Below are 57,671 nucleotides of genomic sequence, written 5' to 3'. Positions count from 1 at the left end.
AATATGAATTCCGTGAAGGCGCTCGAAAGCCCGGGAGCATGTGGCAGCTGCTCATGGCGATGAATGAATGCGGCTTAAAGAATGACGCCCTGATGGATACATTTTATGATGTTGTCATGGAAAATTATAAAACAAATTCAGCCTACGCCATCCTGGTCTTCCATGACCGTTATGATATCCCTGCTAAGACATCGGACAGGGAACGGCTATGGGAATCCGAGGAGGTGTTTGAATATATGATCTGTGCTGTTTGTCCAATGGCAGGAGAGTATGAACCAACAAAGCCGGAATGCGGTTTTTTATTTCCTGTATTTACAGACAGGAGCGGGGACCTGAATCATATTGCGGTGTTCCAGGCAGAGGCAGATCGTCCCCATGATGAATTACTGGAAATACTTGGGATTGGTTGAGGAATACATTGATAGATTGGATGTTGGTTTTAGTGGGAGAAGACAGGGATGATTGAAGTTTATTATGTGGAAGATGATGAGTTCATTGGGAACACGGTTAAGGAATATCTGGAGGAACAAAGCTTTCATGTCTTGATTTATACAACAGTGGAAGCGGCCAGGCAGGCGCTTATGAAACATGTGCCATCGCTGATTCTGTTAGACTGGAATATGCCGGATGGCCAGGGGGATGTTCTTTGCCGCTGGATCCGTTCCAGGTGGGAGAACCTGCCGGTGATGTTCCTCACTGTCCGCGGTGGTTCTCATAACATGATCTCCGGTTTCCAAAACGGCGCTGATGATTATGTTGTGAAGCCCTTTGATCTGGATGTTTTGTATTCCCGTATATGTGCCCTGCTGCGCAGAGCGGGAAATGTATCAGCGCAGTATCTGTCCTGTGATAATATTTCAATTGACAGGAATGGCATGAGGGTTTTTTGCAGGGGTGAGGAAATTGCCCTAAGCCAGCAGGAATACCAGGTATTATTGCTTTTAATGCAGAATAGAGGGAGGACTGTTCCCAGGGATAAATTGTTGGAGCAGGTGTGGGATATCAATGGAAGCTATGTAAATGATAATACGCTTACGGTTACCATTAAACGCCTGCGAGAAAAACTAAATCAGCCCTCCTGCCTGAAGACGGTGAGAAGCTTTGGATACCGCATGGAGGACACCATATGAGCCGCCGGAAGAGTGGAGGAATGTTCCTTGCAATTGTCCTTGCGGTCAGCCTTTTTGCATCATCGGTCACCGCCGTGCTGATGACAGGGATGTATAGCCGCATCCAATTTCATGGTTTAAGCAGTGTCTGCAGTGAAATCCTAAGGGCACATCCGGAGATGGAGAAGGCTGTACTGTCATCCCTGAAAAAATTTAAAATGCATTCCGGACCAGAGGAGGATGGAAATGTACTGTTGGATTATGGCTACAGGTCATGGGATTTTCTGAGCAGTGAATATCAATACGGCATATTGTTTTCCGTTACCGGCTTTGCGGTCTCCGGTGGTCTGTTCCTGTTTGCCGCCTGGCACTGGCGCCGTAAGGAGTCTTTGCGCATAAAAGCATTGACAGAGTATCTTGAGAGGGTGAATACGGGAAATTCATGCCTTGCCCTGGAAGCAAGGGAGGACGGATTTTCTCAATTGCAGGATGAACTATATAAGACAGTGACTATGCTGTATCAGACAAGGGAAGCCGCCATTCAGGAGAAGGCAGCTTTTGCAGATAATCTGTCCAATATTGCCCATCAGCTTAAAACACCGGTGACAGCCATTTCCCTGTCCGCCCAGATGATGAAAAAGCATCCGTCCATGGATCAGCCGGATCAGATACAAAAGCAGCTGAGCCGGCTGGTTTATCTGGAGGAGGCGCTGCTTCTCCTGGCACGCCTTGACGCAGGCACCCTTTCATTGGAAAAGGAATCAGTGGATGTCTTTACTTTGCTTAATCTTGCTGCCGATAATTTACAGGAGGTATTAAGAGAATCAGAAGTCTCTGTTCAAATTCCTGAAAACGGCAAAATGGAGATTACCGCTGATCTGGACTGGACCATGGAAGCGATTATGAACCTGATAAAGAACTGCGCTGAGTATACGCCTGTTGGGGGAAGTGTTTACTGTACCTATTCACAAAATCTGCTGTACACGGAAATTATGATATGGGATGAAGGCGATGGATTTGCCGCAGAGGACACGCCTCATCTTTTTGAACGGTTTTATCAGGGAAAAAATGCAGCAAAAGGCGGAATCGGCCTTGGCCTTGCCCTGTCCAAAGAGATCATCCAACGCCAGAATGGAACGATCCGGGCTGGCAATCATCCAGGGGCCGGAGGAATGTTTGAAATCCGGTTCTACAGTCACTGACCAGTCACTTTGGCCTGTTATAATGGAAGAAAAATAACAGGAAAAGGAGCGAGCCCTTTGGAAATCCTAAAATGTGAGAATTTAAGCAAGATATATGGTTATGGCAGTAACAAGGTAATTGCCCTGGACAGGATTGACCTCTCAGTAAACAAAGGGGAGTTTGTCGCTATTGTAGGCGCATCCGGTTCAGGTAAATCCACGCTGCTGCATCTGATTGGAAGTGTAGATAAACCTTCCGAGGGAAGAATAATGATCGAGGGGATTGATATTTCCACTCTGAATCCCACCCAATCCGCCATGTTCCGGCGCAGAAAGGTGGGGTTGGTTTATCAGTTTTATAATCTGATCCCAACCCTGACCGTCAGACAGAATATTTTGATGCCCCTTCTGTTGGACAAAAGGAAACCAAACCAGGAGCATTTTGAACAGGTAGTAAACGCATTGGGCATATCGGATCAATTGGAATCACTGCCTGTCCAATTATCCGGAGGGCAGCAGCAGAGGACCGCCATTGCCCGTTCTTTAATCTACCGCCCGGCTCTGTTGCTGGCTGATGAGCCAACGGGCAATCTGGATAGGAAGAACTCCAAAGAAATCATGGACATGCTTAAGCGATCCAACCGCAGCCTGAACCAGACTATTTTGTTGATTACCCATGATGAGGGGATTGCGCTGGAAGCCGGACGCGTCATAACCATTGAGGACGGGCGTGTTATCAGCGACCGGAGGAGGGGATAGGAATATGTGGAAGGATTACTCAAGGAGTTATATTAAGAACAATCGTGCTTCCAGCATATCCATTATTGCGGCTGCTTTTATTGCCGCGTTATTCCTTTCGTTTCTGTGCAGCCTGTTTTATGGCTTTTGAGTATACGAGGTTGAGGGGATCATCCTGGAAGAAGGGGATTGGCAGGGCCGCATTACTGCCGGGATCAATGAGGAGGATCTGATCACCATTCAGAATTTCAGCAATGTTAAAACAGCGGTTATTAATAATGGATTGTCCGGGGAACAGGAGACGGTTGTTGACATTTACTTTGAAAATGTAAGAAATATTTATAAGGATATGCCCCTGATCACAGAAAAGCTAGGTCTGGAGGAGGATGTGGCTTCCTTTCATGAACTGCTTTTGTCCAGATATCTGATCCATGATCCCCAGGAGAGGAACCCGCCGCTTTTAATGACATTTTACCTGGTTATCCTCCTGCTTGTGTCCGTTTCCCTGATACTGATCATCCGTAATTCTTTTGCAATTTCCATGAATGGAAGGATCCATCAGCTTGGTATCTTTTCCAGCATTGGGGCAACACCGGAACAGATACGGACCTGTCTGATACAGGAAGCAATGACGCTTAGCCTGATACCAATCCTGCTTGGCAGCCTGGCGGGAACCGGCCTAAGCTACGGGGTGAGTCAGGCGATTCAATGGATAGGGGCAGATCTTCCGGGCAGGCATGAATCTGCCTTTCAATATCATCCTCTTGTATTTGCATGGACGATCCTGTCATCTGTTATGACTGTGTTATGCTCAGCCTGGCTGCCGGCAAGAAAGTTGAGCAGGCTGACCCCATTGGAAGCCATCCGATATACGGGAGAATTGAAACCCAGAAAGGAGATACATTCCCCTGTCCTGCGTTTTTTGTTTGGAATAGAGGGAGAACTTGCAGGAAATTCCCTGAAAGCCAGGAGGAGATCCATGTATACCTCCACAATATCCCTTACCCTTTCTTTTTTGGGCTTTACATTGATCCTGTGTTTTTTTGCCCTTTCAAATATCAGCACGGAATATACTTATTTTGAGAGATACCAGGATGACTGGGATATTATGGTCACTTTAAAGGATACGGAGATTGAAACCTTTGGACTGTCCGGCCAACTGCGCAGTCTTAAAGGGGTGCGTGATCTGATCGTGTATCAGAAATCAGAGGCTTTCTGCTCTGTTTCTGAAGGGAATCAAAGTCCGGAACTGGCTGCAATAGGAGGTCTTAGTGCGGTTACCGGCCAGCAGGGTCCATGGACCGTAAAGGCCCCAATTGTTGTGCTGGATGACGCAGGATTTACAGATTACTGCAAACAGATTGGTGTTTTGCCCAGACTTGACGGAACCATTATTTTAAACAGGATATGGGACAGCCTAAACAGCAATTTCCGGTATCCCAGATATGTTCCCTATATTGCAGAAGACCGCAGCAGGATTCTCCTGGAAAGCGCAGGGGAGGAGAGTAAAGCAGAGGTCCCTGTGACAGCTTATACTCAAAAAGCGCCTGATCTGAGGGAAGAGTACGATGACTATGCATTAGTACAGTTTATCCCTTTGTCTTTATGGAAAGAGATATCCGGGGACATAGAGGGGACACAGCAGGATACATGGATCCGTATATTATCTGAAGAGGGAGCTTCGCTGGAGGAACTGGACGCCCTGGAAGAGGACGTACTCTGCCTGCTGGGCGGCATATATGATATTGAAATTGAGAACCGGATCCAGGAAAAGATTACAAATGATATCATGATATTCGGATATCAGCTTGTCATAGGCGGGCTGTGTTTCATCCTTGCATTGATCGGAATCGCCAATGTGTTTTCCAACACCTTAGGTTTTCTGCGCCAAAGAAAGCGGGAATTTGCCCAGTATTTATCCATAGGCATGACTCCGGCAGGAATCAGAAAGATATTCTGTATTGAGGCAGCGGTGATTGCAGGACGCCCAATTCTTATTACCATTCCCCTTACTGTTGCAGCAGTGGGGGTTATGATAAAAGCAAGCTATCTGGACCCGATGGAGTTTATAGCCAAAGCCCCCGTTGGTCCCATTCTGGCCTTCTGCCTGATAATGGCTGGTTTTGTGGCACTGGCCTATTATCTTGGGGGGAAGAAAGTCATGAAGTGCAGTCTGTCTGAGGCACTGAGGGATGATACATTGGAGTAATGGATATGTGCGGTTAAGGGCCTTAAAGGGGCTGCAGCAAAATGATTAATTTCTCGTCATAGAGCGGCAGCCCTGCTCGATACTGCGCATTCAGCCCCGATTGGTTAAACTTTGTCAAAAATTGTTGTTGCATTTTTGGGAAGAGACTGTATATGCTTTAAGAAACCGTAACTTGCGTTTGCTTCTTCTACATGATAGGTGTGTCCCCACTTTCTCTCTAACTCAAATGCAGTATCATGAAACAGGTCGCACATTATGAACACAGAACGCCAAATATCATCTATGTTGCCATTGATATATGTTTTTAAAAATCTATCCCATATTTCTTCCGGTAAATATGCTTTTAAGTTTTTTGACGCCTTTCCTGTTGAAACCTGGAAATTTGTTTCATAACCCACTTTCCAATTTAACAATTTTACTAACTGTGGATGGCTGCCATCATAAAACATTTTATGTACATAGGGTATTTCTTCACGCCACAAGCCTTTGGCGATATTATTCAGGCACCACCAAAACTCATTACAGCAGGCCCAAAATTCATCTTGGCTTGGTTTCCTGATCCGGTAATCCTCATCTGACGGTTCAGGGATTTTTGGTAAAATACCATCTTTATCCAACAGGATCATACATAATTTATCTTCCCCAATATTTACTTCTTCAATGGGAATAACATGCAGATCAAGTCTGTTTCCGTCTTTGAACTGTATCAGCCACCCGAAGCACTTATTAAGATCAACCTCCATCCCCATACATATGTCAACTTCTTCCGGACATTGCATAAACAGCCTTTCTCCGAATAGGTCAATCCAGTTTTTGTCTTCATAAAAAGGCTTTGTCTGATGAACCACATATACAATATCATAATCTTGAAAAATGTCTTTCTTAATATTCTTATTTGTTCTGGAGCCGTTCATATAAACGGCCCGTATTCGTTCATCATTTTTTGCGGTACCTATTATCAAATCAAGCATTTCCTGTTCAGTTCTCATTTGATTTCTTTCCTGCCTTTCCGGTTAATTTATATCATTACACATTTGGAAGTAAATGTCAATCCAGGCTGCCTGCCCGCAAATCAATCATTGAATCCAGAATGTATAACCAGCTTTCCATTGAAATCTGTGCCGTGTTTGCCCTGAATTGTTGTGACTTTAAAGGGGAAGGAGTCCATATTTGTGAAGGAGATTGATGCGGTCTACGGGGAGGATATGAAACAGGCGCAATACACTTGCCTGTAATGCGGAAACCGCCTTTGTCCGAAGAAGCGGACCATATGGTGAGTTTTTACAGCAGTATTATCTGAAAAAACCAAATGGATCCCTAAGGGTCGTGCTTCAGAAGAAGTAGCGGTTGACGCATAAATGGTCAGAGGAAATAAAAGGACAATAACCAGGGAAAAACTCAATGAAAGGATTTTACGCAGCTTTGCAGCAGACATGGGGTACACCTCAAACTATTCGCGAAAGTCTAGTTTAACGAATAGTTGGAAGGATACGAACATATGTTCTTATTATCTATCTTATCTATATCTATAATTAAATCCATTTGATTACAATTGAATCAATGTTTTGTAAACAATCCGGTCACTGCTTTCTGGTGGCTTGGTTGTAATATAAATAAGGAGGTTTTTGTATGGAACTTTTAAACTCTGTGAGGAAGTATGGCGCATTGCCGGTTGCTTCCGGTCTGGTGTCTGTGGGCCTTGCAGTTCCTGCCTTTGCGGCTGAGGTTACTCCGGCTTCTCCGACTGACTGGTCAGCGGTTATTTCCGCTCTTACGGCTCAGATTTCAATTAGTACCATCATGGGCGCACTTGCTACATTTGTGGCGGCTGGTATTGGTATTGTGTTTACCTGGTGGGGTGTCCGTAAAGGTATCCGTTCCCTTATGTCTGCATTTCGTAAGGGTCGTATGTCTATCTAATGTCCCCAGGGGCCTTTCCTTCTATGGTCAGGCCCCCTTTTTTTGAAAGGAACTATGTATGGAATTGAATCTTTTGGACGGTAGTCTTAATCCTGTAAATGTAGCCCGTGTGGTTAAGCATAATCATGACTTTTTCAAAACGCATCCGGGTTATTTTCGGCCTGAGGGGCTTCTAGTTTTTTGTGGGGAACAAGGGTCAGGTAAAACTCTTTCAGCCGTTCAGTATGTCAGGCGGTTATGTGAGGAATATCCCAGGGCTATCCTGTGCACGAATGTTCAGATTAGTGGCCTCTCTCCTGCTACTGAGGTGATTGAATATGATGGTCTGGAATGTCTTAAAAATCTGGAAAACGGTTACTATGGTGTTATATATTTGATTGATGAAATCCATCTGGAATTTAATAGTCTGGAATCAAAGAATATAGATATTGAGGTCATGATAGAGGTAAGCCAGCAACGGAAACAAAGGAAACATATCATAGGCACGTCACAGGTATATGGCAGACTTGCGAAACCGTTTCGGGAGCAGATTAGGAATGTGGTGCTCTGTTCCAACTTCTGCCGGCTGTTGCAGATTAATACTCTGATTGATGGGGCAAAGTCCACGGAAAAGGATGGGAAGCTTATCACGGAATCGGTCAAGCGGTTCTTTTGGTTCCACAGGCCCGAATTGTATGACAGCTATGATACATATGCAAAAATGAGACGTTACAAAAAGGAATGGCAGGGAAGGAGGTTATCCTGATGGTACAGGAAGCAATTAATCTGTTTGCGGATGTGGTTTCGGCGTCTATCCCTTATGCGGTGGTGTTCGCTTTAGGTCAGCGTTTGGTAACTATGTTCTTGGGAATGGCCTTTAAGGGTCATGTGGAAATATGATGAGGTGGAAACATGTTATATTATATACTGTGGTTCTTTCTGCTTTTGGGAGTATGGACGTTTTTGCGGATGACTATACGCTTACTGCGGAAAATCAGACGGTTAATACGGAACGCTCTGAGGGTTCGATTCCTAATGTAAATGGCTGGCTATCTTCTATTTCAGATGATGATATAGATTTTGACCAATATCAAGAAATCATGTCTATCATGTATCCTGAATTGAATGAGGAGGAAGATTTATCAGATGATGATTGGGATGTTGCTTCTCCATCAGTTGCAACAAAATCAAGTGCGGATAAGACTGTCAAGAATATCCTTACATTTAACAGTGTGGCCCCTGCATCTGTGTATCCGTCCCCTGATGATGGCACCATATCCACTACATATTTGCAGTATTTTAAGGATATGTTGGTGAAGCTTCCATACGATACACAATACGTATTTTTTAGGGTGGATGATTATGAATACCGTATGGTATATGGTGATGCAATTAATCTTTCTGGTAATGTATTTAGTGGGGATGATTTAAAATACATCCGCTACTATCGTACTAATAACTATAATGTTTGGAAGCTGGAATCTGGTAATGAGGGAAGCTTTAAACTGACAACAAATGGTTATCTGGTATATAGCAATGTCGGTGATTTATACCCGTCAATGAATGGGGGTGTTTATACATATGCGGTTTATGCGTGTCTGTTTGTGCTGGTGCTTACTCTTTTGTTTAACCTTGTCCATGCCTTTTTCTTCGTGGGCAGATACCGCATCTAGAAGTGATGCTGTCAGGGTTGCTTCATCAAGTAGTGCAATGATGAAAGATGAATATATGGAATCTGATGCATTTGACGACCTGAATGCCCCTATGCTCTTGTCGTCTGGTGATGGTCTTGTATATGGTACGGATTATGTGTACCGTGTCCGGTATCGTAATTCTGCTGGTACATTAAAGTGGGTGAATGCTGTATATACAGGTGGGTTTTATAGATTTAGTCCTCCTGCATCTGGTTATTATCCTGATTTATTGTATGCGCAAGTGTATAAGTCTGGTTTACCTAAAACAAGTGCTACTTATGGTGTTACGGCAACATTCTTACAGGGTAATATGGATTTTGGTGAATATGTAACTTCTGGCTTTTGTGAGGTGTATGAATCTGCACAAAATGTAACGGAATCAAATTTTGCGACAACTGGGTTGTCATATACCAATACAGGGGAATCTTATGTTGTTAAAGGTAATGTAAAATTAACTCGTACTTCTATCCGTGTTAATATTGGTTTAGCCTTAAAAAAAGGTGTTAACACAACGTTTGATATATCGGATTTATCTTTTGATTTCTATTTTAAAAACAATGCTGACATTCCTGTGTCTGGTAATACTGGCTATGATTCTTCGGACGTTGTTGCGGATAACACGGCACAGATGGTTGAAAAACAGGATACAATCATTGACCAGATAGTCAACGTGACACAGACTATATCAAGCCAGCTTACGGCCTTTTGGAATCAGCTTGCCGGGGAATTTACAAACCTATATAACAAAATGAATACTCAGCATACCGAACAATTGGAAGCTGACCGGACGAACACAGATGATATTATAACTGCTGATGACGCTAATACGGATAAGGTAACAGGCGCAATAGAAAAGCATGGTAATTTTATCATTGAGGGGTTGAAATCGTTATTCATCCCCTCAGATGATTATTTTAAAACCTGGTTTGATGGCATGTATCAATTTTTTAATGACAGGCTTGGGTTTCTTATGCTCCCGGTTGATTTATTGGTACGTATGGCTGATATGTATGCATCTGCCGGGACTGCATCCGCTGGTATTCCTTTCCCGGAATTTAAGTGGGTGGATGGTACTGTCATTATACCAGGTCAGATAGTCCAGTTTGATTTTTTAAATACGGATTGGGGTAAGGGCATACAGGATAAGCTGTACTTTGTAGGCAATTTAATCATGATAGGTGCTCTCCTCTCCTTAATGCATAGAAAATTTGAGGAGGTGCTAAGAAATTGATTTTACAGGCTGTTTTTGACCTTGTATCTACTCTCCTACAGTTGGTCTTTGGCTGGATTAATCTGCCAGATTTACCAGACGCGGTTATGTCTGTGATTGATGAATTATTTTCCTGTTTACAGGGGGCCGTTGGCATCATGGGGGTATTTATAGATATGTCCATGGTAAAGATACTTCTGCCTGTCCTGCTGATTGTCGTCAACTTTGAACATGTGTGGAAGTTTACTATGTTCATACTTCGTAAGATACCGTTTTTAGGGATTGAGTAATTGAGTGTGAGCATCCGGATCCCCAGGCTTTGCCGGGGTCCGGGGCTGTCTAGTCTTTTTTGTTTAGGCTTCTGTATATGGCCTTTATGATGATTATAAGTATACCAATTACACATACGTGTGCCGTATATTTCCACATTAGTGTTGCGTAAATAATCCGCAAAAAAATCGTCAAAATATACCCCCCCCCCTGCAACTGTATGGAATTGCTGGGGAAGGAATTTTATTTTCTTGTAGTCATGTCCTTTGTTATCAAGTCATTTACATAGGCGTTAAGTGATTTATATCCTAGTTTTTTCCAGTGGGCTTCTATCACGGCTTTCTGGCCTTTGGGAACATTAAATATACATCGGTCGTAATTTTCTTTTGCGTATTGATTATCATACTTTTGTTTGTTGAAATCTCCCATTTTGGTTTCCTCTTATACACTGTGTCACAAGTGCACAAAAAATTAATATACACTTTGTCACAAGTGCCAATATACACTATGTCACAAGTGTGCTATATTATAGTTACAAAGTTAATAAGTCCCATAGCAACAAGAACATACAATGTAGTAGTGAGAATGGGACTTTCATCAAAATAAGTATAACAAATGAATTAACGTTTTGAAAGGGGAAAATGATGACAAAGAAAGAGAAAGCAATTTTTGACAAAATGTATGATGAAGCAATGGATAATTATATGACTTATGTGATGCAGGGTATGAATGCGCCTGATGATGTATTGGGGATTGCATGTGCTTTTAACAGATTAAAAAAAGTGTTATTTTTAGACGAAACAGATATTGAGTAAGGGGCCTAGCCCCTTCCCCTTTAAAGCTACTGCCCTATTGGATAACGGTCACAAGTCCGTATAAAAGCTGAGTGAAGGTTACATAGAGTTTGGGTTTGGATAGACCCGCCAAAATATCTGTTTTACATGTTTAAGCGGTTTGTTTGTCAATGGCTATTGAGAAATTGACGGTTGTATTTAGGCAGAGATACTGCCCTTCCAGGTTGATGGAAACGCCCTGGACGGTACGTTGAAAATAGAATATTGAAAGGAAGGTTTATTATGAAAGTTAAAGTATTAGGTATTCAGTCTGTTGATTATGTAAGCCGTAAAACTGGTAATCCGGTAAAGGGGGTAACGCTTCATTCCTCTTTCAAGGATGCCCAGGTAGAAGGGGAATCTGTTTCTTCTATCTTTGTTAGTGATAACCTGAATATTAAGGCTGTTGCTGATATTCGTCCGGGTACAATGGTTGACGTTGAATATAATAACCGTGGCTATGTGTGTGATTTGGCTATCTGTAAGCAGTAATTGGTTTTTTGCATTTCTCCTTTAGCTGGTTGTTCTATCCTGGTTCAGCCAGCCCCTTTTTGCGGACAATATCCGCATTTCCTTGTTCACTCTAAGTGCCAGGCCAGCCAGCGGTTTTGATTCGTCATTACGTGGTTTATCTACGTTGTGTTATCCCTGGCTAGGGATGGCTTGTAAAACCCCCGTAGGGTAATACGGGGGTACTAAATACAGTGGGGGTTGAAATGGAAGGAAACTTAATAACCCTGGATAACGGGTTGATTGTATCTGTTGATTGGCTGTCGTTTACGGTCACGTCAACGGCTGATGTGGTGGATGTGCTGGATATGTTCGGTTACGTGATGGATGATTTCACACGGATGCCGAAAGGTGCACGCGGTTATAAAACAATGTTTAGGCTTAACGGCTACTCGCTTAGTGTACTCTGTGATGGCAATTCAGACATGGGGATACATGTAGATGTGGCTGGCTCTGCCATAGGCGAGTTTGTTCGCAGCTTTTCGGAAACGTTGAAAGTAAATACCCCGTTTGGTGAAGGGTATGATATAGATTTTGATAGTACGTTTATGGTGGCTCTCCTGGAACGTATACGGGACAATGGTCATGTTACTAGGATTGATGTAGCAATAGATGATATCGGCTGTAATTACTTTACCACAGATGATGTGTGTGGTCTGTATGGGAATGCCCAGATTGTTTCAAAATTCCGCAACATGCGCAACGTGGTTGAATCTGAGGTTTCAGGTAGGAAAACAGGCCATACAGTGTACTTCGGTAGTCGTACTAGTGACATATTTCTGAGGGTATACGATAAGCAGTTGGAACGTAATCGAAAGCTGTCCGTTTCTGGTACTCATATCGATAATTCCTGGGTACGCTGGGAGCTTGAGTTAAAGAATGACCGGGCGGTTAGCGTATCTAAAATGCTTACGTCTGGAATCCCTCTAGGCGCGGTTGCTGTTGGTGTCCTTGGACATTACATGCGGATGGTTGAACTTGATGATATTAATCGTTCACGCTGTACTACATATCCTGTTTGGGCAGATTTTATGGATGGAATATCTTCCCTTAAAATAACCGTCCCCAAATATGAAAAGACCATGGACGAAAAAAAGACTTGGATAAAAAGACAAGTTATGCCCACTCTCGCTGCTGTCATCCTGTCTGATGGTGGAAGTCTTGAGTTTGTGGAAGATAACTTGGAGAATGGTTTAAATCGTATGAATAAATCATTATATAAAATGGCAATGGGTGAATTGGGTAGTTGATATAGATTACAACTATCTCGTTAAACTACTGTTTCGCAAATAGTTGCAGACATGTGTGCTCCTACGGGAAAATGAATGTCGCACACATTGCAACTACCACTGCAATTCGTTTTCGCGAAACATTGAACCGTTTAACGAATAGTTGAAAGGAATAATGCCGCAATGTCGCATAAACGCAACGATATCCCGATAACATCTTAAATTACAGTCATTTCAGCCGAATCGCCATATGTACAATAATAAATAGTCTCTTCCCCTAACACTTGCTCATACAGCATCCGAAACACAATCCTGCCAGGTATCCATTGGAACTTGGCCAGGTATCGCTGAGTATTTCCTTTTATATATTATATCCATTATAATTATATCCAGGAGCATCTTCAATATCTCCTGGTTTCTGATCGATTCCTTATTGTACAAGCTTTATGCTTTTTATATAAGGTTTTTGTGTATAGAAATAATTATATTTTCAAATATGTTAAATAATTAACAAATCAATGTAGTTATATGGCCGGCTGCAATTTCTCTTTTACTCTCATAGGAACCAAATCGTAATTGAATCAAGGGCATAATTGATAAAATCCATAATATACCCTATCACAATTAATCAAACTCCTTCTCTTCCGCCCTTCATTCATGATTGTTGACAATTTCATACAACAGTTTACATAAAATATTTATGTAAACTAAACCGCGAAAAATCAATCCATTCTCCTCTCCTGCCCTCAACAAACCAACATTTAATATTATATTCTAAATAATAATTGACAATCAATGATTTATAAGGCTAGAATATAAAACAGACCAGTAATGTCAGATAATCGTTCCTGGTGAAAGGAGGTTCTTATAATATGAGTAATTTATCCTATCATGAACAGATAGACAGGGAAAATATATTAAAGCTTCGCCATTTGATTAAGGACTTACCGCCCTTTTGCGGGGATTTTTTCCGGGGGATCGAGCCAAGGACTTCATCCAGGACACGTATCGCATATGCCTATGACCTGCATGTTTTTTTTGATTTCCTCCACAAGGAAAATCCCGTTCTTGCCAAAAAAGAGATCATGGATATTACCCTTGAACATTTAGATCAGCTTTCCGTGACGGATTTTGAAGAGTATATGGAATACCTTAAGTATCGATTTAATGAAAAAAACCAGGAGGTTATGAATAAAGAAAGGGGAATCATGCGTAAAATCTCCTCTTTGAAAAGCTTCTATAATTATTATTACCGAAATGAGCGGATTAAAAATAATCCGGCCGCCCTGGTGCAGCTTCCCAAACTTCATGAAAAAGAGATCATCCGCCTTGATGTGGATGAGGTTGCTCTTCTTTTGGATGAGGTGGAACAGGGGGCTAAGCTCACAGACAAGCAGAAAAGTTACCACCTGAAGACAAAAGTAAGGGATCTGGCATTATTGACTCTTTTGCTGGGAACCGGTATCCGCGTGTCCGAATGTGTGGGGCTCAATATTTCTGATATTGATTTTAAAAACGGCGGTATCCGTATTTACAGGAAAGGCGGGAAAGAGGTTACTGTATATTTCGGCACAGAGGTGGAGGATGCACTGCTGGATTATCTGGAGGAACGGGACCGCATTATTCCGGAAGCGGGGCACGAGGATGCTCTCTTCCTCTCCCTCCAGCGTAAACGGATGGCTGTGAGGAGTGTGGAAAATTTGGTAAAGAAATACGCCAGGACCGTGTCACCTTTAAAACCCATAACCCCTCATAAGCTGCGCAGTACTTATGGAACAAATCTGTACCGTGAGACCGGTGATATCTATCTGGTGGCAGATGTGCTTGGACATTCGGATGTAAATACGACCAAGCGCCATTACGCTGCTCTGGAGGATGAACGCAGACGCAGCGCCCGCAATAAAGTAAGGCTTCGGGAAAAGTAGGAATTGTCCTAATAAAACAATTACTTTTTTGGAAAGGCCAACAGTGTAAATGTAATTGCAGTTTTATTTTACCGCAAAAAGGGGATTCTCAAATCACAAGTGTGAAATGAAAATCCCTTTTTTTAAATGAAAATCCCCTTTTTTAGCAGCAGGCAGCCACAAAACCTATTCCTGTACAATCTTAAAGTAAGTCCTTGCTGTCAACCGGTAAACAAACAGGTATACTGCCCCGAACACAAGCACGGAGCCGACCGTAAATGCAGCAAACAACCGTGTATTATACATGCTGAAGATGGACAGCAGGCTGCACATGGCGGGAAATGCTACGATAATATGGATAACCGCCATACCCAGGGGAAGAAAAAATACCATCATGACCTGCCTTGTGATGGTGTTCTTCACCTCAGCAGTGCTCATGCCCACTTTTTCCATGATCTGAAACCGCTCCCTGTCATCGTAGCCTTCTGTTATCTGTTTATAGTAGATGATCATTACCGTGGCGGTAAGGAACAGCGCAATAAAGAATATGCCCACAAACAGGATGCTTCCGTACAGCTGGTAGAACTCTGTCCGTATCTGGTCCCTTGCAATTCCTCTGGTGATGCCTGGAATCCTGTCCTTAAACTCCGCCTGGAATCCGGCCTGTCCCTGGGCCGGCCCCTTCAGGTCAAAAAAACAGTGATAGCTGACCTGGATGCGGTTTCCGTCCTCCTCTCCCAGAATCCCGCGGCTTGAACGGGCAAGATCCTGTAAGTCGGCAAACTCCGGCAGTATCAAAAGCACCAGATCTCTGGGAGTTGCAAAACCCGGCAGCTGAGTTATATCAAATTCCTCCAAACGCCCGGCAATCCGGTAACCCAGGCCGCAGAGATCCACCGAATCTCCAAGGGTCACGGCAGGCGCGTAGTACATTGCCTCACCGGGAGCCAGGATCGCATTTCCGTCATTGTTCCGGTTATAATCCGAAAGGGTCAGGACGTAAACCATAAGCGTGCCCGGATCATAGCCGCGGACTGCCCTGATCCGGTTCCCATTGTAGTCTGCATTAAAGGAAAGCTGATAGAAATCCATCATGTTTTCAAGTTCACAGTTATGTTCAAGGGCCAGGCTGCGGGCCGCTGACCGGATGGCTTCCGGTACCTGTTGGGGCTGATGGGCGTTTTCATGATCCAAAACGCCGGAAGGCAAAGATTCAGCGTTCTCTGCCCCTGCATACAGGGAGATTTCCCTGGGATACTGGTTCCTTAATATATCCTCCTCCCCAACATATAAGCTTGCGCAGGTGGAAAGGGTAATGAGTACTGCGGCGGACAGGATACAGATGCCGGAAAGGCCTGCCGCATTCTGCTTCATGCGGTAGATCATACCGGATACAGCCACAAAGTTTTCCGGTTTGTAGTAAAAATCCTTCTTTTTGCGCAGGGTTTTCAGGATTGCCACACTGCCCGCCTGGAACAGGCAATAGGTCCCGGCCATGACCAGTATGACGGAGGGAAAAAAGAAATGGAGCGCACCGGAAGCAGTCCGGGTGTGGATGGCGATCCCATACCCTGCCGCCAGGGCTGCTGTGCCGGAAGCTGCCATAAACCATCTGGTTTTTGGCTCCCGCTCTCCCGTTTCGCTGCTTTTTAAAAGTTGGATGGGATTTGCCCTGGACACGCTGATCAGATCATACACCAAGACAATGGAAAATGCAGTCCCATAGATCAGGCAGGTCCTGCCCACCGACTGGAATGGGATGGTAAACATCAGTTTTCCGGGCAGTTCCACCAGCTTTAGCAAAAGCAGGAACATGGCCTGGGAGAACAAGGCGCCTATTATGATACCTGACAAAAGACTGGCGGTCAATCCGATCAGCACTTCCCAGAACAGAACAAAGCCAAGGTGCTTTTTCTCCATGCCGAGGACGCAGAACAGGCCGAATTCTTTTTTTCTTCGTTTCATCACAAAGCTGTTGATATAAAACAGGATCAGGAAAACAAATAACATACAGATATTTCCACAGATTTCAACAATCACCTGCATAATATCCTTGCCGGCCATCTGACTTTTTTCCACCATGACCCCCACGGAATCCAGAACATATAAAAGCCCGGCCAGCAGGCCGCCAGCCAGCAGGTAGGGTCTGTAGATACTTGCGTTTTTTTTCATATTGGTGAGGGCCAGCCTTGGATAGAAAAGGAAGTTATGCACGCTGTTCATCACGTTCCTCCCCTCTTTTGCGGGTGGCCAGAACCGTTAATGTGTCGGATATCTTCTGGTACATTTCCTCATTGGTGCAGGTTTCGCGGTAGAGCTGATGGAAGATGATCCCATCTTTGATAAAGAGTACACGGCCAGCATGGCTGGCTGCCCTGGTGCTGTGGGTTACCATGAATACGGTTTGTCCGGAACGGTTCACTGCCTTAAAAATGCGCAGGAGTCCGTCTGCTGCCCGGGAGTCCAGGGCTCCGGTGGGCTCATCTGCCAGAAGCAGCCGCGGCTTTGTGATCAAAGCGCGGGCCACTGCCGCCCTCTGCTTCTGTCCGCCGGATACCTCGTAAGGGAATTTTTCCAAAAGGTCCTCAATTTCAAGCTGCTTTGCAAGAGGCGCAAGGCGTTCCTCCATTTCATGGTAATCCTTTCTTGCCAGAACCATGGGAAGGAAAATATTATCCTTGATTGAAAACGTGTCCAGCAGGTTAAAATCCTGGAACACAAATCCCAGGTTATCCCGGCGGTAAGCGGCCATACGGCTGTCCGGGATCTTTGACATATCCTTTCCATCCAGCATGATGCTGCCTGAAGTGGGTTTATCCAGGGCTGCCAGAATATTTAACAGGGTGGTCTTTCCGGAACCGGATTCTCCCATGATGGCCACGTATTCCCCGCGGTCCACGGAAAACTCAATATCTGCCAGGGCCACTGCCTTCACACCGCCGAAATGGGCGGTATATACTTTCTTTAAGTGTCTGACTTCCAAAAGAGACATAGTTACCTCCAATCTTTCCTGTATCTGTATTGTGTCTCCTATTATAGAAAGCATGGAAAAAAGCTGCCATAGAAGCAGCTTACATTTTTCCCTTTGAACCTTACATTTTTGAAAGGCTTCCGGATAAGCCGAGATATACCCGCGTCCCCTCTCCTTCCCGGGAATCGATGCGGATGGTCTGTCCAAGCATTTCCATGGCCTGGCGGCAGAGGAACAGGCCAATGCCTGTTGAACGTTTTTCCTGCCGTCCGTTATATCCGGTATACCCCCATTCAAACACTCTGGGGATGTCTTCCCTGCGTATACCTATGCCATTGTCCTCGATCACCAGTTCAGACCCGGCCCAATCGCCGGAGGCAGCCATATGCTCAGATCCGGTTACATAGATGCGTATGTCCCCCTGCCGGGTGTATTTTATGGCATTGCACAGAATCTGTTCCAGGACAAACAGGAACCATTTTTCGTCAGTGAGCACGGCTCCCTTTAACGGCTCCAGATGGACCGCGGTCTTGTTATAGATGAAAATGGGGGCGCATTGCCGGACTGCTTTTTTGACCAGGGAATCCAGGCTGTATTCCTTTAATACCAGGTCACGGCCGGCCTGGTCCAGACGCTGGTACTGCAGCGCCATATCCACATACTGTTCAGCCTTCAGCAGCTCCTGCTCCATTGCCTGGCGGTCCACCTGATCCTCCTGAAGCAGCAGATTCATGGCGGAGACCGGTGTTTTGATCTGGTGGGACCATAGAGTATAATATCGGCTGTTCTTTTGCTTTTCTTCCCTGCTCCTCTCCTTTTCCTCCTTGCAGCGCTGCTGCCAGAGACGGACCAGATGGATCCATTGTTCATCTTTTCCACCGGCAGGGACTCCTGTTTGTTCAAGGCCCCCTTTATTTTTGTCCCCTTCATTTTTCTTCTCTTCATTCCTGCCATCTTCATCTTTGGCAGGCAGCGGAGGCAGAAATAGTCCATTCTCCGCCTGAAGCGTCAGCTCCCGGATCCTGCGGCAGGTTCGCAGATCGGTTAAGAAATCCAGGATCGTGCAGGTGAGTACACAGGCTGAACTGAGCAGGAGGATATATGTCATGGATTGCCACGGAAGGTCCTGCAGCCACCAGATTACAGTGACTAGAAGGAGAAGGATCATTGGAAAACGAAAGGGTGTGCGTTCTTTACAATACGAAAAAAAGAGGGAGATCATGACCTTACCTCCTCTTGCCCCATAGCTGCCTCGTTGCAGATTCCTGCTTCAGACAGAAGATACCCAAGTCCCTTTTTTGTCTCAATCAGTCCCTTTAACCCGATGCTTTCCAGTTTTTTGCGAAGACGCGTCATATTAACGGTAAGGGTATTATCATCGATAAAATGTTCGCTCTCCCACAAATACCGGATGATGCTGTCCCGGGATACCACCCGGCCTTTCTGCTCCATCAGACATTTCATGATCCGCAGTTCATTCTTGGTCAGATCCAGTTTTCCACTGCCTGAGGCCAGGGATCCGTCTCCTATGTTAAGGACAGCAGCACCCGCTCTCAGTACGGTCTTTTGTTCATTAAATGTATAGGTCCTGCGCAGCAGCGCCTGTATTTTCGCCAAAACCACTTCCAGCTTAAAGGGCTTGGCCAGGAAATCATCCGCCCCCAGATTTACTGCCATCACCAGGTTCATATCATCCGAGGCAGAGGATATGAAAATGATAGGCACCTGGCTTAGTCTGCGGATCTGGCCGCACCAGTAGTAGCCGTCAAAAAAGGGAAGCGAAATATCGAGCAGGACCAGATCCGGCGCTGTCTGTTCAAACTGTTCCAGGACGCGGCTGAAGTCAGTGACTGCCGCCACCTGGTAATTCCACTTTTCCAGTGTGCGTTTCAGAACATTGGTTATGGTGTTGTCATCTTCTACGATCAATATATGATACATGCTTCCTCCAAACATGGGTGTGTACTCCGGCAAGATCAGATGCAAAGATGGGGGCCGGTAAGCTCCCGAGCGTACACGGATCAATCCGAGCGTACACGGATTAATAAGACCGGGAGGTCCGGTAAAACAAGCGGTCCTTTAGAATCCGTTTTAAGGGGCCCGGAATCCGCTTGCTTTCCTCAATGGCCTCCCCCATCATATCACCCAGATGAAATGTCTGTTTCCTGAGATCCTTTACCACCTGGGCGGCTTCTACCTGCACCTCGGAATACCGCACCAGGGATTCCATAAAACGTGAGAATGAATCCAGATACCCGTTCCTGATCCCGTAGTTCACGTCAATGGCCACATAATTTTGAAAATTCAGGATCTCTCTCCCATCCGGGTTGCTTTGAAGGATGATAGCCTCGATCTCCCCGCTGTACCTCCACTTCAGGCGCCGCTCCAGCTGCCTTTTAAAATCCACAAATACCCTGTCGCTGTAATACCACGCACTGCTGCCGATCTCATAGACCTTCCGGTAGCCGCCGCCTGTCTCCGGGTCATTGGTATATCCCACAGCATAGATGGAGCAGTACCTGCTGGAGTTATAATAAAGATAGCTGAACTCCTCCACGATTTCCCGGGCTCCCGGAAGGCTGGGACGGACAAACAGCAGGACAATAATATGTTTTTCGTTTAATTCCCGTTCTTTTTTAACGATTTCCTCATAGGTACTCACTGGAAACATGCAAAACTCCTTTTTTACATTATCTTATCATTTTGCAGCTTCTGTGAAAAGGGGTAATTCTCTTAAAACTTACGAAGCTTTTGCAGCAAACTGGCTGTTGTACAAGTCCGCGTAAAACCCTCTTTGCCTGATTAGGCCGTCATGGGTACCGTGTTCAATGATGGTGCCCTCCCGCATGACCAGGATCAGATCCGCATCCCGTATGGTGGAAAGTCTGTGGGCGATGACAAAACTGGTCCGCCCCTTCATCAGGTTCCCCATTGCCTTTTGTATCTCGATCTCTGTCCTGGTATCCACGCTGGAGGTGGCCTCATCCAGGATCAGGATGGACGGGTCCGCGAGTATGGCTCTTGCAATGGTAAGGAGCTGCTTTTGTCCCACGGACATGCCAAGGAGCTCATCATCCACCATGGTCTGGTAACCCTGGGGCAGGGTACGGATAAAGTGGTCGATCCTGGCTGCTTTTGCTGCCTGGCGGATCTCCGGACCGGTTGCCCCGCTTCGCCCGTATGCGATATTCTCCGCAATGGTTCCGTTAAAAAGCCATGTGTCCTGCAAAACCATACCCAGGATGGAACGCAGCTCCCTGCGGCTCATTTCATTGATATTGACATTGTCAATGGTTATTTTACCTCCCTGCAGTTCATAAAAGCGCATCAGCAGATTTACCAGGGTGGTCTTGCCTGCTCCGGTTGGCCCCACAATGGCCACCTTGCTTCCTGCCCGGACCGAGATATTGATATCCTCCATTAAAATCCTGTCCCTGTGATATCCGAACCGTACATGTTCAAAGGAAACATTTCCCTTTGGCTGCGGCAGCAGCTGTTCTTTGGCAGTGTCCGGTATCTCCTCCAGTTCATCCTGTATCTGGTAAACCCGCTCCGCTGATGCGATTGCACCCTGCAGTCGGTTTATTATATAGGACAGCTGGGTAACCGGCTCGGTAATCTGATTGATATACTGGAAGATGGCCTGGATTTCACCGATTGTAATAGTGCCGCTGATAACGGATACAGCGCCGCGCACAGCAATGATGACATAGCCGATCTGCCCCAGAAAACGCACCAGGGGCGTGATGGCGTAGGTGATGAACTGTGCCTTTGTGGATTCCTTCTGCAGCTTGTCATTGAGTTCGTCATTGGTTTTTACCATTTCATCCTGCAGGTTAAATGCTTTAATAATGGCATTTCCCGTAAATGCCTCCTCAATGCTGGCGTTCAACTCCCCCAGAGCAGCCTGGTTCGCTGCATAATACCGGTTGGTTTTAAGGGAGATCAGGGCTGCTGTGACCACGCTTACCACAATGCTGCCCAGGGCGATCATGGTCAGTGAGGGGCTGATCACCATCATCATGATAAATGCCCCCGCAATGGTCACCACGGATGTGATCAGCTGGCTTAAGCCTTCCTGCAATGTGTCCGCCACCTTTTCCAGGTCACTGGTGACACGGCTCAGGATATCTCCTTTCTTGTGGGTATCATAGTAACAAAGAGGCAGCCGGTTCAGTTTTTCACTGATGGACCTGCGCATGGACAGGGAGATGTCCTGGGAAATGCTGGCCATGATATACTGTTCAAGAAAACTGAACAGGGCGCTGAACAGGTAAAGCACTGCGATCACCCATATGATCTTACCCATGGTGGACACGTTGACCTGGAAGGCGGTGCCCTGGGATACGGCATTCTTTATGCCGTCATAAATCTGGTTGATGGCCTGGCCGATCAGGGCAGGCGTGATGATATTAAACACGGCGGCGGCTATGATGCAGAGAACCACTGCCAGTATCTTGGCTCTCTGTTTCATCAGATCCCTGAAAAAACGTTTTGCCGTGCCTTTGATATTTTGGGCCCGGTCAGCCGACATTTCATCCCCAAACAATTCAATGGAACTCTGGCTTTCCAGGATGTCTTTTTCCTCACTCATGCGGATTCCTCCTGACTTAATTGGGATTGGGCAATGTTTTGGTACACGGAACAGTCTGCCATCAATGTTTCATGGGTACCCTTTCCAACGATCCGGCCCTCATCCAGAACAATGATCTGGTCCGCATCGGTAATGGTACTGATCCTCTGTGCCACAATGATAACAGCACTCTCCTTTACTTCCTGCTTTAACGCTTTGCGAAGCTTTGCATCCGTCTTAAAATCAAGGGCGGAAAAGCTGTCGTCAAACAGGAAGATATCCGGTTCTTTTATAACAGCCCTTGCAATGGACAGACGCTGTTTTTGTCCGCCGGAAAAATTGCCGCCCCCCTGTGATACGGGAGCATCCAGGCCCTTTTTATGTTCACGGATAAAATCATCAATCTGGGCAATGGCGGCTGCATGGTGCATTTCCAGGTCCGTGGCATCTTTTTTTCCATGGCGCAGGTTATCGGCAATGGTCCCGCTGAACAGGAACGCTTTCTGGGGCACATAGCCGATCATATCCCTCAGTTCCCGCTGACCGTACTCCCGTATGTCTCTTCCTTTGATCAGTATATTGCCTTCCTGTATATCATAAAAACGCATCAGCAGGCTGGCAATGGTGGACTTGCCGGAGCCGGTCCCCCCGATGATTGCGGTGGTCTGGCCTTTGCGGACGGAAAAGCTGATACCATGGAGTACATCCTCCTCCGCGTGTTCATAGCGGAATGTGACATTTCTAAACTCCACCTCCCCATGGGAAACGGGATCCTCTAATTTCACGACCTTGCCTGAAACAACGTTGTCTGAGATTTCGGGCTCCATATCAAGAACCGCATTGATGCGCTGTGCACAGGCCTGGGCCCTGGGCACCATGGCAAATACGGCAACCCCCATGATCAGATACATGAGGATCAGCACTGCATACTCAATGATCGCCATGATATCACCGATCTGCATGTTTCCGGCAGCCACCTGTTTCCCGCCAAACCACAGGATCAGCAGGGTGCACAGGCTCATTACACCCATGACCATGGGAAGTACGCAGGCAAAAAACTTGTTGGCTCTTATGGCAATTTTGGCGTAATCTGCAAAAGACTGATCCACCCTTGCCTTTTCATGGCCGGTACGGTTAAAGGCCCGGATCACCCTTACGCCGATGATATTGTCCCTGACCGTACGGTTGATCTTATCCATTAGGGTCTGGAGATGTTCAAACATAGGGGTTACCCTGGTGATCACAATTGCGGAAAAAGCGATCAGGAACATCATAAGCCCCAATATGATGAAGGCCAGGAGCCTGTTCTTGGAAAAAGCCAGGATCAGCCCGGCAATGGTCATGAAAGGAGCGGGAAGCAGCATCTGGACCAGGGCTGAAAATGCCTGCTGGATCTGGACCACATCACTGGTACTGCGGGTGATCATGGAAGCTGCACCAAACCGGTTAAAATCATTTGCGGAAAATGACTGGACTTTGAAAAATAAGCGTTTGCGTATATCACTTCCCATCCCGGTTGCAATATAGGTGGAAATGTAGGTGCCTCCAATGGACACGCCTGCAGTGAATAAGGCGACAACCAGCATAAAAACCCCGGTTTCACGCACATAGTTCAGATCGCCTGCCACGATCCCGCTGTTAACAATACCTGCGGTAAGGGTTGGAATATACAGGGTTCCCAATACCTGAATGAACAGGAGCAGGAACATAAAAACAGTCCATTTTTTGTATGGTTTCAAAAAAACCATTAGTTTTAGCATTAAATAATTCTCCTTTATATATTTTTCTCAAAACCATGTTTCATGATCTGCAGCAATTGGAGCAGCCCCTGTCTCTGTTCAAAGGAAAGCTGACCCATGGCAGCCTCTTCCGCCTCCATCAGGCGCCCCATTACCTGGTCTGCGTACTCCTGGCCGGATGGGGTAAACTTGATAACCTTATTGCGCCGGTCAAAGTCCATTTCCTTCATCTCCACGTAACCGTTGTCCAACAGTCCGCGTATGAGCTGGTTGACGCTCTGCTTTGGAAAATGGAGCTGTTCGCAGATGAATTTCTGGGTGCAGTTTTCAGGCGTGTCATATATGATATCCAGCACAAGAAGGCCGGCATAGGTCAGCCCCACTGATTTGGCGTAGGTTTCATACAGGTCTTCAATGGAATCCATAATATCAAAAAACTGTCGTAACTGCTCTCTCACGCTTGGATGGTTCATAGGTTATCCTCCTCGATTAGTCCGTATATTTTACTATTCACTGTGTGGACTATACTATCATAGCACTGACTGCAATGTCAATGAAAGATTTCTGAATATTTTATAAACTATATACACCGTATAAGGCGGGATAGGATAAATATAAAAGGACCTCCGCTTTCCCATGTCTGCGTATGGGTGCAGATATGGGAAAGCGGAGGTCCTTTGACCAAGTGGATTTCTGTTCGATTATGTGTTATGGTTCAACGATCACCTTAATGGATTCTGAACTTTGCTGTGCCAGGATCGCCTGTTCCAGCTGGTCCAGCGGAAATAAATGGGTGATCAGAGGCTCCAGCTGAATGGCATTGCTGTTAATAAGGGCGACAGCGCGGCCGTGGGTATCCGGATTAATGATGGACCCCACAATGGTCAGTTCCTTTTGGAAGATCTCCTCCAGATGCATGGCGTAGGTGGAACCGGGACTGGGTACGCTGAAAAGCAGAATGACAGCCCCTTTATCCGCTGCTTTAAACGCCTGTTCCGCTGCGGCCGGTATTCCCACGCACTCGATGACAACGTCAGCTCCCGGCGTTCCCAGGATCTCTGTCAGCCGCTGTCCGATCTCCTCGTGCACCGGGTCAATGACCGCGTCCGCACCCACTTTCATTCCGATCTCACGCCTCATGGACACCGGCTCGCTTAAAACCACCTTGGAAGCGCCTGACAGTTTTGCCAGCTGAACCATTATAAGTCCGATGGCACCGCCCCCGATAACGCAGACAGTGTTGCCGGGCACCAGACCGATCCGGTCAATCCCGTGGATACAGCAGGCCAAAGGCTCTGTCATGGCGCCGTACTTTAAGGGGATTTCTTTGTCAAGCTGATAGCACTGCGTCTCCGGTACGGCACAGTACTGGGCAAAACCGCCGTCCCTGTTGACGCCCACTGCGTAGAGGCTTTCACAGACCTGTTTTTTCCCAATTTTGCAGTAATGGCATTTGCCGCAATAGCTGTTGGGATCCACAGTGACATGGTCTCCCGGCTTTACCGTGGTGACGGCGCTGCCTGTCTTTTCCACAACCCCGGCCAGTTCATGTCCAAGGATCACCGGAGGATGCACTTCGGCCGAACCTTTGCTCCCGTGATAAATATGTACGTCCGTGCCGCAGATACCGCAGGCGGCAACGCGGATCAGCACATCATGTTCCCCTGTTTCCGGTACAGGGATCTCATCCAGCCGGAACTTTTTGTCCCCTAAAAAGTAATTTCCCTTCATCCAAACATTCCTTTCCCTGTTTTCATCATAAAACAGTTTGAAAAATAACTTATACAAAAGTACTTTGCTTATCTGAATAAACAATAACACGGGAGGGATGTAATGTCAATCTCTTTTTGCGTGGGAACAGGGACGTGGGAACTGGGGCGTATTCTTGGTGTACGGGGCATCTTACTGCTTTACTTTGGGGACATTTACAGGTAAAATAAGAATGTTAACTTTTATAAAAGTGAATTGCAAAAGGAGTGTATTAAATGATGTCAGCTGAAACTTCATCGGTGACTTCCTCAGAGCTGCGTGTTACCAACCGCCGCAGAGTCCTGCGGATTGTTTATGAGCACAAAGAGATCTCCAAGCAGGATATCAGCCGTAAGCTCTCCATGAGCCTGCCCACAGTGACACAGAACCTGAAGGAATTTGAAAACCTGGGATTAATTGAACGCAGGGGGCTTTATGAATCCACCGGTGGGCGCAAGGCGCAGATATACTGCTTTGTATCGGATGCGCGTATTTCCGTTGGAGTCATCCTGCTAAAAGAATCATATGGGATTGTTATGGCGGATCTGTATGGCAAGATCTTAAAGGCGGAGGAATTTCCCATTCCCTTTGCCCGCACATCTGCGTACTTTGAGCAGCTGGGCACATCGGTCCGGGAGTTTGTCTCCCTCACGCCCTACCGGCAGGATCAGGTCCTTGGGGTGTCCATTGCCCTGCAGGGGCTTGTATCCGCTGACGGGACCGCGGTTATCTATGGAGAGATCCTGGACTGTACGGATCTGACCTTGGAGGAGATCAAAAGGCATATCCCATATCCCTGCACCATGATCCACGATACGGAAGCTTCAGCCACTGCAGAGGTCTGGGCCCAAAAGGATCTGAAGGATGCCGTGCTCCTGCTGCTGACCCGTAATTTTGGAGGAGCGCTGATCATCAACGGCCAGGTGCACCGCGGCCACGCGCTCAGCAGCAGCGTCATTGAACATATGAGACTGTACCCGGGAGGACGTTCCTGCTACTGTGGAAAGAAAGGCTGTATTGAAGCCTACTGTTCCGCCTATGCACTGCAGCTTCAGGCAGGGGAAGCCCTTAAAGGGTTCTTTTTTGCCCTTCGCGCAGGCAGCAGGGAACGCGCCGTAATCTGGGACCATTACCTCCATGACCTTGCACTTGCCATCAGCAATATCCGTATGCTGCTGGACTGCGAATATGTGATCGGAGGATATTTGCAGAGATTCATGGAGGATCAGGATTTTTCCCTTCTGACCCGGTATGTCAATGAGGAATGCCCCTTTAAATCCTCCCCCGTATTTCTGCGCCGCAGTGTTTTTACAGAGGATTCCGCAGCCCCTGGGGCAGCTATTTCACTGGTCAGGAAGTTTCTGGATTCATTTTGAGTTTCATTTAGCCTTAGTTTGAAGGAATATAGGCATCCAGCACCGCCTTATCCTTTCTCACCACAAGTCCGCTTCCGCCCGCGTTTTTTACATCCTCCACCATGCTTACCAGGAGCACCGGGGTTGTGAGTCCGGGATCCGTGGTATATACGGCAAACCAGCCCAGCTCTGTACCGGAGGTATCTGATTTGGACGCTTTGATCTCCGCTGTTCCCGTCTTTCCCGCCAGTTCCAGGTCAGAGCGAAAGGCGGCGCGCCCGGTGCCGTGTTCAGAGGAAACAACCTTTTTCATGCCCTCTGCAATGCGGTCTGTTATCTCCGGCGTAAATACACGGTCCAGCCATGGTTCGGCTTCCATTCCGGCTTCGTATACCAGCCGGGGCTTTATGACGGTGCCCTGATTGGGGAACATGGTATACAGGGAGGCCAGATGAATGGGATTTACCAATACCTGTCCCTGCCCGTATCCGCTGTCCGCCAGCTGGATCTCCGTCTCAATGGTTTCGGTATTGGAATACTGGGACTTGGCCACAGCAATCTCAAAGGGAAGCTCCTGACCAAAGCCCAGCCGGTCCATAGACTTTGCAAAGGTGTCATAGCCGATATTCAGGGCCGCCTTTGCGAAATAAATGTTATCGGAAAGCACCAGGGCGTTTTCCAGGTTGGCCGGATCGGTTTCATGGAGGGTGGTAACGTAATAGCTCCCCCAGCTCCGGTCCTTCTGCCAGCTCCGGCCCTCATTCCCATAATCCTCATTTGGATCCAGGGTCTCAGAAGCCAGTCCAATGGCTGCGGTGATGGGTTTAAAGGAGGAGCCGGGGGCGAACTTCTGCCTGAAACGGTTTAACAGAGGATTGCGGGAATCCTCATTTAAGGCGGTCCATTTATCCTGGGACATCCCCAGGATAAAGTCGTTGTTATCATAGGACGGAGTGCTTACCAGGGCAAGGACTTCACCGGTCCATGGATCCATGGCCACGGTACAGCTTTTATCTGTCTCAAATGCCTGATAAATTATGCGCTGAAGATCACTGTCAATGGTCAGCGTGATATCCGTCCCATCCTGTTTGGGAATGGATGCCAGATTCCGGTTCAGGGAACCATCGGACCGTATGATGGCCACCGTACAGCCATTGGTCCCCTTTAGCTCCTTTTCAAACAATGCCTCCATTCCGCTCCGTCCGATCACGCTGTCGGTCAGATACCCCTCTCCCGGATGTTTTTCCAGATCCTCTGCAGTGACATTCTGCACATACCCCACCAGATGGGCGGCCTGCTCGCCCAGGGGATATGTGCGCACCTGGGTGTCGGTGATCATCACCCCGGGAATGGCAAGAAGTGTATCCTGAAGCCCACGGTTTTGCACATTGGATTCAGTGGGATACTGGGACTGAAGATTCAGTTCATCCACCTTTTTCAGGGTTTTAATGGGGACCAGAGAGTCATCTTTGACCCATCCGGCGCTCAGCTTTTTTTCTATGCTTTCAGTGGAAATGCCTAAAAGTTCAGACAGCCGCTCCAAATCGGAGGATGGGTCCTCCTGCATTTTACCGGGAACAAGGCCCACCAGGGAGGCGGTTCCCTTTCCAGCCAGAAGTGTTCCGTTCCTGTCGTAGATCTGTCCCCTCTCCGCCTTTTCCGTAAACACCCGCACCTTGTCCGTACTCCCGAATTCAGGAAAGATCACACGGTCACTCCAGGCCATCCGGTAAAGATTGTCCTCCCGGCTTTTCACAAAGGTTACCTGGTTGGGAAAGGAAACCGGTCCTGCAATTGTGTCCAGGCTCATCTGGTAGCTGACAATTGCCACATGTTCCTTTGGCTCCTCCACTGCACTGATCTGTGACTGGATATTACCGGCCTCGATGCCTTCATATATGTTTTTGTTGCGGATGACAAAATCCTCCAGGCTGATCTCCTGCCTGCTCTGCTCATCCAGCATATCGTACATATCTTCGTATCTGCCATGGGCCAGGTAGGAGGTGTATTGGGCAAACAGCTCATCCGGGGCAGGAATTTCCGCCTTTTTCAGGCCCTGTATATAGTAATAGGAACCACCGGCCAAACCGGCGGCAACAGCCAGGACAGCTATGACAATGGCTGCTGCCCTGCCCTTGTTCTTTCTCTTTCTTCTGCTTCGCATACGATACCTCAATTCCTGTCCCTTTTTGATTTTATTTTATCATTTGTTAAAAAATACCGGACAACGATCACTCCCAATATTGCGGTGATCCCTATAAACACATACACCATGCCCATCTCTGCAGTCCCCTTGCTGCCGCTCCAGCTGTCATTGACAAGATCATCCGTGTACTGGCCGGTGACGTCCCCGCCATCCGTATCCAGAAGGCGGATGGTGTTCACTGAGATCCGGACAGGGTCCTTCCCTGCAAGCCCCAGCTGTTCCAGCAGTTCCTTCCTGTCCAGCAGCCAGAGGAAATCCCCCTGTTCCACCGGATAGGTCATACTGGCTGTAACGGTGTCCTGGATCCCGTCCTCCGCGATCCCTGCCCCATATTCCACTTGGAATGAATCAATGGTTTCACAGCCGTCCCCGGCCAGTATCACAGGACTCCAGTCCGTTCCTTTCACCCACAGGGTTTCACTGTACACACCGGAGGTAAAAGGAAAAGGCGATATGCTTGCGTTCACAGGCCTGTATTTGCCGTTTATCCCCTTTTGAAGGTGCAGGATCCCGTGTACATTGTCCCTGTTTTTTGCGGCATAGAAAATAAACAGCCGGTTGTTGGCAGTCTGCCAGGCGATCACCTGAAGGGGATCATCAGGGCCGACCTTCCCGGTTTGGGAATCAGTACCGGGGATGTAATCCTGTAGGGCCGACAGCCTGCCCTCCTCTGTATTCGTATAATGGAATTCCGTGTCATATAAGTTCCATATGACAAAAAGCGCAGCCAGGGCAATGAGGGCCGCGGCTATGAGACGCGAGCGTTTTATCTGTCTGAGGGATTGCAATTCCTGTTCCTCCTTTGGGGTGGTTTTTTCGGTCAAGAAGGCAAGCCGCCTTGAACTGTTACAATTATACTATATTTACAGAGGCCAAGCTTTAAGTTTTTATTGAGATTTCTGCATGGTAATTTTACAATTCAGGAACGAAAGGGACTACAGTTCCCGGTTGTCCACAATGAGCATATTCAGCTTTTGCCATTTCTGAAGTTCCTTTTTGGTGATCAGAAGCTGCTGCTTAAAGTTCTCCGTGTGTTCCTGGGGCGTCAGGGTCACAAGGCACTTAAAGGCGCAGGGCATCAGGTCCGCGCTGGATATACCGCACAGCAGCCCCACGGTGGAATCCCTGATCTCCAATGGGTTGAATATATAAAGCAGGTCCTCCTCCAGGGCATTGCACTGGTTTACAAAGGAGAACCGGATGAGCATATCACTGTAAACCACCTTTCCGGTGTAATAGATCTCACTGCTCCTTCCGGCAGGGGTTACAGCGCTGATGGACAAGGTGGCCTCATAGTTGCCCGGGGCATTTTCCCTTTCATATATATCAATGATCCCATCCTTCAGACGTTTGTACCTGCCGTCATAAAAATAAAAATACAGCCGCTTCGCCTGAAAAAAAGGACTTTTAGCAGGGATATGAAATGCTGTCTCCGCTGTTTTGGGAAGAGCGGGCTGGATATCCATCAGCTGCCCGGGGCTGACCATCAGCACCCGGGCTATCTCACACAGGGTCTCAACATCCAGTGTGATCTCCCCGTTTTCGTATTTGCTCACACTTGCACGGCTTTTGTGGATCATGTCCGCCAGCTGCTGCAGGGTCAGTCCCCGGGCCTTCCGGTACATGCGTATCCTGTCGCCTATATGCAAACTGATCTTGTTCATAGTACCTCCTGTGATCTCCTAAAAGTTTCTTTAAAATACACACTTTTGTATATTTCACACATCCAATACAATATCATACATCATCTTTCATTAAAATTCTACTAAGAATAAACTTTTTGCCTGAAAAGTTTATTTTAGCGAAACATTCTTCTGTTTGATTTATGGGACATTTCTGATAGACTATAGCATGTTTGAATTTTATAACATATGAAAAATGGGGGAGTTTTATGGACACCAAAAAGAAAAGCAGTTTCAGCGGTTCGATCGGATTTGTATTATCTGCGGCAGGAAGTGCGGTGGGCGTTGGAAATATATGGCGCTTTCCTTACCTGGCCGCAAAGGACGGGGGCGGGCTGTTCCTTATCATATATTTTGTGCTGGTACTGACCTTTGGATTTACCCTTCTTACCACAGATGTGGCCATTGGAAGAAAGACAAAGCAGAATGCCCTCAAGGCATTTGGCACCATCAACAAAAAATGGAACTTCCTGGGATATCTTACCTTTCTTGTGCCGGCACTGATTATGACCTACTATTCCGTGATTGGTGGGTGGGTCACAAAGTATATTGTGGCTTATCTCACTGCCAGCGGTTCAGAAGCGGCACAGGACGGTTATTTTACTTCCTTTATCACGTCCAAGGCATCACCGGTGGTTTTTATGCTGATCTTTTTGGCAGCCACTGCCTTTATCGTGTACCGGGGCGTGGAAAAAGGAATTGAACAGTTTTCCAGGATCATCATGCCTGGACTGATCTTCATGATCATGGGCATTGCGTTTTTCTCCCTTACCCTTAAATATACGGATGGAAACGGAGTCACACGTACGGGTCTTCAGGGACTGGGGGTGTATATCATCCCCAATCTGGAAGGGATCACTTTTAAGCGTTTCCTGGAGATCCTTCTGGATGCCATGAGCCAGCTGTTCTTTTCATTGAGTGTTTCCATGGGCATCATGATCACATATGGCTCCTATGTGAAAAAAGAGGTTAATCTGAACCGTTCCCTAAGCCAGATCGAATTCTTCGACACCGGAGTTGCGTTCCTGGCAGGACTTATGATCATTCCCGCCGTGTTCGTGTTCTCCGGCACCGAAGGCATGGCTTCCGGCCCCAGTCTGATGTTTGTTTCTCTTCCAAAGGTCTTTGACGCCATGGGAAAGGCCGGTTCCCTGATCGGTCTTGTGTTCTTTATCATGGTGGCATTTGCCGCCCTGACCTCCTGTATCTCCATAATGGAGACATTGGTTGCCAACTGCATGGAACTGTTTCACAGATCCCGCCGGCAGATGAGCCTGATCATCGGCATCCTGTTCGCGGGCGCTGCCGCGGTCATCTGTATGGGATACAATGTATTTTACTTTGAAATGCCTCTGCCAAACGGCCAGACCGCCCAGCTGCTGGATCTGATGGACTATATCAGCAACAGCTTCCTGATGCCCTTTATCTCACTTTTGACCTGCATCTTTGTGGGCTGGATCATTAAACCATCCTGGATCAATGAGGAAATGGAAGTAAATGGAAATGTTTTTAAGCGCAAGAAAATGTACGCATTTATGATACGCTATGTGACACCTGTCATGATGACGGTATTGTTTTTACAGTCAGCCGGTATCTTTACCGTGATCCGCGGCTGGTTTGGATGAGAACGGATTGTTTGCCGGGTCTATCTTTTACCGGATCCGGCGTTTACCGGATCCTTCCCATATGGGGGAAGTACCGGATTAAGACCTTTTCCTTGATCTCATCTTCCGTCACATAGGGATCCGCCCACCCCCGAGCGTCAATGGAATGATTCCTGTAAGCGCTGGAAACACGTTTGACTTCATCTTTGCCGCTTGTGTTATAATAACCGGCGGAGATGGAGACACTTACGTTATATGATAGGATCCACCAGCACAAAGAAAGCGGGGAATGGCCAATGAATGTACCAAAAGAAATATATTACGCAGGAGGATGCTTCTGGGGTGTGGAGGAATATTTTTCCAGGGTTCCAGGTGTCCTTAATACAATCTCCGGCTATGCCAATGGGAATACGAAGGATCCCACCTATGAAGATGTGTGTTCCGGCAGGACGGGATTTGCGGAAACAGTCCATGTGGTGTATGACCCTGCAGTGGTCACACTGCGTATACTGACACAGCTGTTTTTTAGGATCATTGACCCTGTAAGTGTGGACAGGCAGGGAAATGACAGGGGAACCCAGTACAGGACAGGCATCTATTATACGGACGAGGAGGACATGGCGGAAATCCTGACCGTCATAGCCGCGGTGCAGAAGGATTATGAAAAACCCCTGGCAGTGGAGTTTGAAACTCTTAAAAGCTTTTATCCCGCGGAGGATGATCACCAGGACTACCTCAAGGCCCATCCCAACGGCTACTGCCATATTGATTTCAGCAGCCTTGACCGCCTAAAGGTGCGCCGGGACGGTACAGTGGGCATTCGCACAGATGTAAATGACCTGAAACAAAAATTGACCCGGGAACAGTATGATGTGACCCAGAATTCAGCCACGGAGCGTCCCTTTTCCGGTCAATATTGGGAAACCAGGGAGCCGGGCATCTACGTGGACGTAGTGACCGGAGAGCCGCTCTTTGTTTCCGATGACAAGTTTGACTCAGGCTGCGGCTGGCCCAGCTTTACAAGGCCCATCCATCCCGGGGCGGTTACGGAACACCATGATGACAGCCATGGAATGACCCGTGTGGAGATCCGAAGCCGTGAAGGCGGTTCCCACCTGGGCCATGTGTTTTCCGATGGTCCCATTGAATCGGGAGGACTGCGATACTGCATCAACAGCGCCTCCCTTTGTTTTATTCCCTTAAGCCGGATGGAGGCAGAGGGGTATGGGGCTTACAGAGACCTGATCACTTCCTCCTGATGAACTTCATGCCTTCGTAAATGCGCACCGGATTTCCACGTTCCAGGCGGGTGTGTTCCAGCCACGCCAGTTCCTTTTCCTTCTGCCTGTTTTCCAGGTTCTTTTCTGAAAGGATATCACACAGGCGGTTTATGGCCAGCTTTTTATTCATGTGCTGGCTCCGGGCCTCTGTGGATACAACCGATATCCCGGTGGGGATATGGATAACGCGCACCCCTGTCTCCACCTTATTCACATGCTGTCCGCCCTTTCCTCCGCTGCGGAAGGTTTCAAAGCAAAGCTGCATATCCTCTGCCACATCCGGCAGCTGTTCCAGCATGCTCACGTCAATATACCAATTCTTCCGCTTGTGCTCGGGGCGGAATGGGCTTTTGCATACCCAAAGTACGCTGCCCTCCAACTCCCGCACATCTTTTTCTGTCTCGAACAGAATGGAAGAATACCCACCTGCATTGCGTCCCCGGACACTTTGGATCAGGCGGATATCCGTTCTCTCCCTTTGAAGCTGTTTGAACAATAATCCCACTGCAAGCTCACATTCCGCCGGGCCCTGCCCGGAACTGATCTGTACTCTCATACCCTCACCTACCCTTTAAATGTGATCAGGGGACGCAGTGTGGCTGCCACATGGATCAGTCCGTATTCCTGCAGTGATCCGATCACCTGTTCCACGTTCTTATACGCCTCGGGCGCCTCTGCAAACAATAGATTGGTGTCATGGCACACCACCTGGCTTTTATACTTTGTGCTTCGTATGGAATTGCGGTCATACATTCGGTCAATCCTGCTTTTGCAGATACTGCGTGCCCATTTGCGCCCTGCTCCATGGGAAAGGGAGTTCAGGGATAGGCCTGTGTCCTTTCCGGGCACACACACGTAGGTCAGGCTTCCCCTGGAACCTGGAATAACCACGGCCCGGTGTCCGGCTGATACGCTGCCCTTCCTGTGAAGCCATCCCTCTTTGGTCTGCTCCACATAATTGTGGCAGCTGTCCATTAACAGTTTTACCTGGCTGTCCACACCCAGATGATCCAAAAGCTTGGCCGCTGCCGCCAGCCGGTTGCGCTCTGCCCATAAAAGAGCGTTGTTATGTTCCGCCAGATAGGCTTCCGCCTCCGGGGTCCCATCCTCCAGCCCTTCTGGTGAATAAAAGCGTGAAAGGATATCCTGTCCATAGCCCCTGGAACCGGAATGGATGAGGAGAAGGACTTTTCCGTCCATAAGTCCCAGTTTACCTGCTGCAGTTTCGTCATACACCTGGTCCAGGCACTGGAATTCAGCAAAATGATTGCCTGTGCCAATGGTCCCGAAATCCCGGAAGGGGCATTTTTCCTCATAGGGAATATCACAGGGGATGTCTCCCAACTCCCGTATGGAGTTTAAACGTGTTACCCACTTATCCATCCTGAATTTCTTTTGTCTGACCTCCGACTGAAAAAGGCTCATTCCACAGCCAATATCATTCCCGATCAGATGGGGATAAAATCTTCCCTGGCTGAGTACAGCCATTCCAACCGGTATTTTGCCGGGATGCAGGTCAGGCAGCCCCACTGCCTTTATAACACCGGGCAGCCTGCCCACGCCGCAGAGCTGGTCCTTGGCCGCCTGCTCCACCCAGTTCTTCTCACTGCTGATCAATATACAATTTTCCTGATTCAAATCTTAATTCTCCTTCATAAGCTGACAGGTAAAAAAGGGTACAAAAAAACACGACAACAAGCCGTGCGTAAAAAAACATATGGTACGCCAGTCCCTGTCTGATCTACACTGTTATCTTGTTTTCACCTGATTCATCTGATTTGCCAACATAACAACCACTCCTTTGCTTATGAAGATCATAAATCTTCTTGATTCTAAAATTTACTATAATGGGAAATATGGAAAATGTCAACTATTTTGTTTCAAAATAGCGATAAGTTAAGGTATCAAAAACCGTAATACGGCGGTATCCAGTCAAAGACGGCATGGATCCGCCCCTTCTGCTGTCGTACATATACCGCCGTTAAGGCCGTTCGTTTACTTACGGTTGCTAAAATACTTGATCAGTTCAATGATGATCACTACGGTAAGTACGGTAATGACTGTATTGACCGGATTCTCAAATAGCTTTGAAAAAAATTCACCTGCGTTCATGATCCGTTTCTCCATTTGTTTGATGTATCTTATTATAATATAAAAATATCTGTAAGGCAAGGCCGCGGGCCTGTCAATGGTTTAGGTTCCCTGTAACCCGGATACTGGTTTCCCCTCCCGGATTACCAGCGGGATCTCCTCTACCCCCGTCAGCCCCTGGCGTCCCACGGTTATCTGTAAGATCATGGTTTCATCCGTTCCCGGCGGAATCTGTTTGTCAAACACGAAATTTCCCAGACTGTAATAAATATACCTGTCCTTATAGATTTCCGGCTCCTGCAACACATGGGGATGGGCGCCCACTACAAAGTCCGCCCCAAGGTCAATGGCCTTCTTGGCAATCCGTTCCTGCATATCGCTTTTATACCGCTGGTATTCAATCCCCCAGTGAAAATACACGATTAAAAAATCACATTGGACAGCGGCGATATCTTCTTCCAGCCCGGAAAAATCCATGGTACTGATATATTGGACCGTGGGTTTTTCCTCGTGAAAGAAAAAACCTTCCGGGGGAAGGGCGCTGTAGGCCAGAACACCTACCCGGATCCCGTTTTTTTCAAAAATATAAGGCTGTTTCAGGGAAGCATTTTCCGATGCTTCCACATAGGCCAGGCCGCTGTCATCCAGATACTTCATGGTGTCATGAAGCCCGGCGCTCATGTAGTCCATGGAATGGTTGTTAGCCAGATTTATACAGTCGAATCCGGCCTGTTTTAAAGAAGCGGCATTTTCCCGGTCCGCCCTGAACAGGAAACGCCTGGCCTTGTTGGCTGCATTTTCATTCTCTGTAATGGGACACTCCAGGTTTGCGATGGTCAGGTCATCCTTCAAAAACCACTGGCGTACATCTCCATAGGGATAGTCATAGCCGTATTCATCCAGGTATTTCTGTACGCCCCTGGAAAGCATGATATCCCCCACAATAGAAATGGTGACCTCATCCGGTTCCGCCTTAAACCGGATGAAGGCTCCCATTCCCATGATTAGGGCAAACAGTGTGAAATATAAACGTCTGCGCTTTAACATCCCGTGGAATACGGTTCATCCGGCACGGGAACTTCCCCGCCGGAAGTCTTATCCATAAATGAATCCGTAAAAGGCGGTCTCTGGGGCGGATTTTGTTTGAGCTGTTCCTGCCATTCTTCATCGGTCAGCCGTTCCCCGGACACGAACTCATAATAATCAAACACAGCTCCCCTGGTAAGATAAATTTTCCCATACTGCGACACAGCCACATAAATCTCAGCCGCAGTTCCCACACCTGCCTCAAGATAGGCGCTGTCACTGGTATGGACATCAGCGATTACGGCCATATGTTTGTCCGTGTCCGACTCCACCAGATACCAGTCGCTGGCCTCTGCTATGGAACTGCTGAGATACTCCAGCGTGCCGCCGTAGGTCAGCAGGGAATAGTGTTCTTCCAGGCTCAGGTCCTCACCGTTCAGTTCCTTCCAGGCACAAGTTTTAAGGAAATCCAGCATATCCTCAAAGTCCAGCATTTTATACTTCATGCTGTCGCTTAGAAGTCCCCTGTCGGACAGATTTTCCCTTGTAGTTGTTGTAAGCCAAAGGAGGCGGTTGAAAAATTCAGGATTCGGTTCCACATATCCCAGTATCTCCGGCGGTTCGTCACCACCGCACTCTGTTCCCGACTGTTTTCCGTAAAGTATGGTATCGTGACGTATTTCCGCCCAGCTTCCAAGGGCGGTGGACAGGGATTTGTCCTCCCAGGCTGTATTTCTCATAAACAAGGGGTAGCCGCTGTCCACTCTGGATGTCAGGCTTTTCAGACAGTACAGCCAGCCGTTGTAAAGATTGCCGGTCTGTTCCTCCACGGTCTGGGAACGGAATTGGTCCGCCAACTTACGGAAATTTTCCTCGTATTTGTCCCACTGCTGTTTCGGCTGGTAGATTTCATCCAGTATCTCCTCAGCACGCTCCGAGCCGAATACGGCAAATACATCCATTCCACATGGGAAGGGACGTTTGTATGGTTCTGTCAGCTCTTGCAGGATTTCCGAATCAGGAATATACCTCTGCCCCATAAAACGCATCTGGGGCTGGGTGACGATCCCCTCCATCTTCCATAAGATATCCGCATTTCTCATCTGCTCCACTTCGCGGTAAAAATCCTCCAGCTTATGGGGAATTTGATTCATATCAGGTTCATTTGTATAGACTGTTTGGACTGCCTGGGCAACTTCATAAGGGGTTATGTCATCGGATTCTCCTGCAAAAAAGCTGGTGGTGCTGTAGATATTTTCCCACAGCTTCACACCGCTGTCGGCAGGTGCTTTGCACAGAGCCATCACGGTCACAATGGCCCTTATGGCGGATTCCTCATCCCTCTGCCCCTTTTCATCATAGAACGGCATGGGTACAATGCCGTACCAGCTCATGGCCCGGAAGTATTTCCCCAATTCATCGCTTCTGGTATAGTGCCCCCTTATCTTAAAAAGGGAATATTCAATATCAAAGCCGAACATGGGGGAGGCAGCTTTCCCGGACGCGGCCTGGACCAGATCATATTCCTGTCTTGCAAGATCTGCGGCCTCTGCCGGAAAATCCTCCGGCAGCTTTTGACCAAGAGCCAGGCCGGCTACTCCGAAATATCCCAGCATTTTGCGGATACTATCTTTTACCTCTATATTATCCGCATCCTGGTATTCGTTTGTCAGCTCCCTTATCATGCTTTCGTTAAGCCGGTTCAGGTCGTCACACAAAAATTCGGTTTCCAGATTACGCAGCGAGTAGTCATAGAAGATGTGATAGAGCTGTAAAACGGAATCCGCGGTCACAAAACCGGGGATTTTTTTGTAGGTATTATCCTCATAGATGTAGAACAGCTGCTGGGAATCCGTGGGTGTTACCACAAAACCATTCTTTGAAATCATTGCCCTCTGCTCCTGGGTCAGATTGGAAAACTGGTCCATGTTCTCAATATTGGACAGATCGGCATTAAGTGAGTAGGCGGGAACCTTGGCCTCAATGGTTAAAGGTTTATATTCCTCACTGGAAATATGAAAGCCGGGTTTGAAATCCAGATTCATTTTCACTTGCCGGGAGCCCTTGGGCTGGGGATCGGGGGCAGAGGGTATGTCCGCATTTCCATCCTTTTCAGGAAGGCTCTCTTCCACCACAGAAGGTTCCGGTTCTTTGTTCAGCCGCTCACTGGTTTCATGAGCTGAACAGGCGCCTACAGATATCAGTATCATTCCAATGCTCAGCACCAATAAAGCTTTTTTATTCATCCTCTCATCTCCTCTCACTCCTGGGTTAATATAAGTGTTTCATTTTCCAGCCGGAGCATATAGCTCTCCCCCGCTATTGTTACGGATATGTTTTTCTCTTTATGGTTTATATGATTTGAAAAAAACGCTTCTTCCTTTACTTCATCCGAAACCGCTGTTACCTCAAAACCAAACCCCTTCCAGTCGTACGCTGCAAATAAGATATCCCCTTGCTCCGTCCTCTCTATGGAGATGATCTCATCCGCTCCGTCCCCATCCATGTCATGGAGTATGTATTGGTCAAAGGGCCTTGAAAGCCGGGAACCCAGCCAGACCGGCTCCAAACCGCCGTCCGCAAGATCATAGAAAAAAGGCCGTTTTGCCGGGACCGGATGGAATTTTGTGGTTTTATAGACGCAGACGGCAATCTCCACCACGCCGTCACCATTGATATCCCCAGCCTGTATCTTCATGGGCTTAATATCGGAGAGGTCAAATGACAGATCCGGTTCTCCCTTTACGACTGGTTTATGATCTGTGATCTCAAAATCGGAATATATTTTTATTTGATCACCGTATGCTTCGCCTGTATCCAGGACCATATTTGGATCATTGCCGACCACAACCAGAAGCTCTTCAAGTGAATCATTGTCCATATCCGCAACAAACCATGAAATAATATTGGTTTCCGCCGTGTGATCAACGGCAGCCGTAATGGCTGCGGCCCCTATGGTGACTGCGGCCGCTGGTAATAACGCGGCCAGACACAGGGCCGCTGTCAATTTGGGCTTCATATAGCAGTTCCTCTCCATCGCGTTTTACTGCGGGGTCAGTGTGTTCCATACGGTCTGCCTGATCCATCCGCTCCAAACATATCCTCAAATGCCCGCAGACACTCTCCCTTTTTAGAGCGGTCCATAACTGCAAACACCACACTGTCAAAGGTATCTGCAAAATATTCTATAAGCAGTTCTTTCCACCAGCAGGCTATTTTGTGCGGATCATTGCGGAATACGCCGCACCCGTAAGCCCCAAGAATGAGATGACGGTGGTCCATCTGCACGAACAGGGCCAGGGCCAGTTTCATCCGTTCATACATGGCGGTTTCCCCTTTATGTATATCTTCTCCCTTTTGCATTACCTGTCCCATGTTGACAGCCGGCAGTGTGAGCACGGAAGCTGTCACAGGCTCCTCCAGCAGTTCAAACCGGCCATCGCGGAAAAACACCACTTCAGGTGAATAGATGGCGTGATTGGTGTATATCATGGATGGGCAGTTCCGGTTGTTCTGATAGTATTCCGGGTGCCTGGTCAGGGTCTGGTAAAGTCCGCTGGAAGCAGCGATGCTTTCTTCCTGTGCCATTGCCCCGTTTAGGAACCCTCCTCCGGGATTCTTGGCACTGGCAAAGTTCAGTACCCCCGGGTTCACAGTCCCTTCCCGTGACAGCCGGAGAACGGCATCCACAGTGGAGCAGTTCATGGCCCTCATCACCGGTAATCTGCCGGGCGGCTCCCGCTTCACATAGGTTGCTGCAAGGGTCTCTGCCTGCTCCGGGGTGAATAGGAGGCTGTTGTCAACAGATGCCCTGTGCTGTTTTATAATATCAATTGTCGTTCCGTGGGCTTCGTAGGTTCCCCGTTTCATGATCTCCAGTGTTTCTCTGGCAATTGCTTTTCTGTCCATTTAAAACTCCTTCCATTTTTTCCTGTACAGCCTGGATGGACGGTGGCCTTCGTTCCCCGTGTAGGAATCCGTCTCCTCCACCAGGGAGGCTGCTTTTCTGCGGAACGCTGCCTTTAATAGGCGTTTCCCCAGAATCACTTCATATACCTGCTGCAGCTGTGTCAATGTAAATTCAGAGGGCATCAGGTGGAGGGCCAGTCCGCTGTACTCCACCTTTCCCCGGAGCCGTTCCAGGGCATAGGTGATGATCCTGGCATGGTCAAAGGCCAGGCCGTTGTTTTCTGTTATCCTGTAGTCAATGATGGTATCGTTCTCTGTTTTGGTAATGCATTTCTCAATGATAGAAGAAAGACAGGTACTGCCTCCGGTTAATTCCAGCTTATAATGCTGGACACGGATCACTCTGGGCGCCTCCGTATCCGCGGGAACGGGATAATCCGTATGTTCATCCATCAGATGGAAGGATATGTGGAACCAGCGGGCATTGTCCGCATCATCCCCTGCTGTTATAAAGACTTTGGAGCTGTCGATCAGCGCCATATAGGAACAGCTCATAACCCAGGTGCGGGGATCGCGCCCGGGATCACTGAAGGTATACAGCTGTTCCATATATACATGGTCCAGCCCGGTTTCTTCCCTAAGTTCCCTTCTGGCAGCCTGTTCCGTGGTCTCATCCGGCCTTACAAAGCCGCCGGGCAGGGCCCAGGAGCCCAGATAGGGATGGACCCCTCTCTGAACCAGCAGTATGCCCAGTTCCTTCTCAGGAAGCTTCCTGTAATTATCTTCTGTTTCTTCCAAAACCGTGAAAATAGCCATGTCCGCTGCCACGGAAGGCCGTTCATAGCGGCCGGGATCATAGGATTTTAAAAATTCGGCTTCCGTCAGACCGTTCCGGTCAAGTATTCCAATGTCTTTGCCCATTCCTGTCACCCCTCCTTTTCCTGTTCCATCAGGATGTCCCTGGCCTCGGTCAGGGCAAAACCCAGAAGGTTGCTGCCTTTCCACTTTACAGGGCATTTGGCATCCGGATTACTCTTTCCCATGCCAATACCCCAGATGCGGTCCCTTGGGCTGGCCTCCACCAGTATCCTGTTTTTAGTGGAACGGAGAAATTCCCACAGTTCCCGGTTCTGGGAAAATTTTGCCATGCTTGCTTTTTTCACAATATCGTAACACGAATTCTCCCATATTTCCTGATTAAAATTGCGGACGCTGCGGCCATAGGCTTTCATGGCCTTGGGATGTTTGGCGCCCAGGATCAGGGAAAGCATCTCCTTGTCATGGAACATCCTGGCCTTTTCCGCCATCATGAACTGCTCCGCGCAGGAATACGTGATTCCTTCTATCTCAAAACGTGCCATCCACCACTGGCTCAGGCAGGTCTCGGTGATCCTTCCCCTGGGATCCGGTGTATGCCCCCAGAAAAACAGGAATTTATAATGTTGGCCTTTGTTATATGCTTTTTTCAAATCTTCCAATGAGTAAACCATGTCGCTCTCCTCCTTTGGATTATGCGGGATAGATGTAATAGTAATATGGTGTTAGTAATGCGATGGTAATGATGGAATGATAGTAATAATATGTTAATAACAATTCGTTACTAACATCATATATGCTTTCCATTTGATTGTCAAGAAGATTTGGTAAAATGTAACAGAAAATGAATGAGTAGAAGGTGAAAGGTGAGAAGACAGATAAAAGCATTAAGATGGGATTGATAGATAAAGGAACACCGAAAAGTTAACATAAATATTTTATGTTAACTTTTCGGCATAACACTGTTTTTTGCCGGTTATTTTATTTCGCCTATAATGGTGATCCTGCCGCTCTCAAAAAAACCGGTGCAATTATAAGCCCATCTGCCGGCTGAAAGATCGATGGTTTTAGTCTCGTCTGAGCCGCCAAGGGTAATGCGCTGTTCCTTGTTGTCAGGTGAAAAGAGGAATAAATCAACGGTTCCTCCCTTGATATCAGACTGGATGACAAGAGTTAAGGCCTGATTGTGGTTTACCTCGAAACTGCCTGATTTGGTGATGGCGTTTTGTCCATTACTGGATAAATTTATGACTACATCCCCGGCTTCCTTTTGGGCGGCCTCCTCTGCAGAGGCTTCCTGTCCGGAGACATTTCCCTGTAACTGATCAGGAACTGCGGCGTAAGCGCCGGTAAATACTCCGCCGAAACAAATGGTAAGTGTCAGGAGGAATGATAATATCTTTTTCATTTTAGATGGTCTTTTAAAATTCATGATAGCGTCCAACCTTTCCTTTAATAATTCCCTGCTTTCATTTAATGTAACAGAAGCCAGTGGGTTTTGATAGTTTCCTTTGGTCTTTACGGCACCCAGCAAAGTGTTCCCATAGTCCCTCATTGCGCTTTTGTCCAAATGCCGGATGATCATTTCATCACATGATAATTCACATAGGCGGTTGACATCCTGCGCCATTAGATATACAAGCGGGTTAAACCAATGCAGGCATATTGTTGTTTGCATAAGCCATTTGTAAAACATATCTTTCCGCTTGTGGTGAGTCAGTTCATGTTTGATCGTATATTGGAGGTCCAAATCCGGATAATCTGTTCCCGGCAGCACGATGCAGGGGTGAAAAAAGCCAATAAGCAGCGGGGAGGATATAAGGGGGTTAATATATAGTTCCACCGCCCCATGGATCTTTGCTTCTTCTGCCGCCTGTCCCAGTTGTTCTAAAAGGCGGAGGTCGTCAACCGGAGAACGACCGGCTTTTATGTATTTTATAAAACTCTGGTAAATGGTGATCTTTCGGATCAGAAGCATAAGGGCGGCCGCCAGCCAGATTATGCCTCTGTTTTGTGCCAATGTTAAAAGACAGCCTTGTATGATCCGCAACGGGAAATAGCTCTCCTCTTCTGCTGGGGGGTCAGTGGGGAGATCATTTGGAGCAGCTTCATCTCCTGCTTGCGGCACAAAATGTAATCCGGGCAGCCTTGATCCTTCTGATCGTAAAACAGCGCGGTCATGGTTTCTAAAAAAATTTCCCACAAGGCTGTGTTCCGGCGCAAAGGGGAGCAGCAGCCTGGCGATCACAATGAGCCAAATATAATACTGCCATACCTTGCTCATATTTGATTTGAATAAAGGCCTGCAGAGAAAAAGGACAAGAATAAGGATCGATCCGGAAAGGGATAGGGACAAGCATAGTTTTAGCATGTCGTTCATTTGCTGCCTCCGCTCCTTTCCCAATGACGCTTTAAGTCCTCGTATTCCTCACAGGAAAGCAAGTCCTTTTGCAACAGAGTGGCTACAAGTCCTTTTGCATCGCCTTCATAGATCTTTTCGAGAAAATCCTGGGTCTGTGTGGCTTGATACTCTGCCTCGGAAATAACAGACGTGTATTCATTCCTGCGCCCTATCTTATTCGTTTTCAAAAATCCCTTGTCAACTAACCTTGAGCATAAGGTGATGATCGTGTTTTTAGTCCAGGGAGTGCCCTTCTCCTCCAGTGCTTTTACAAGGTCCGCGTACAAAGCTTTTCCTTTGCTGCCCCAGATTATTTTCATAAGTTCTAATTCACAATTTGATATCTGCTGCATTGCATCCCACCTCCAAATTGGATTACAATATGTACTCTAAATAGTATGATAACATTTTGTACTCCATATGGCAAGAGGAATCAATAAAATGGGATCAAATAAATGATTGGGAAACTCTGTAGAAATACACTTTGAAATGATAGAATTATCTCAGCAGCAATCACAAAGATGTTTAAGAGCAGTGAATTAGAAATTAAAAGGATTGCTGCCGGAAAGGTGGAATGAAAAAAAGGTCAAAAAATGGATTGAAACAATTCATCCTTATTCAATAGGCGCCTGGTAAAACCCGCCGTAGAAATTCTCGGTCTTGATCATATTTACGATCACATGCGGATCCTGCTCCCGCATCAGATGAACGATATCATTCACTTCATAGGAGGAAACCACTGTGTGGAGCAGATACATTTTGCTGTGGCTGTAGCCTCCCACAGCGTCCACACAGGATATGCCGTGCCTGTACTCTTTTACGTAAGCCTTGATCACATCCTCCGCATGGGTGGTGGTGATCTGCAGGGTTACCCGCTCATACCTGTGATGGAAGGCGGAAATGGCCTTGGTGGAGACAAACTGGAACAGGATGGAATACCCGGCATAAAGCCATCCGAACATATACCCGAAAATGCACAGGATAACGCAGTTGCCTGCAAACACATACTCCCAAATGGATTTCCCGGTCTTGTTGGACACATAAAGTGCAATAAAGTCAGTGCCGCCGGTGGAGGCATTTCCGCGCAGTGCAATGGCAATGGCAAGCCCGTACAGGAAGCCGCCGAACACCACATCCAGAAGCACATCGTTAAACAGTGGTTCAAAGTGGCATACCTTCAGGAAAAAACTGGCAAGGAATACCTGCAGCATGGAATAAAAGGTGAAACGCATACTGATGCTTTTGCTGCACAAAAAAGCCACCGGTATGTTGAGGACCAGCATTCCAAGGGATGTGGAGATATTATGCCCATATAAAGAGGCAATCCTGTCAATCAGGATTGCCACGCCGGTAAAACCGCTGGACAAAAGGTTGGCAGGCCGGATAAATGCCTGTATCACATAGGTCTGAAGCAGTGCGGAGACAACAACCGCCGCAATGGTTATAAGCCTGCGCACCATGATGTTTTTCTTGTATTTGGCAATCATAGCACTGTCTCCTCTGCCTCTCCTATACTTATGAGCAGTTTGCGCACCAGCTCTTTTGAAACCACGTCATAGGCGTCCTCGTTGGGCGCGGGTCCAAAGGCATAGGAAACATTGTTCACAATGGTGGTAGGATCTTTTACCCAGTCCTTACAGGAACTGTGCACCTGGGTGAGGCCGGTATCCTCCATCAGTTTTCTGGCATTGCCTGCATTGATGCCGCTGCCTGCCAGGATCTCAATCCTGTCTCCGTACATGGCCTGCAGTTCCTTTAAAAGAGCTGCCCCCTCTGCTGCCTTGGCCTTAAGTCCGCTGGTAAGCACCCGGTCAACCCCCATGTCAATGAGGATCTCCATGGATTGGTAGGGATCTTCCGTACAGTCAAAGGCCCTGTGGAACACGGCCTCCTTCCCGTATTCATGGATGATGGAGATCAGCCGTTCATTCTGTGCCCGGTTAATGGTGCCATCCGGGTTCAGACAGCCGAAGGCAATCCCGTCCGCGCCATGGCGGACCAGAAGACCGGTATCCATTTCCATTACTTCAAAGTCCTCTCTGCAGTAGCAGAATCCGCCGCCTCTGGGACGTACCATTGCCACTGTTTTCACAGCGCAGTGCTCCTTCACAAGCTCCAGGGTGCCCAGGGAAGGGGTAAGCCCGCCCAGATGCAGCCCGCTGTTTAACTCAATCCTCTTGGCGCCCCCACAAGCGGCCTGAACCGCATCATAGTAGCTGCCGCAGCATATTTCCAACATAGTTTCTGTTCCTTTCCATCTGAATCTGATTCATTGGTATGGCGGCCTCTTACAGCTGTCCCAGACGGTACAGTGCCAATGCATATATCCTGGCATTAGAGATCAGGTCCTCCACGGTCATCCATTCATTGGGATTATGGCCGATCCCCTTTTGTCCCGGAAAGCTTGGACCAAAGGGCACGATCCCCGGCATCCCCTTTGCATAGGTCCCGCCTGTGGTGGTGACCGGCGTACCGTCCCGGCCTGTTACGATCTCGTAGCTTTCCTGAAGCGCCTTTACCATGGGGCTGTCCTTTTCAAATATAACCGGATCATAGTTGGTCAACAGCTCTGTGTGAAGCCCTGAGTCCGACACTTTCTCTCCGATTTTTTCCATGACCTGTCCAATGGAAAAACCACCCGGATAGCTGAGTGTCACGTCAAAGCTGACCGTTTCATCCGCGCATCCCAGCTTATAACCGCGCATTTCCATGGTCCCATATTCCTCGTGGAAAAAGTCAATGCCCAGCCGGTCCCCTGTATTTTTCGCCCCGATAAAATACTGGTTCACAAATTTAAAAAATGGCTGCAGACTGTCTTTTTTACCTAAGATCCGGACAACGGCCCGTCCCCGTTCACTGTATACCACCGGATATTTGCAATCCGGTGTAAATCCATAGATGGGGGGATTTTCCTTTGTGAGGTAATACTTTAAATCCTCAAAGCCTGTTTCTTCGTCACAGCCAAAGATGATCCTCACCGGATGCTTTAGCGTGAGACCCAGCTTTTTAAGGGCTGCCAGACCGTAAAGGCAGGCCAGCACAGGCCCTTTATTATCCAATACTCCCCTGCTGTAAATGGTTCCGTTCTCCATGTATCCGCTAAAGGGCGGCTGCTTCCAGCCCTCCCCCGCCGGAACCACATCCACATGCCCTATGGCGCAGACGTAACTGTCTTCTCCCCTGCCATACTGGGCATAGCCAATGCGGTTGTCAAGATTCACAGTGTCAAAGCCCAGGCGTCCGCCGATATCCAGCGCCCTTAAAAGCGCCTGCTTTACGCCGTGGCCGAAAGGGGCATCCTCTGATGCCTCCCCCTCCACGCTGTCGATCCGTACCAGCTCAAGGATACTTTGGATCATTTCATCCTTAAAGCTGTCCACGGCTTCTATAATACTCTGATCCAAGCCTAAATTCAACCCCATGTTTTATTCCTCGACAGGCGCCATACGCGTCTTCATGTAATGTTCCATCCACTCCTGGGAAGCGGTTTCAAAGGTACAGTGTCCGTCCTGGCCCCGGGTCACCAGATAAACGGTGGGTTCCTGGTTTTCCGTGACGACCGCAAAGGAAAATCCCTCAATGTTGGTGGCAACGCCCCATTCACCCTTGGGATTCATGGCGATCAGGGATAGGTCTCCGGCCTGGCCCCTTCTCTCCTTCAGCTCCGCGTCCAGCTTATTCACAGCTGTCTCACATGCCTCCTGGGGATGCATGCCCTCACCCATGAGCCTTACGATCTCATAGGAAATGCAGCCCTTCATCAGGTCTTCCCCCAGTCCGGTTGCGCTGGCAGCCCCCCGCTTGCTGTCCGCATAAAATCCGGAGCCTGAGATAGGGGAATCTCCCACCCGCCCCTTTTTCTTCATAAAAAGACCGCTGGTGGAGGTGGCGGCAGTCATTTTGCCTGTGGTATCCAGGCAGGCCATTCCCACGGTGTCGTGTCCGGAGTAAGGTTTGATCTCCATGGCGGCCACTTCCTTGACCCGCTTGCGGTAGTGTGCCTTGGCGCGGTCGGTCAGCATGTTCTTGCGCTCAAAGCCTTCCTTGTGGGCAAACTTCTCAGCGCCCTCAGCCACCAGCAGGCTGTTGACCTTTTCATGGCTTAAACGCCTTGCAATGGAAACAGGGTTGGCAAAATCCTTAATCGCCGCCACTGCACCGATATCCAGTGTGTCCCCGTCCATAAACGCGGCGTCCATCTCCACTTCCATCTCCTCGTTTGGAAGTCCTCCATATCCCACGGACTTATAGTATGGAAAATCCTCCACCTCACGGATGGCTGTCTCAATGGCATCCCCCGCGTCCTTTCCGTCCTTTAAAAGCTGGGCGCCCTTTGTAATCCCTTCCACGGCCATACGCCAGGTTGCGATCATTCCCCACATGACAGATTCCTCCTTATCCAATGAATTATTTAAAACAGAATGTATTCTTAAGTCCGGTTATGTCTTCCCCGTCAGCCAGGGCCTTGGCCATGGCGCACATGTTTTTCAAGGCATCGTTTAAGCCCATTCCGCCCTTTTTTGGCGTTTCCACAATGGCCACCTTATCCTTATATGCCGCAATGGTGTCCGCGTTTTCCGCTGACATGGCTGCAAAGGCCTTTGCATTGGTGGTTGCGTTGATGTCACAGGCAACCTTTGCACACATGGCCGCGTAGTCCGCATAATTGAATGCCGGTCCGCACATGACCACATCCGGCTGAAGTTTATTTACCATGGCGCAGAGCTTGCGGCTCACTTCCTCCGGATTGGCAAGATAGGTGCCGTTGCCGCAGCACAGGCATGCTGCCACGTGTCCGTCCACCTGCTTTAAGAAGGGTTCCATCATGACCGCCGGGCCGATGGGTTCCTTTTTCCCTGTAAGGGGAACCATGGTATCGTCCTTTGTTCCAAGTCCTGACTGGATCTGATCATATATCATAATTATCTTCATATTATACACCTCTTGTTTTTATAATGGGCCTGCACAAAAGGTACAGGCCCCGCTGGTTTTACAGGTCATCAAAGGAAAGGTCGTCAAAATCAATATCATCATCATCTTTGCTTTCAGCAGCTTTGGCTTCATCAGCCAGATACTGTTTATCCATCATTTTAATAAACGGCATGTAGATGAATACGCCCAGGATCAGAAGCAGCAGCTGGAGCACGGCGCCCTGCCATCCTGTTGCCAGGAAACCGGAAAGCACAACCGGCATGGTCCAGGGGATTGCAACGCCGGAACAGAGAGGAACCAGGCCGATGCTCATGCAGACATAGGAAATAACAATGTTAATGGTCGGCACCAGCATGAACGGAATGAGGATCATGGGGTTCAGCACAATGGGAAGACCGAATACAATGGGTTCATTGATACCGAACACACCGGGGATAAATGCCAGCTTGCCAAGCTCTTTAATACGTTTGGAGTGGCAGAATAACAGCATGGCGATGAGCAGTGACAAGGTGGAACCGCAGCCGCCAAAGGTGGCGAACAGGTCCTGGAACTGCTGGGAAATAATATTTGGCAGCGGCTGGCCTGCCTGGAAGGCCGCCAGGTTGTCTGCGGACAGGGTCTGCAGGATCGGGTTGAACACAGCGCCTACTACGGAACCGCCGTTTACTCCAAAGAACCAGAAAAAATGCAGGAATATATAAGCGATCACCATGGCCGGAAGCGTGTTTCCCAGTCTCAGTAACGGTGTCTGAAGGATGGTAAAGATAAAGGTAAATGCATCCCCATATGGAGTCATGGCAAATACAATGTTGATGACAAAGAACACCAGGACTGCCACACCGGCGGGGATCAGGGCTGAGAAGGACTTGGAAACGGTGGGCGGCACTCCGTCCGGCATTTTAATGACCCAGCCCTTTTTATTAACCCATGCATAGATATGCACGGAAAGGAAGGCTACAATGATGCCTACGAAGATTCCCTTGGAACCAACCCATCCCAGAGGGATGCCGGTTACTGTTGTGTCGCCGGACAGTATCTCGTAAGGCATGATCAGGAACCAGCACACCATGGCGATCGCTGCGCCGAACAGTTTATCCACGTTCATCTGTTCCGCAAAGGAATAGCCGATACCGATCACGGCCAGGATTGCCATAATGGTAAAGGTGGCGTCTGTTGGCTTTGAGAAGTAGGAGGTCCAGTTCTCTCCAAAGAACCTGGCCCAGAAGCTGCTCCAGCCCGGGATTGGGAAGTTGGCGATCAGCAGGAAGAAGGAACCTACAATCAACAGTGGCATGGATAACAGGAAGCCGTCACGGACAGCGATCAGATACTTGTTCTTACCGATTTTCTCTGCCAAAGGCATGAGTACGGACTCTAACTTACTTAACATTTTCTATTTCCCCCATATCAGATATTTTGTTCAATACGCCTGGGCGCTCTGCTATTCTCTATTTCGCTGACTTCATCAGCTTGATCGCTGATTTGAGAACTTTTTCGCCGTTCATCATTCCATAATCTGTCTGGTCGATCACTTGGATGGGGATACCTGAGCTGCCGTATTTTTCAACGATCTCCGCATAGCGGTATTTAACCTGGGGCCCTAACAGGATGACGTCAGGGTGCTTCTCGTCAATGATCTGACCGATCTTGCCGTCCGGAAATGCCTCTACCTCGATGGGAAGGTCATGGGAGTTGGCAACACCCTGCATTTTGCTTGCCAGCATACTGGTCGACATACCTGCGCTGCAGAATAAATATACACGTTTCATTGTAAAATCCTCCTTATGTTCTCATTCTTTATTATGGTTGTTTTTTTGTTTTTAATGATTATTTATTTTCCAGCTTGTTTTCCAGTTCAATGATGCGCTCGTAGCTTGCAATCATTTCCTCGGCAATGATCTTAAAGCTTTCCGCACTCATCAGCTGGTCTTCCGCATGGACCAGGATCAGTGAGCCGCCTACCTCCACGCCCTGGGCTTCCTTTTGTATCAGTTCAAAATGTACTTCATGTCCCACCAGGAACAGCTTCTGCCCTTCCTCGATGCATTTCCTTGCCCCGTCAAAATCCCCTGCTTTTGCTTTCTGGATCCCTTCAATGTAACTGGAACGCGCCGCTCCCACATTGGATATGATCTGAAAGCATGTCATCTCTAATCCCTCTACCATAGTGCTACCTCCTGTTTGCTGTTTTGCTTAAAATCGTAAATGAGAAAATGCAACAAAACGGTCTGTTTGCTGCATCTCTTATTAAGTTGCCTTTATTATAAGGCCTTTATTCAGTTTTTTTCATTAATCGGATTTCCTAGCTGTTAGGAAATTCAACCCATTATTTTGTCAATAAATTCCTCATAGGTGCAGGATGACACTAATTTTGCCAGCTCCTCGGGATGATTCACCACATTGCTGACCCAGTCAAAGAAGATCTTGATCATCCTCTCATCTCCTTCATTGATGGCAAAAAGCATGACCAGGCCCACGTCAAAGTTCCCCCAGCGCACCGTGTTCCTAAGCTGGGCTACCGCAATGGTGGAATTGCTGGCAAATGCCCCAAAAGCATGAGGAATTGCAAAGGCATTCACAAAGGAAGTCGGTGACATCTGCTCCCTTTTAAGAACGATATCCTTAAAATCCGGTTCCACAATGCCTTCCTTTTCCAGGCCGCGGCACAATAGGCATATAATTTCCTCCGGTGTCTCAAGTGTTACATTTTCATGAAAATGTTCCTTGCGTATCAGGCTGCCGATATGGGATGTGAATTCCAGCTGAAACCGTTTTTTGTCCAGCTTATTGATAGCCTGGAGGATACTGGATTCCGTCTCTGAATCCACAAACAGGTTGATGGGGACTGTTGGCACATCCAGTTTGTGCTCCAGAGGAAATGTGGTCAGTATCAGGTCAGGGTCCAGGGAGGAAGCTGTCTCTTCTTCAAAATAGCGGAAAATCCCCACCACTTCCATCCTCTCCCGGAACATTTCCGATATCTTCTTCACACACATATCAGAAAATGACTGGTTGTGTGGGATGATCATGATGGTCCTGTACTTTCCCGCACTGTTGATGCGCTCGCTGGCAGCCCCCAGGTGAAGGGCAATGTAACAGGATTCCACCTCGGATATGGGGGCGCCCAGTTTTTCTTCCAGCTGTTCCACCACATAGATACCCATGTCAAATACCAGGGGATACTTGCGCTTGATCTCCTCCACAAACACATCCTGCATATGGGCTTTGGCCTTAACGCGGTCTATGAGGCCGTGGATATGCATTTTAAGCCCGGCGATCAGGTCTCCGTCCTCCCGAAAGTCCAGGCCGAACAGGGAATAGATCCCCTCCAGGGCTTCGGTGACCAGCTTCTTTGTATTCAGCCATTTCCCCTCAAAGTTTACAAAATCACTGGTGTAGTTGGAAGCCCGCTTACCCATGATGACCAGGGCAAACATGCCCACCTCCCCATCGTGGACCGTTATGTGGAGCCGTTTGGATATGCGGTCAAAGAAGGTCTGGGAGATCTGGTATTCAATGGTATCCTTAAGCCCCTGGTTTCCATTTTCCATATTCACATAGTTGGAACAGTTCATGCGTTCAAGGCTGGTGCCCGCATGCAGCATGACCATGGGAAACATGGACTCATGGATGGAGTAGTCATACTCCTCCAGCACATCCACGAATATATCCTTGACCGCAAGAAGGTCAAAGCTTTTGTAAAGACCGGCCAGCAGGTTCATGTTGAGAAAATTCTCCTGGACCTCAGCTACCAGCAGGTCGCGGTAAAAACGCCGTTTGCTGGCCTCGTCCCCTTTCAGGGAAATGCATTCCTTGTTCCGGACCAGTTTCAGGTTTGAATAGGGCTCCAGCATTTTCCGTATGCGCTTTAGGTCATTGTCAATGGAATAACCGCTGACAAAGATCTGATCCTGGAGAGATACCAGGTTCAATTCCTTTGTATCAAACAGCAGTTTTTGTATGATGTATACACATCGTGCCCCGGGTGTCTGGGGGACGTCTGATTCATGGCCTTGTTTATCTGCTTCAGGCAGGCAGTCTTGTGCTCCCTCCATAACACGATAACCCTGGCGCACATTGGATTCAATGGGCGCCGGGGTTATCCGTTTATTGATGGACTCCACATCAGAGCGGATGGTCCTGTCTGAAACCTGCAGAAGGCCGGCCAGCTGCCGGCTGGTCATCCAGTCCCCCCGTTCAGAAAGTATGGATAGCAGCTGTTCCTGTCTTTTGTTCTGCATGGTTTAACTCCTTATCTGTTTTTCTTGTCATGCCTTACAGAAAGCAAACACCTTCCAAGGCTCCACATAATTCAGCAGGACATGCTCATATTCCGGCAGGTGGCCGATGACATTTTTACGTCCGTCATTGGGCATATCTTTTAATACAATGTGCAGTTCCCCCTTATATTTCAGGTAGCCGTCATTGAGGATGACCACATCACCCCGCTTTAAATCCCGTGTGTTGGCAGCCGGGATGGACTCATCCGCAAAGGTTACCCTGGGCCAGGTAGAGCGTATCATATATTCGCTCATATCACCGCGGACCACGTGCTTTGGCTCGTAGTCCAGGATCTTCTGCTCTGTCCGGGTCAGTTCCTTTTCTAAAACCAGCCCGAATGTGAGGATGCTGGGATTCACGGCCGCGCATGCCTCAAGCTCCTCAGCTGAGGCGTATGCATTGGCAATAAGGACATCATCCACCATTCCTGTGGCAAACAGGTGGCGGGCCTGGAAGCCGATGGGCAGGCCGCGGTGCATCTCCAGCGTACAGAGCCCTTCATTGACCGGCCAGGGACCATAGGTGCCTTCATTGTTGCTGGAAATAAAGGCGGCAACCGGAAGATACATGGATTTCATCTTTTCATTGCATTTGTTAAAATGTTCCAGACTCAGTCCGGAATATTGCTGGGGATAGAAATTGTGGCATGTGACCAGTTTGGACCGGTCAGGGTGGTGGTCCATGATGTTTTCCACGTAAACCAGCTGGGTGCTGGCATTCAGTTCAATCTTCAGCCCCTGGGGATTATAGGTCATCAGACTTTCCTTCATGCCGTCAAAACCCTCGTCCAGACGGATCCCATCCACATGCATGTCCTGGAAGACAGACAGATCCTCATAGGAGATCCCCATTTTGGAAAATACCGCAGGGCTTACGTCAGGGATGATCTCCATGCCGCACTCATGGGCCGTATCCGCAAGAAGACGGAATTCACTGACTACCTGTTCCCTGCTCTTATCTCCCACGCTTAACAGGCAGGTGAAGATCCTCTTGTACCCAAGACTCCCTGCCTTTCTTATATACGCCTGGTCGCGTTCCGCTGTGGAATGCTCCGGATAAACGGAGATACCTAATCTTGCCATAAATATATACCCCTCTTTCATTAAGTTGGCTGTCCTGCAGCCGGATCCAATATGCTGTTATCAATATAACCCATCCATATGGAAAAAGGGGGTAAAGATATTTCCTAGCAGTTAGGAAATCACAAAATCGTGCGCGTGGATCATAAAATCGTACGCATCAGTCCCTGCAGAAAACCGGCCGCCTGATCTTCGTCCGGTCCCTCCACCAGTAACTCCAGGCACTCTCCCTGACGGGCGCCCAGACTCATCAGCGCAAGTACATTCTTGCAGTCGGCACTCTTTCGTTCCCCTTTCAGGGTTATGCTGCTCTCATAGTCGGAGGCAGCCCTGCACAGGCTCATGGCATTGGTTGCATGAAGTCCCTGTTTGTCTGAAACAACGTATTTATAGCTTATCATATCATCATCATCCTTTGTTTATTCCTCCCCCCATTTTAACATAGTTAAGAATTCTTGACAACCGGGTGTGTAGATGGTTAAAATACTATCATTGGAATTTAGATGATGGAAGGAAACTAATAGAATGAAACTTCAAAGATTGCTGAGCCTGACCAGGCAGGCGCTGGACCAATATGGACTGATTCAGGATGGGGACCGGATCGCCGTGGGCGTGTCCGGTGGAAAGGACAGCCTGACTCTGTTGTATGCACTTCACCATTTGCAGAGGTTTTACCCAAAGAAATATGAACTGCAGGCCATTACCGTGGATTTGGGACTGGGAAACATGAATCTGGAGCCGGTCAGGGAATTATGCCGGGAGTTTGGGATCCCCTATACTGTGATTCCCACGGAGATTGGAAAAGTACTGTTTGAGATACGCAAAGAGTCCAATCCCTGCTCTCTCTGCGCCAAGATGCGCAAAGGTGCGTTTAATGAAAAGGCCAAGGAGCTGGGCTGCAATAAGATCGCATACGCACACCACAGGGATGATGTGATCGAGACAATGCTGATGTCATTGTTTTATGAGGGCCGTTTCCACTCCTTTTCCCCTTATACATATCTGGACCGGATGGATCTGACCGTGATCAGGCCGCTTTTGTTTGTGACGGAAGCGGATGTGATCGGGTTCCGGAATAAGTACCAGCTTCCCGTGTGCAAGAATCCCTGCCCCATGGACGGATATACCAAAAGGCAGTATGTTAAGGAGCTGATTCAGGACCTGCAGCAGGACAATCCCCATCTGAAGGATTGCCTGTTCCATGCCATTTTGGACGGGAATATAAAAGGATGGCCCCAGGCGTTGAAATAATGCCTGAGGCCGGTTTTATGATGGGCTCACTGTGGAAGTTATCAGACTCCCGGGCCTGCTTCTCCCGGACCTGTTGTACCGGGATCAGAAGGTGCAGAGTCCGGACCGCCGGTTCCCGGACCCGGCGTATCGGGCGCTTCTGTGGTGGGGGCGGAGGTTGGCTTTTCAGCCGGTTTTGTATGCTCCCCGGCTCCCGGGCCTTTGTCGGATTCCTTTGTCTCTTCATTGTCTCTGTCCGGCTCCTGGTGCGGCTTAGTGATCCCCGGACCGATCTCCTGGGTTTCCTCTGTTTCTTCTTCCGTGGGTTCTGTCTCCTCCTGCGTTGTCTCCTCCACACTCTCCTGGGTACTTTCCTCAGGAGCTGTTGTCTCCGGTGCAGGCGTCTGAGCCGGTGCTGTCTGAGCCGGTGTCTGTCCGCCGGAGGAACCGCCTGAACTGCCGCCGGAAGGTGCAGCCTTACCCTCTTCATAGAGGCCTGTCTCCTCGGAGATATGTGCGCTGATCTTCTTTACTGCTGAGGATGGGCTATAGCTTGTCTCCTCTCCGTACAGGAACTTATGGAGCAGGACAACGTTGCTCTCCAGGGTAGTGGGGATGACGCAGTCCATTTTCCCTACACGTTTGGTCTGCCTGGAGAAGGGGAAGCCTGCTGTTTCGCCAATATGGTATTTGTTGATATCCTTTACCAGGGGAAGTACGTCATCCGGCCCCACGCTGGTGGAAATCTGCGGGATCAGATAGGTGGCAAGGGAGGTAAGGGTGGATACATCAGCCTGCTTTGCCTTTTCAAGGGCCAGCATCACAACTTTTCTCTGGCGTTCGGTTCTCTGGAAATCCGTGTCCATCAGGCGGAGGCGGCTGTAAGCAACTGCCTGTACCCCGTCCAGATGATTGGGGCCGGGCGCTGAGAGCTGGACAGAACCGATTCCGGTGGAATTGACCGTTTCCGTGATAAAGCCGTTGATGTGTTTGAACTCCGCATCGGTGATATCGATATCCACGCCGCCCAGTATATTGATGGCCTCAGCCACGGACTTCCAGTTAAAGGTGGCATAGTCATCGATCTTAAGATCCAGATTTTCTTCCAAGGCAGCGACCGCCTGCTTCTGTCCCCCTTTAAAATATGCCTCATTGATCTTATGATAAGTGCCCTCTGAATTGATCTTGAGATAGGTATCCCTGTACACACTGACCAGCTTGATCTCTCCGGTGGAGCGGTTGATGCTGCAGATCATCTGCACGTCCGCCAGGGCGTTTTTTGTATTGCCGTCCCTGCTGTCCACGCCAAATACAGCCACATTCCAAATCCCTGTGGGTCTGTGGAGGAAAAGCCATGCTCCATAGCCAATGACTGCTGCAAGCAGTATGAGCAGGATTCCCTTCCAGCTTTTCTTTTTACGTCTTTTTGCCATCTGTCCCTGACCTGGACGCCTGGAGGCGTCTCTGTTCCTTCCGCTGCTGTCTGCATAAAAGTCATCCTCATCCTGGTAACGGGTCCGCTGTCCGGATTTGGAGGATTGAGATGTTTTCCGTGATTGTTTTTGTGTCTTGGAGGAAGGGCTGCCGGAAGGCCTTCTTCCCGTGTGCGCGGAATGGGCTTTGGAAGCAGCACCGGCCTGTCCTCCCGCCCTGGTATTCCCTGTCCTGTTGTTCCCGTTCCTGCTGTTTCCGATTCTGCCCTCAGATGCATCATAAAACTCATCATCCAAGTAACCGTACTCATCATTTTCATATCCCCCGCGGCTGTTGGTAACGTCAAAATCCACCTGACGCCGGTTCCGCCCTCCATATTCCTCCTCGCCAAACTCCTCATCAAAATAATATTCATCATCATAATTGTCCCGTAAGCCGGCTCCTGCAGCGGACCGATCAGGGGAAGCCGGACGGGCTGAGGATAAGCCGGATCTCCCGACAGATGGGTTAGACCTGCCCGCGGAGGG

Annotated in this window: 54 protein-coding genes and 1 pseudogene (2 of these 55 running past the window's edge); 19 read left to right on the top strand and 36 right to left on the bottom strand. The window is 48.1% G+C overall.

Annotated elements, in window-relative coordinates; all coding sequences use genetic code 11:
• The 5 genes and pseudogenes from ABID13_RS06985 to ABID13_RS06965 form a co-directional block, all read left to right on the top strand.
• Positions 1-410: the 3' portion of a DUF4317 family protein gene (locus ABID13_RS06985; protein WP_048930490.1), read on the top strand. It extends 214 nt beyond the left edge of the window; the window shows 410 of its 624 coding nt (coding positions 215-624); its start codon lies off the left edge, out of view; the stop codon is at positions 408-410.
• Between the two features lie 48 nt (positions 411-458).
• The gene (locus ABID13_RS06980; protein ID WP_048930489.1) at positions 459-1,130 is read left to right on the top strand and encodes a response regulator transcription factor; all 672 of its coding nucleotides are present in this window, start codon (positions 459-461) and stop codon (positions 1,128-1,130) included.
• Complete coding sequence (locus tag ABID13_RS06975; RefSeq protein ID WP_048930488.1) at positions 1,127-2,311, top strand: sensor histidine kinase; 1,185 nt, start codon at positions 1,127-1,129, stop codon at positions 2,309-2,311. The genes ABID13_RS06980 and ABID13_RS06975 overlap by 4 nt, the downstream gene beginning before the upstream one ends.
• Before the next feature lie 57 nt (positions 2,312-2,368).
• Positions 2,369-3,049, top strand: coding sequence for an ABC transporter ATP-binding protein (locus ABID13_RS06970; protein WP_045092173.1), 681 nt, complete (start codon positions 2,369-2,371; stop codon positions 3,047-3,049).
• A gap of 4 nt (positions 3,050-3,053) precedes the next feature.
• Positions 3,054-5,237, top strand: a pseudogene (locus tag ABID13_RS06965) (ABC transporter permease).
• Between the two features lie 104 nt (positions 5,238-5,341).
• Here ABID13_RS06965 and ABID13_RS06960 read toward each other — a convergent pair.
• Positions 5,342-6,226: an aminoglycoside 6-adenylyltransferase gene (locus tag ABID13_RS06960; protein ID WP_048930487.1), complete on the bottom strand. Its 885-nt coding sequence runs from the start codon at positions 6,224-6,226 to the stop codon at positions 5,342-5,344.
• 640 nt (positions 6,227-6,866) lie between these two features.
• Here ABID13_RS06960 and ABID13_RS06955 point away from each other — a divergent pair.
• From ABID13_RS06955 to ABID13_RS06930, 6 genes are all read left to right on the top strand, one after another.
• On the top strand, positions 6,867-7,157 hold the full coding sequence (locus tag ABID13_RS06955; protein WP_048930486.1) for a hypothetical protein: 291 nt from the start codon (positions 6,867-6,869) through the stop codon (positions 7,155-7,157).
• A 58-nt stretch (positions 7,158-7,215) separates the two neighbouring features.
• Positions 7,216-7,902, top strand: coding sequence for a P-loop NTPase family protein (locus ABID13_RS06950; protein WP_048930485.1), 687 nt, complete (start codon positions 7,216-7,218; stop codon positions 7,900-7,902).
• Positions 7,902-8,036 carry a hypothetical protein gene (locus tag ABID13_RS06945; RefSeq protein WP_270279528.1) on the top strand — a complete coding sequence of 45 codons (135 nt, stop codon included), beginning with the start codon at positions 7,902-7,904 and terminating at the stop codon, positions 8,034-8,036. The genes ABID13_RS06950 and ABID13_RS06945 overlap by 1 nt, the downstream gene beginning before the upstream one ends.
• 53 nt (positions 8,037-8,089) lie before the next feature.
• Positions 8,090-8,809 (top strand): hypothetical protein, encoded by a 720-nt coding sequence (locus ABID13_RS06940; protein WP_156200139.1) that lies wholly within the window; start codon positions 8,090-8,092, stop codon positions 8,807-8,809.
• A gap of 55 nt (positions 8,810-8,864) precedes the next feature.
• Entirely contained in the window at positions 8,865-10,061 is a 1,197-nt protein-coding gene (locus ABID13_RS06935; protein ID WP_156200137.1) for a hypothetical protein, read from the top strand.
• 137 nt (positions 10,062-10,198) lie between these two features.
• Entirely contained in the window at positions 10,199-10,330 is a 132-nt protein-coding gene (locus ABID13_RS06930) for a hypothetical protein (protein WP_270279530.1), read from the top strand.
• 223 nt (positions 10,331-10,553) lie between these two features.
• Here ABID13_RS06930 and ABID13_RS06925 read toward each other — a convergent pair whose 3' ends face one another.
• On the bottom strand, positions 10,554-10,739 hold the full coding sequence (locus ABID13_RS06925; protein WP_048930481.1) for a hypothetical protein: 186 nt from the start codon (positions 10,737-10,739) through the stop codon (positions 10,554-10,556).
• Between the two features lie 215 nt (positions 10,740-10,954).
• Here ABID13_RS06925 and ABID13_RS06920 point away from each other — a divergent pair, with 215 nt between their 5' ends.
• The 4 genes from ABID13_RS06920 (at position 10,955) to ABID13_RS06905 (ending at position 14,807) form a co-directional block, all read left to right on the top strand.
• Positions 10,955-11,125, top strand: a complete 171-nt coding sequence (locus ABID13_RS06920; protein ID WP_156200135.1) for a hypothetical protein — start codon at positions 10,955-10,957, stop codon at positions 11,123-11,125.
• Between the two features lie 261 nt (positions 11,126-11,386).
• The gene (locus tag ABID13_RS06915; protein ID WP_048930480.1) at positions 11,387-11,635 is read left to right on the top strand and encodes a hypothetical protein; all 249 of its coding nucleotides are present in this window, start codon (positions 11,387-11,389) and stop codon (positions 11,633-11,635) included.
• 224 nt (positions 11,636-11,859) lie between these two features.
• Entirely contained in the window at positions 11,860-12,903 is a 1,044-nt protein-coding gene (locus tag ABID13_RS06910) for a replication initiation factor domain-containing protein (RefSeq protein ID WP_048930479.1), read from the top strand.
• 851 nt (positions 12,904-13,754) lie between these two features.
• On the top strand, positions 13,755-14,807 hold the full coding sequence (locus tag ABID13_RS06905; RefSeq protein WP_048930478.1) for a tyrosine-type recombinase/integrase: 1,053 nt from the start codon (positions 13,755-13,757) through the stop codon (positions 14,805-14,807).
• A gap of 165 nt (positions 14,808-14,972) precedes the next feature.
• Here the strand turns inward: ABID13_RS06905 and ABID13_RS06900 are convergent, their stop codons facing one another.
• From ABID13_RS06900 to ABID13_RS06860, 9 genes are all read right to left on the bottom strand, one after another.
• Positions 14,973-17,009, bottom strand: coding sequence for an FtsX-like permease family protein (locus tag ABID13_RS06900; protein ID WP_045092175.1), 2,037 nt, complete (start codon positions 17,007-17,009; stop codon positions 14,973-14,975).
• Positions 16,993-17,778 (bottom strand): ABC transporter ATP-binding protein, encoded by a 786-nt coding sequence (locus tag ABID13_RS06895; protein ID WP_048930477.1) that lies wholly within the window; start codon positions 17,776-17,778, stop codon positions 16,993-16,995. Before ABID13_RS06895 ends, ABID13_RS06900 begins: the two co-directional genes overlap by 17 nt.
• A 100-nt stretch (positions 17,779-17,878) precedes the next feature.
• Complete coding sequence (locus ABID13_RS06890; protein WP_227161334.1) at positions 17,879-18,865, bottom strand: ATP-binding protein; 987 nt, start codon at positions 18,863-18,865, stop codon at positions 17,879-17,881.
• Positions 18,866-18,975: 110 nt separating this feature from the next.
• On the bottom strand, positions 18,976-19,698 hold the full coding sequence (locus ABID13_RS06885; RefSeq protein WP_048930545.1) for a response regulator transcription factor: 723 nt from the start codon (positions 19,696-19,698) through the stop codon (positions 18,976-18,978).
• Between the two features lie 100 nt (positions 19,699-19,798).
• Positions 19,799-20,428 carry a hypothetical protein gene (locus ABID13_RS06880; protein ID WP_007864728.1) on the bottom strand — a complete coding sequence of 210 codons (630 nt, stop codon included), beginning with the start codon at positions 20,426-20,428 and terminating at the stop codon, positions 19,799-19,801.
• A gap of 69 nt (positions 20,429-20,497) precedes the next feature.
• Positions 20,498-22,351 carry an ABC transporter ATP-binding protein gene (locus tag ABID13_RS06875; protein WP_007864731.1) on the bottom strand — a complete coding sequence of 618 codons (1,854 nt, stop codon included), beginning with the start codon at positions 22,349-22,351 and terminating at the stop codon, positions 20,498-20,500.
• The gene (locus ABID13_RS06870) at positions 22,348-24,090 is read right to left on the bottom strand and encodes an ABC transporter ATP-binding protein (protein ID WP_045092177.1); all 1,743 of its coding nucleotides are present in this window, start codon (positions 24,088-24,090) and stop codon (positions 22,348-22,350) included. Before ABID13_RS06870 ends, ABID13_RS06875 begins: the two co-directional genes overlap by 4 nt.
• A gap of 14 nt (positions 24,091-24,104) precedes the next feature.
• Positions 24,105-24,542, bottom strand: coding sequence for a MarR family winged helix-turn-helix transcriptional regulator (locus ABID13_RS06865; protein WP_007864737.1), 438 nt, complete (start codon positions 24,540-24,542; stop codon positions 24,105-24,107).
• Between the two features lie 235 nt (positions 24,543-24,777).
• Positions 24,778-25,800, bottom strand: coding sequence for a zinc-dependent alcohol dehydrogenase family protein (locus tag ABID13_RS06860; RefSeq protein WP_048930544.1), 1,023 nt, complete (start codon positions 25,798-25,800; stop codon positions 24,778-24,780).
• Positions 25,801-26,054: 254 nt separating this feature from the next.
• Between ABID13_RS06860 and ABID13_RS06855 the strand changes: the two genes are divergently transcribed.
• Entirely contained in the window at positions 26,055-27,194 is a 1,140-nt protein-coding gene (locus ABID13_RS06855) for an ROK family transcriptional regulator (protein WP_048930476.1), read from the top strand.
• Positions 27,195-27,207: 13 nt separating this feature from the next.
• Here the strand turns inward: ABID13_RS06855 and ABID13_RS06850 are convergent, their stop codons facing one another.
• The 3 genes from ABID13_RS06850 to ABID13_RS06840 all read right to left on the bottom strand — a co-directional run bounded on the left by ABID13_RS06850 (position 27,208) and on the right by ABID13_RS06840 (position 31,043).
• Positions 27,208-29,337, bottom strand: a complete 2,130-nt coding sequence (locus ABID13_RS06850; RefSeq protein ID WP_048930475.1) for a penicillin-binding transpeptidase domain-containing protein — start codon at positions 29,335-29,337, stop codon at positions 27,208-27,210.
• Between the two features lie 8 nt (positions 29,338-29,345).
• Positions 29,346-30,203 carry a hypothetical protein gene (locus ABID13_RS06845; protein ID WP_048930474.1) on the bottom strand — a complete coding sequence of 286 codons (858 nt, stop codon included), beginning with the start codon at positions 30,201-30,203 and terminating at the stop codon, positions 29,346-29,348.
• Positions 30,204-30,314: 111 nt separating this feature from the next.
• Positions 30,315-31,043 (bottom strand): helix-turn-helix domain-containing protein, encoded by a 729-nt coding sequence (locus ABID13_RS06840; RefSeq protein ID WP_007864750.1) that lies wholly within the window; start codon positions 31,041-31,043, stop codon positions 30,315-30,317.
• 227 nt (positions 31,044-31,270) lie between these two features.
• Between ABID13_RS06840 and ABID13_RS06835 the strand changes: the two genes are divergently transcribed.
• Together ABID13_RS06835 and msrB are read left to right on the top strand one after the other, a co-directional pair.
• Entirely contained in the window at positions 31,271-32,686 is a 1,416-nt protein-coding gene (locus ABID13_RS06835; protein WP_045092180.1) for a sodium-dependent transporter, read from the top strand.
• Positions 32,687-32,961: 275 nt separating this feature from the next.
• Positions 32,962-33,924, top strand: a complete 963-nt coding sequence (gene msrB / locus ABID13_RS06830; protein WP_048930473.1) for a peptide-methionine (R)-S-oxide reductase MsrB — start codon at positions 32,962-32,964, stop codon at positions 33,922-33,924.
• Here msrB and prfH read toward each other — a convergent pair.
• The 21 genes from prfH to ABID13_RS06725 all read right to left on the bottom strand — a co-directional run bounded on the left by prfH (position 33,911) and on the right by ABID13_RS06725 (position 54,881).
• Positions 33,911-34,501 carry a peptide chain release factor H gene (gene prfH / locus ABID13_RS06825; RefSeq protein WP_048930472.1) on the bottom strand — a complete coding sequence of 197 codons (591 nt, stop codon included), beginning with the start codon at positions 34,499-34,501 and terminating at the stop codon, positions 33,911-33,913. The genes msrB and prfH overlap by 14 nt on opposite strands.
• 8 nt (positions 34,502-34,509) lie before the next feature.
• On the bottom strand, positions 34,510-35,583 hold the full coding sequence (locus tag ABID13_RS06820) for an RNA ligase RtcB family protein (RefSeq protein ID WP_007864761.1): 1,074 nt from the start codon (positions 35,581-35,583) through the stop codon (positions 34,510-34,512).
• Between the two features lie 555 nt (positions 35,584-36,138).
• Positions 36,139-37,083 carry a CapA family protein gene (locus ABID13_RS06815; RefSeq protein WP_048930471.1) on the bottom strand — a complete coding sequence of 315 codons (945 nt, stop codon included), beginning with the start codon at positions 37,081-37,083 and terminating at the stop codon, positions 36,139-36,141.
• Complete coding sequence (locus ABID13_RS06810) at positions 37,077-39,308, bottom strand: DUF3160 domain-containing protein (protein WP_048930470.1); 2,232 nt, start codon at positions 39,306-39,308, stop codon at positions 37,077-37,079. The genes ABID13_RS06815 and ABID13_RS06810 overlap by 7 nt, the downstream gene beginning before the upstream one ends.
• Before the next feature lie 14 nt (positions 39,309-39,322).
• On the bottom strand, positions 39,323-40,081 hold the full coding sequence (locus ABID13_RS06805; protein WP_048930469.1) for a hypothetical protein: 759 nt from the start codon (positions 40,079-40,081) through the stop codon (positions 39,323-39,325).
• A gap of 35 nt (positions 40,082-40,116) precedes the next feature.
• Complete coding sequence (locus tag ABID13_RS06800; protein ID WP_048930468.1) at positions 40,117-40,971, bottom strand: TIGR02452 family protein; 855 nt, start codon at positions 40,969-40,971, stop codon at positions 40,117-40,119.
• Positions 40,972-41,892, bottom strand: coding sequence for an NUDIX hydrolase (locus ABID13_RS06795; RefSeq protein ID WP_048930467.1), 921 nt, complete (start codon positions 41,890-41,892; stop codon positions 40,972-40,974).
• Between the two features lie 5 nt (positions 41,893-41,897).
• The gene (ybiA, locus tag ABID13_RS06790; protein ID WP_007864787.1) at positions 41,898-42,461 is read right to left on the bottom strand and encodes a riboflavin biosynthesis intermediates N-glycosidase; all 564 of its coding nucleotides are present in this window, start codon (positions 42,459-42,461) and stop codon (positions 41,898-41,900) included.
• 302 nt (positions 42,462-42,763) lie between these two features.
• Positions 42,764-44,158: a M56 family metallopeptidase gene (locus ABID13_RS06785; RefSeq protein ID WP_242827927.1), complete on the bottom strand. Its 1,395-nt coding sequence runs from the start codon at positions 44,156-44,158 to the stop codon at positions 42,764-42,766.
• Positions 44,159-44,163: 5 nt separating this feature from the next.
• A complete protein-coding gene (locus tag ABID13_RS06780; RefSeq protein ID WP_045092189.1) occupies positions 44,164-44,541 on the bottom strand; it encodes a BlaI/MecI/CopY family transcriptional regulator in 378 nt (125 codons plus the stop codon).
• Between the two features lie 261 nt (positions 44,542-44,802).
• A complete protein-coding gene (locus ABID13_RS06775) occupies positions 44,803-45,675 on the bottom strand; it encodes a YitT family protein (RefSeq protein ID WP_007864795.1) in 873 nt (290 codons plus the stop codon).
• Positions 45,672-46,427, bottom strand: a complete 756-nt coding sequence (locus ABID13_RS06770) for a copper homeostasis protein CutC (protein WP_007864798.1) — start codon at positions 46,425-46,427, stop codon at positions 45,672-45,674. The genes ABID13_RS06775 and ABID13_RS06770 overlap by 4 nt, the downstream gene beginning before the upstream one ends.
• Before the next feature lie 49 nt (positions 46,428-46,476).
• Positions 46,477-47,610 (bottom strand): Sapep family Mn(2+)-dependent dipeptidase, encoded by a 1,134-nt coding sequence (locus ABID13_RS06765; RefSeq protein ID WP_007864801.1) that lies wholly within the window; start codon positions 47,608-47,610, stop codon positions 46,477-46,479.
• Between the two features lie 3 nt (positions 47,611-47,613).
• Positions 47,614-48,570: a glycosylasparaginase gene (locus tag ABID13_RS06760; protein WP_007864803.1), complete on the bottom strand. Its 957-nt coding sequence runs from the start codon at positions 48,568-48,570 to the stop codon at positions 47,614-47,616.
• Between the two features lie 25 nt (positions 48,571-48,595).
• On the bottom strand, positions 48,596-49,120 hold the full coding sequence (locus ABID13_RS06755; protein WP_007864805.1) for a GrdB-related putative oxidoreductase: 525 nt from the start codon (positions 49,118-49,120) through the stop codon (positions 48,596-48,598).
• 58 nt (positions 49,121-49,178) lie between these two features.
• A complete protein-coding gene (celB, locus tag ABID13_RS06750) occupies positions 49,179-50,510 on the bottom strand; it encodes a PTS cellobiose transporter subunit IIC (protein ID WP_007864808.1) in 1,332 nt (443 codons plus the stop codon).
• Positions 50,511-50,568: 58 nt separating this feature from the next.
• Positions 50,569-50,889, bottom strand: a complete 321-nt coding sequence (locus ABID13_RS06745; protein WP_045092191.1) for a PTS sugar transporter subunit IIB — start codon at positions 50,887-50,889, stop codon at positions 50,569-50,571.
• Between the two features lie 58 nt (positions 50,890-50,947).
• On the bottom strand, positions 50,948-51,286 hold the full coding sequence (locus tag ABID13_RS06740; RefSeq protein ID WP_048930466.1) for a PTS sugar transporter subunit IIA: 339 nt from the start codon (positions 51,284-51,286) through the stop codon (positions 50,948-50,950).
• Positions 51,287-51,438: 152 nt separating this feature from the next.
• Positions 51,439-53,361, bottom strand: coding sequence for a BglG family transcription antiterminator (locus tag ABID13_RS06735; protein WP_045092192.1), 1,923 nt, complete (start codon positions 53,359-53,361; stop codon positions 51,439-51,441).
• 27 nt (positions 53,362-53,388) lie between these two features.
• On the bottom strand, positions 53,389-54,483 hold the full coding sequence (locus ABID13_RS06730; RefSeq protein WP_040416836.1) for a DUF871 domain-containing protein: 1,095 nt from the start codon (positions 54,481-54,483) through the stop codon (positions 53,389-53,391).
• 140 nt (positions 54,484-54,623) lie between these two features.
• Positions 54,624-54,881, bottom strand: a complete 258-nt coding sequence (locus ABID13_RS06725) for an HPr family phosphocarrier protein (RefSeq protein WP_007864823.1) — start codon at positions 54,879-54,881, stop codon at positions 54,624-54,626.
• 124 nt (positions 54,882-55,005) lie between these two features.
• Between ABID13_RS06725 and ABID13_RS06720 the strand changes: the two genes are divergently transcribed.
• Positions 55,006-55,731, top strand: a complete 726-nt coding sequence (locus ABID13_RS06720; RefSeq protein WP_007864824.1) for a tRNA lysidine(34) synthetase — start codon at positions 55,006-55,008, stop codon at positions 55,729-55,731.
• A gap of 41 nt (positions 55,732-55,772) precedes the next feature.
• Here the strand turns inward: ABID13_RS06720 and ABID13_RS06715 are convergent, their stop codons facing one another.
• Positions 55,773-57,671 carry the 3' portion of an LCP family protein gene (locus ABID13_RS06715; protein WP_007864826.1) on the bottom strand. Its footprint extends 87 nt past the window's final position, so only the last 1,899 of its 1,986 coding nucleotides appear in the window; the start codon falls outside the window, past its right edge — the gene reads right to left on this strand; it ends in the stop codon at positions 55,773-55,775.

The organism is Enterocloster citroniae (assembly GCF_040545455.1).
Taxonomy (GTDB): domain Bacteria; phylum Bacillota; class Clostridia; order Lachnospirales; family Lachnospiraceae; genus Enterocloster; species Enterocloster citroniae.
Note: the sequence above shows the minus strand (reverse complement) of the source record. Positions and strands in the feature narration are given on the sequence as shown.

What these genes read in the sequence shown, in the direction of transcription:
- ABID13_RS06980 (WP_048930489.1), top strand. Translation starts at nt 459, where the DNA reads ATGATTGAAGTTTATTATGTGGAAGATGATGAGTTCATTGGGAACACG.
- ABID13_RS06975 (WP_048930488.1), top strand. Translation starts at nt 1,127, where the DNA reads ATGAGCCGCCGGAAGAGTGGAGGAATGTTCCTTGCAATTGTCCTTGCG.
- ABID13_RS06960 (WP_048930487.1), bottom strand. Translation starts at nt 6,226, where the DNA reads ATGAGAACTGAACAGGAAATGCTTGATTTGATAATAGGTACCGCAAAA.
- ABID13_RS06955 (WP_048930486.1), top strand. Translation starts at nt 6,867, where the DNA reads ATGGAACTTTTAAACTCTGTGAGGAAGTATGGCGCATTGCCGGTTGCT.
- ABID13_RS06950 (WP_048930485.1), top strand. Translation starts at nt 7,216, where the DNA reads ATGGAATTGAATCTTTTGGACGGTAGTCTTAATCCTGTAAATGTAGCC.
- ABID13_RS06945 (WP_270279528.1), top strand. Translation starts at nt 7,902, where the DNA reads ATGGTACAGGAAGCAATTAATCTGTTTGCGGATGTGGTTTCGGCGTCT.
- ABID13_RS06940 (WP_156200139.1), top strand. Translation starts at nt 8,090, where the DNA reads ATGGACGTTTTTGCGGATGACTATACGCTTACTGCGGAAAATCAGACG.
- ABID13_RS06935 (WP_156200137.1), top strand. Translation starts at nt 8,865, where the DNA reads ATGGAATCTGATGCATTTGACGACCTGAATGCCCCTATGCTCTTGTCG.
- ABID13_RS06930 (WP_270279530.1), top strand. Translation starts at nt 10,199, where the DNA reads ATGGGGGTATTTATAGATATGTCCATGGTAAAGATACTTCTGCCTGTC.
- ABID13_RS06925 (WP_048930481.1), bottom strand. Translation starts at nt 10,739, where the DNA reads ATGGGAGATTTCAACAAACAAAAGTATGATAATCAATACGCAAAAGAA.
- ABID13_RS06920 (WP_156200135.1), top strand. Translation starts at nt 10,955, where the DNA reads ATGACAAAGAAAGAGAAAGCAATTTTTGACAAAATGTATGATGAAGCA.
- ABID13_RS06915 (WP_048930480.1), top strand. Translation starts at nt 11,387, where the DNA reads ATGAAAGTTAAAGTATTAGGTATTCAGTCTGTTGATTATGTAAGCCGT.
- ABID13_RS06910 (WP_048930479.1), top strand. Translation starts at nt 11,860, where the DNA reads ATGGAAGGAAACTTAATAACCCTGGATAACGGGTTGATTGTATCTGTT.
- ABID13_RS06905 (WP_048930478.1), top strand. Translation starts at nt 13,755, where the DNA reads ATGAGTAATTTATCCTATCATGAACAGATAGACAGGGAAAATATATTA.
- ABID13_RS06900 (WP_045092175.1), bottom strand. Translation starts at nt 17,009, where the DNA reads ATGAACAGCGTGCATAACTTCCTTTTCTATCCAAGGCTGGCCCTCACC.
- ABID13_RS06895 (WP_048930477.1), bottom strand. Translation starts at nt 17,778, where the DNA reads ATGTCTCTTTTGGAAGTCAGACACTTAAAGAAAGTATATACCGCCCAT.
- ABID13_RS06890 (WP_227161334.1), bottom strand. Translation starts at nt 18,865, where the DNA reads ATGACATATATCCTCCTGCTCAGTTCAGCCTGTGTACTCACCTGCACG.
- ABID13_RS06885 (WP_048930545.1), bottom strand. Translation starts at nt 19,698, where the DNA reads ATGTATCATATATTGATCGTAGAAGATGACAACACCATAACCAATGTT.
- ABID13_RS06880 (WP_007864728.1), bottom strand. Translation starts at nt 20,428, where the DNA reads ATGTTTCCAGTGAGTACCTATGAGGAAATCGTTAAAAAAGAACGGGAA.
- ABID13_RS06875 (WP_007864731.1), bottom strand. Translation starts at nt 22,351, where the DNA reads ATGAGTGAGGAAAAAGACATCCTGGAAAGCCAGAGTTCCATTGAATTG.
- ABID13_RS06870 (WP_045092177.1), bottom strand. Translation starts at nt 24,090, where the DNA reads ATGCTAAAACTAATGGTTTTTTTGAAACCATACAAAAAATGGACTGTT.
- ABID13_RS06865 (WP_007864737.1), bottom strand. Translation starts at nt 24,542, where the DNA reads ATGAACCATCCAAGCGTGAGAGAGCAGTTACGACAGTTTTTTGATATT.
- ABID13_RS06860 (WP_048930544.1), bottom strand. Translation starts at nt 25,800, where the DNA reads ATGAAGGGAAATTACTTTTTAGGGGACAAAAAGTTCCGGCTGGATGAG.
- ABID13_RS06855 (WP_048930476.1), top strand. Translation starts at nt 26,055, where the DNA reads ATGATGTCAGCTGAAACTTCATCGGTGACTTCCTCAGAGCTGCGTGTT.
- ABID13_RS06850 (WP_048930475.1), bottom strand. Translation starts at nt 29,337, where the DNA reads ATGCGAAGCAGAAGAAAGAGAAAGAACAAGGGCAGGGCAGCAGCCATT.
- ABID13_RS06840 (WP_007864750.1), bottom strand. Translation starts at nt 31,043, where the DNA reads ATGAACAAGATCAGTTTGCATATAGGCGACAGGATACGCATGTACCGG.
- ABID13_RS06835 (WP_045092180.1), top strand. Translation starts at nt 31,271, where the DNA reads ATGGACACCAAAAAGAAAAGCAGTTTCAGCGGTTCGATCGGATTTGTA.
- msrB (WP_048930473.1), top strand. Translation starts at nt 32,962, where the DNA reads ATGAATGTACCAAAAGAAATATATTACGCAGGAGGATGCTTCTGGGGT.
- prfH (WP_048930472.1), bottom strand. Translation starts at nt 34,501, where the DNA reads ATGAGAGTACAGATCAGTTCCGGGCAGGGCCCGGCGGAATGTGAGCTT.
- ABID13_RS06815 (WP_048930471.1), bottom strand. Translation starts at nt 37,083, where the DNA reads ATGTTAAAGCGCAGACGTTTATATTTCACACTGTTTGCCCTAATCATG.
- ABID13_RS06810 (WP_048930470.1), bottom strand. Translation starts at nt 39,308, where the DNA reads ATGAATAAAAAAGCTTTATTGGTGCTGAGCATTGGAATGATACTGATA.
- ABID13_RS06805 (WP_048930469.1), bottom strand. Translation starts at nt 40,081, where the DNA reads ATGAAGCCCAAATTGACAGCGGCCCTGTGTCTGGCCGCGTTATTACCA.
- ABID13_RS06800 (WP_048930468.1), bottom strand. Translation starts at nt 40,971, where the DNA reads ATGGACAGAAAAGCAATTGCCAGAGAAACACTGGAGATCATGAAACGG.
- ABID13_RS06795 (WP_048930467.1), bottom strand. Translation starts at nt 41,892, where the DNA reads ATGGGCAAAGACATTGGAATACTTGACCGGAACGGTCTGACGGAAGCC.
- ybiA (WP_007864787.1), bottom strand. Translation starts at nt 42,461, where the DNA reads ATGGTTTACTCATTGGAAGATTTGAAAAAAGCATATAACAAAGGCCAA.
- ABID13_RS06785 (WP_242827927.1), bottom strand. Translation starts at nt 44,158, where the DNA reads ATGCTAAAACTATGCTTGTCCCTATCCCTTTCCGGATCGATCCTTATT.
- ABID13_RS06780 (WP_045092189.1), bottom strand. Translation starts at nt 44,541, where the DNA reads ATGCAGCAGATATCAAATTGTGAATTAGAACTTATGAAAATAATCTGG.
- ABID13_RS06775 (WP_007864795.1), bottom strand. Translation starts at nt 45,675, where the DNA reads ATGATTGCCAAATACAAGAAAAACATCATGGTGCGCAGGCTTATAACC.
- ABID13_RS06770 (WP_007864798.1), bottom strand. Translation starts at nt 46,427, where the DNA reads ATGTTGGAAATATGCTGCGGCAGCTACTATGATGCGGTTCAGGCCGCT.
- ABID13_RS06765 (WP_007864801.1), bottom strand. Translation starts at nt 47,610, where the DNA reads ATGGGGTTGAATTTAGGCTTGGATCAGAGTATTATAGAAGCCGTGGAC.
- ABID13_RS06760 (WP_007864803.1), bottom strand. Translation starts at nt 48,570, where the DNA reads ATGTGGGGAATGATCGCAACCTGGCGTATGGCCGTGGAAGGGATTACA.
- ABID13_RS06755 (WP_007864805.1), bottom strand. Translation starts at nt 49,120, where the DNA reads ATGAAGATAATTATGATATATGATCAGATCCAGTCAGGACTTGGAACA.
- celB (WP_007864808.1), bottom strand. Translation starts at nt 50,510, where the DNA reads ATGTTAAGTAAGTTAGAGTCCGTACTCATGCCTTTGGCAGAGAAAATC.
- ABID13_RS06745 (WP_045092191.1), bottom strand. Translation starts at nt 50,889, where the DNA reads ATGAAACGTGTATATTTATTCTGCAGCGCAGGTATGTCGACCAGTATG.
- ABID13_RS06740 (WP_048930466.1), bottom strand. Translation starts at nt 51,286, where the DNA reads ATGGTAGAGGGATTAGAGATGACATGCTTTCAGATCATATCCAATGTG.
- ABID13_RS06735 (WP_045092192.1), bottom strand. Translation starts at nt 53,361, where the DNA reads ATGCAGAACAAAAGACAGGAACAGCTGCTATCCATACTTTCTGAACGG.
- ABID13_RS06730 (WP_040416836.1), bottom strand. Translation starts at nt 54,483, where the DNA reads ATGGCAAGATTAGGTATCTCCGTTTATCCGGAGCATTCCACAGCGGAA.
- ABID13_RS06725 (WP_007864823.1), bottom strand. Translation starts at nt 54,881, where the DNA reads ATGATAAGCTATAAATACGTTGTTTCAGACAAACAGGGACTTCATGCA.
- ABID13_RS06720 (WP_007864824.1), top strand. Translation starts at nt 55,006, where the DNA reads ATGAAACTTCAAAGATTGCTGAGCCTGACCAGGCAGGCGCTGGACCAA.